Annotated in this window: 48 protein-coding genes, 3 pseudogenes and 1 riboswitch (2 of these 52 cut by a window edge); of the genes and pseudogenes, 30 read left to right on the top strand and 21 right to left on the bottom strand. The window is 65.9% G+C overall.

Annotation, left to right across the window (positions count from 1 at the left end; translation table 11 throughout):
* On the bottom strand, positions 1–734 hold the 5' portion of the coding sequence (gene rimO / locus AUC68_RS05785) for a 30S ribosomal protein S12 methylthiotransferase RimO (protein WP_069436756.1). It extends 652 nt beyond the left edge of the window; the window shows 734 of its 1,386 coding nt (coding positions 1–734); its start codon is at positions 732–734; its stop codon lies beyond the left edge, outside the window.
* A gap of 154 nt (positions 735–888) precedes the next feature.
* On the opposite strand from rimO, the gene AUC68_RS05780 reads away from it, so the two are divergent.
* Entirely contained in the window at positions 889–1,494 is a 606-nt protein-coding gene (locus tag AUC68_RS05780; RefSeq protein WP_083240463.1) for an invasion associated locus B family protein, read from the top strand.
* 43 nt (positions 1,495–1,537) lie between these two features.
* On the opposite strand, the gene AUC68_RS05775 is transcribed toward AUC68_RS05780, so the two are convergent.
* From AUC68_RS05775 to AUC68_RS05740, 9 genes are all read right to left on the bottom strand, one after another.
* Positions 1,538–3,028, bottom strand: coding sequence for an AsmA family protein (locus AUC68_RS05775; RefSeq protein WP_141701112.1), 1,491 nt, complete (start codon positions 3,026–3,028; stop codon positions 1,538–1,540).
* An 89-nt stretch (positions 3,029–3,117) separates the two neighbouring features.
* Entirely contained in the window at positions 3,118–3,732 is a 615-nt protein-coding gene (locus AUC68_RS05770; protein WP_069436753.1) for an AsmA family protein, read from the bottom strand.
* A gap of 308 nt (positions 3,733–4,040) precedes the next feature.
* The gene (locus tag AUC68_RS05765; protein ID WP_069436752.1) at positions 4,041–5,138 is read right to left on the bottom strand and encodes a DUF1513 domain-containing protein; all 1,098 of its coding nucleotides are present in this window, start codon (positions 5,136–5,138) and stop codon (positions 4,041–4,043) included.
* A 2-nt stretch (positions 5,139–5,140) separates the two neighbouring features.
* On the bottom strand, positions 5,141–6,238 hold the full coding sequence (locus tag AUC68_RS05760; protein WP_069436751.1) for an imelysin family protein: 1,098 nt from the start codon (positions 6,236–6,238) through the stop codon (positions 5,141–5,143).
* Between the two features lie 22 nt (positions 6,239–6,260).
* Entirely contained in the window at positions 6,261–7,718 is a 1,458-nt protein-coding gene (locus tag AUC68_RS05755) for a di-heme oxidoreductase family protein (RefSeq protein ID WP_069436750.1), read from the bottom strand.
* 123 nt (positions 7,719–7,841) lie between these two features.
* A complete protein-coding gene (locus AUC68_RS18120) occupies positions 7,842–7,982 on the bottom strand; it encodes a carbohydrate porin (protein ID WP_083240462.1) in 141 nt (46 codons plus the stop codon).
* A complete protein-coding gene (locus tag AUC68_RS18115) occupies positions 7,979–8,422 on the bottom strand; it encodes a carbohydrate porin (protein ID WP_342027465.1) in 444 nt (147 codons plus the stop codon). Before AUC68_RS18115 ends, AUC68_RS18120 begins: the two co-directional genes overlap by 4 nt.
* Positions 8,419–9,237 (bottom strand): carbohydrate porin, encoded by an 819-nt coding sequence (locus AUC68_RS18110; RefSeq protein WP_069436748.1) that lies wholly within the window; start codon positions 9,235–9,237, stop codon positions 8,419–8,421. Before AUC68_RS18110 ends, AUC68_RS18115 begins: the two co-directional genes overlap by 4 nt.
* Before the next feature lie 101 nt (positions 9,238–9,338).
* A riboswitch (cobalamin riboswitch) is annotated at positions 9,339–9,549 on the bottom strand.
* Positions 9,550–9,767: 218 nt separating this feature from the next.
* Positions 9,768–11,024, bottom strand: a complete 1,257-nt coding sequence (locus tag AUC68_RS05740) for an imelysin family protein (protein ID WP_069436747.1) — start codon at positions 11,022–11,024, stop codon at positions 9,768–9,770.
* Between the two features lie 291 nt (positions 11,025–11,315).
* Here AUC68_RS05740 and AUC68_RS17585 point away from each other — a divergent pair.
* The 20 genes and pseudogenes from AUC68_RS17585 to pnp all read left to right on the top strand — a co-directional run.
* Positions 11,316–11,453, top strand: a pseudogene (locus tag AUC68_RS17585) (LysR family transcriptional regulator); the annotation flags it as partial.
* Between the two features lie 299 nt (positions 11,454–11,752).
* Positions 11,753–12,229 (top strand): type 2 periplasmic-binding domain-containing protein, encoded by a 477-nt coding sequence (locus AUC68_RS17580; protein ID WP_244500435.1) that lies wholly within the window; start codon positions 11,753–11,755, stop codon positions 12,227–12,229.
* Positions 12,230–12,384: 155 nt separating this feature from the next.
* Positions 12,385–17,599: pseudogene (locus tag AUC68_RS05725) on the top strand (alpha-2-macroglobulin family protein).
* On the top strand, positions 17,599–19,689 hold the full coding sequence (gene pbpC, locus AUC68_RS05720) for a penicillin-binding protein 1C (RefSeq protein ID WP_069436744.1): 2,091 nt from the start codon (positions 17,599–17,601) through the stop codon (positions 19,687–19,689). Before AUC68_RS05725 ends, pbpC begins: the two are co-directional and overlap by 1 nt.
* Before the next feature lie 83 nt (positions 19,690–19,772).
* Entirely contained in the window at positions 19,773–21,152 is a 1,380-nt protein-coding gene (miaB, locus tag AUC68_RS05715) for a tRNA (N6-isopentenyl adenosine(37)-C2)-methylthiotransferase MiaB (protein WP_069436743.1), read from the top strand.
* Positions 21,153–21,270: 118 nt separating this feature from the next.
* A pseudogene (locus AUC68_RS05705) lies at positions 21,271–22,304 on the top strand (PhoH family protein).
* Positions 22,301–22,909, top strand: a complete 609-nt coding sequence (gene ybeY, locus AUC68_RS05700; RefSeq protein WP_069436740.1) for an rRNA maturation RNase YbeY — start codon at positions 22,301–22,303, stop codon at positions 22,907–22,909. Before AUC68_RS05705 ends, ybeY begins: the two are co-directional and overlap by 4 nt.
* On the top strand, positions 22,909–23,925 hold the full coding sequence (locus AUC68_RS05695) for a hemolysin family protein (protein WP_069436739.1): 1,017 nt from the start codon (positions 22,909–22,911) through the stop codon (positions 23,923–23,925). The genes ybeY and AUC68_RS05695 overlap by 1 nt, the downstream gene beginning before the upstream one ends.
* An 8-nt stretch (positions 23,926–23,933) precedes the next feature.
* A complete protein-coding gene (gene lnt / locus AUC68_RS05690; protein WP_069436738.1) occupies positions 23,934–25,688 on the top strand; it encodes an apolipoprotein N-acyltransferase in 1,755 nt (584 codons plus the stop codon).
* Positions 25,660–26,076 carry a helix-turn-helix domain-containing protein gene (locus tag AUC68_RS05685; protein WP_069436737.1) on the top strand — a complete coding sequence of 139 codons (417 nt, stop codon included), beginning with the start codon at positions 25,660–25,662 and terminating at the stop codon, positions 26,074–26,076. Before lnt ends, AUC68_RS05685 begins: the two co-directional genes overlap by 29 nt.
* Before the next feature lie 124 nt (positions 26,077–26,200).
* Positions 26,201–27,376 (top strand): methionine adenosyltransferase, encoded by a 1,176-nt coding sequence (gene metK / locus AUC68_RS05680; RefSeq protein WP_069436736.1) that lies wholly within the window; start codon positions 26,201–26,203, stop codon positions 27,374–27,376.
* Positions 27,377–27,493: 117 nt separating this feature from the next.
* The gene (gene trmB, locus AUC68_RS05675) at positions 27,494–28,225 is read left to right on the top strand and encodes a tRNA (guanine(46)-N(7))-methyltransferase TrmB (RefSeq protein ID WP_083240458.1); all 732 of its coding nucleotides are present in this window, start codon (positions 27,494–27,496) and stop codon (positions 28,223–28,225) included.
* Between the two features lie 296 nt (positions 28,226–28,521).
* The gene (rimP, locus tag AUC68_RS05670; protein WP_083240519.1) at positions 28,522–29,079 is read left to right on the top strand and encodes a ribosome maturation factor RimP; all 558 of its coding nucleotides are present in this window, start codon (positions 28,522–28,524) and stop codon (positions 29,077–29,079) included.
* 61 nt (positions 29,080–29,140) lie between these two features.
* Entirely contained in the window at positions 29,141–30,808 is a 1,668-nt protein-coding gene (nusA, locus tag AUC68_RS05665) for a transcription termination factor NusA (RefSeq protein ID WP_069436734.1), read from the top strand.
* Between the two features lie 27 nt (positions 30,809–30,835).
* Positions 30,836–31,516, top strand: coding sequence for an RNA-binding protein (locus AUC68_RS05660; protein WP_069436733.1), 681 nt, complete (start codon positions 30,836–30,838; stop codon positions 31,514–31,516).
* Positions 31,513–34,032 carry a translation initiation factor IF-2 gene (infB, locus tag AUC68_RS05655; RefSeq protein WP_069436732.1) on the top strand — a complete coding sequence of 840 codons (2,520 nt, stop codon included), beginning with the start codon at positions 31,513–31,515 and terminating at the stop codon, positions 34,030–34,032. Before AUC68_RS05660 ends, infB begins: the two co-directional genes overlap by 4 nt.
* Before the next feature lie 181 nt (positions 34,033–34,213).
* Complete coding sequence (gene rbfA / locus AUC68_RS05650) at positions 34,214–34,618, top strand: 30S ribosome-binding factor RbfA (protein ID WP_069436731.1); 405 nt, start codon at positions 34,214–34,216, stop codon at positions 34,616–34,618.
* 39 nt (positions 34,619–34,657) lie between these two features.
* Complete coding sequence (truB, locus tag AUC68_RS05645; RefSeq protein ID WP_069436730.1) at positions 34,658–35,578, top strand: tRNA pseudouridine(55) synthase TruB; 921 nt, start codon at positions 34,658–34,660, stop codon at positions 35,576–35,578.
* A 162-nt stretch (positions 35,579–35,740) separates the two neighbouring features.
* Positions 35,741–36,010, top strand: coding sequence for a 30S ribosomal protein S15 (rpsO, locus tag AUC68_RS05640; protein ID WP_069436729.1), 270 nt, complete (start codon positions 35,741–35,743; stop codon positions 36,008–36,010).
* 116 nt (positions 36,011–36,126) lie between these two features.
* On the top strand, positions 36,127–38,247 hold the full coding sequence (gene pnp / locus AUC68_RS05635) for a polyribonucleotide nucleotidyltransferase (RefSeq protein ID WP_069436728.1): 2,121 nt from the start codon (positions 36,127–36,129) through the stop codon (positions 38,245–38,247).
* Positions 38,248–38,363: 116 nt separating this feature from the next.
* Here pnp and AUC68_RS05630 read toward each other — a convergent pair whose 3' ends face one another.
* Genes AUC68_RS05630 through fabA form a run of 4 tightly spaced genes read right to left on the bottom strand, consistent with a single transcriptional unit; the run spans position 38,364 to position 41,354 of the window.
* Positions 38,364–38,576 (bottom strand): hypothetical protein, encoded by a 213-nt coding sequence (locus tag AUC68_RS05630; RefSeq protein ID WP_069436727.1) that lies wholly within the window; start codon positions 38,574–38,576, stop codon positions 38,364–38,366.
* Positions 38,577–38,623: 47 nt separating this feature from the next.
* Positions 38,624–39,508 carry an enoyl-ACP reductase FabI gene (gene fabI, locus AUC68_RS05625; protein WP_069436726.1) on the bottom strand — a complete coding sequence of 295 codons (885 nt, stop codon included), beginning with the start codon at positions 39,506–39,508 and terminating at the stop codon, positions 38,624–38,626.
* A gap of 46 nt (positions 39,509–39,554) precedes the next feature.
* Complete coding sequence (gene fabB / locus AUC68_RS05620) at positions 39,555–40,772, bottom strand: beta-ketoacyl-ACP synthase I (RefSeq protein ID WP_069437042.1); 1,218 nt, start codon at positions 40,770–40,772, stop codon at positions 39,555–39,557.
* A gap of 54 nt (positions 40,773–40,826) precedes the next feature.
* Positions 40,827–41,354: a 3-hydroxyacyl-[acyl-carrier-protein] dehydratase FabA gene (gene fabA, locus AUC68_RS05615; RefSeq protein ID WP_069437041.1), complete on the bottom strand. Its 528-nt coding sequence runs from the start codon at positions 41,352–41,354 to the stop codon at positions 40,827–40,829.
* Positions 41,355–41,631: 277 nt separating this feature from the next.
* Here fabA and irrA point away from each other — a divergent pair, with 277 nt between their 5' ends.
* The gene (gene irrA / locus AUC68_RS05610) at positions 41,632–42,045 is read left to right on the top strand and encodes an iron response transcriptional regulator IrrA (RefSeq protein ID WP_069437040.1); all 414 of its coding nucleotides are present in this window, start codon (positions 41,632–41,634) and stop codon (positions 42,043–42,045) included.
* A 45-nt stretch (positions 42,046–42,090) separates the two neighbouring features.
* Here the strand turns inward: irrA and AUC68_RS05605 are convergent, their stop codons facing one another.
* Positions 42,091–42,675, bottom strand: coding sequence for an SH3 domain-containing protein (locus AUC68_RS05605; protein WP_083240457.1), 585 nt, complete (start codon positions 42,673–42,675; stop codon positions 42,091–42,093).
* 219 nt (positions 42,676–42,894) lie between these two features.
* On the opposite strand from AUC68_RS05605, the gene AUC68_RS05600 reads away from it, so the two are divergent.
* Complete coding sequence (locus AUC68_RS05600) at positions 42,895–43,887, top strand: 2-hydroxyacid dehydrogenase (protein ID WP_069436725.1); 993 nt, start codon at positions 42,895–42,897, stop codon at positions 43,885–43,887.
* 17 nt (positions 43,888–43,904) lie between these two features.
* Here the strand turns inward: AUC68_RS05600 and AUC68_RS05595 are convergent, their stop codons facing one another.
* From AUC68_RS05595 to ubiE, 6 genes are all read right to left on the bottom strand, one after another.
* Positions 43,905–45,146 carry an FAD-dependent oxidoreductase gene (locus AUC68_RS05595; protein WP_069436724.1) on the bottom strand — a complete coding sequence of 414 codons (1,242 nt, stop codon included), beginning with the start codon at positions 45,144–45,146 and terminating at the stop codon, positions 43,905–43,907.
* Between the two features lie 144 nt (positions 45,147–45,290).
* On the bottom strand, positions 45,291–46,103 hold the full coding sequence (locus tag AUC68_RS05590; RefSeq protein ID WP_069436723.1) for a HesA/MoeB/ThiF family protein: 813 nt from the start codon (positions 46,101–46,103) through the stop codon (positions 45,291–45,293).
* A gap of 41 nt (positions 46,104–46,144) precedes the next feature.
* Positions 46,145–46,603 (bottom strand): dUTP diphosphatase, encoded by a 459-nt coding sequence (gene dut, locus AUC68_RS05585; RefSeq protein ID WP_069436722.1) that lies wholly within the window; start codon positions 46,601–46,603, stop codon positions 46,145–46,147.
* Positions 46,604–46,613: 10 nt separating this feature from the next.
* Complete coding sequence (coaBC, locus tag AUC68_RS05580; RefSeq protein ID WP_069436721.1) at positions 46,614–47,840, bottom strand: bifunctional phosphopantothenoylcysteine decarboxylase/phosphopantothenate--cysteine ligase CoaBC; 1,227 nt, start codon at positions 47,838–47,840, stop codon at positions 46,614–46,616.
* Positions 47,841–47,899: 59 nt separating this feature from the next.
* The gene (ubiB, locus tag AUC68_RS05575) at positions 47,900–49,474 is read right to left on the bottom strand and encodes a 2-polyprenylphenol 6-hydroxylase (RefSeq protein ID WP_425283212.1); all 1,575 of its coding nucleotides are present in this window, start codon (positions 49,472–49,474) and stop codon (positions 47,900–47,902) included.
* 14 nt (positions 49,475–49,488) lie between these two features.
* Positions 49,489–50,274: a bifunctional demethylmenaquinone methyltransferase/2-methoxy-6-polyprenyl-1,4-benzoquinol methylase UbiE gene (gene ubiE / locus AUC68_RS05570; RefSeq protein ID WP_069436719.1), complete on the bottom strand. Its 786-nt coding sequence runs from the start codon at positions 50,272–50,274 to the stop codon at positions 49,489–49,491.
* Positions 50,275–50,404: 130 nt separating this feature from the next.
* Between ubiE and mutM the strand changes: the two genes are divergently transcribed.
* The 7 genes from mutM to recF all read left to right on the top strand — a co-directional run.
* On the top strand, positions 50,405–51,304 hold the full coding sequence (gene mutM / locus AUC68_RS05565; protein ID WP_069436718.1) for a bifunctional DNA-formamidopyrimidine glycosylase/DNA-(apurinic or apyrimidinic site) lyase: 900 nt from the start codon (positions 50,405–50,407) through the stop codon (positions 51,302–51,304).
* 14 nt (positions 51,305–51,318) lie between these two features.
* Positions 51,319–52,134: an enoyl-CoA hydratase gene (locus tag AUC68_RS05560; protein ID WP_280138523.1), complete on the top strand. Its 816-nt coding sequence runs from the start codon at positions 51,319–51,321 to the stop codon at positions 52,132–52,134.
* Between the two features lie 165 nt (positions 52,135–52,299).
* Positions 52,300–52,566: a 30S ribosomal protein S20 gene (gene rpsT, locus AUC68_RS05555; protein WP_069436717.1), complete on the top strand. Its 267-nt coding sequence runs from the start codon at positions 52,300–52,302 to the stop codon at positions 52,564–52,566.
* Between the two features lie 865 nt (positions 52,567–53,431).
* Positions 53,432–53,866: a rhodanese-like domain-containing protein gene (locus tag AUC68_RS05550; protein ID WP_069436716.1), complete on the top strand. Its 435-nt coding sequence runs from the start codon at positions 53,432–53,434 to the stop codon at positions 53,864–53,866.
* A gap of 148 nt (positions 53,867–54,014) precedes the next feature.
* On the top strand, positions 54,015–55,442 hold the full coding sequence (gene dnaA, locus AUC68_RS05545) for a chromosomal replication initiator protein DnaA (protein WP_069436715.1): 1,428 nt from the start codon (positions 54,015–54,017) through the stop codon (positions 55,440–55,442).
* A 271-nt stretch (positions 55,443–55,713) separates the two neighbouring features.
* Complete coding sequence (gene dnaN, locus AUC68_RS05540; RefSeq protein WP_069436714.1) at positions 55,714–56,829, top strand: DNA polymerase III subunit beta; 1,116 nt, start codon at positions 55,714–55,716, stop codon at positions 56,827–56,829.
* On the top strand, positions 56,826–57,671 hold the 5' portion of the coding sequence (gene recF / locus AUC68_RS05535; protein ID WP_083240456.1) for a DNA replication/repair protein RecF. It continues 354 nt past the right edge of the window; 846 of the gene's 1,200 nt are visible here — the first part of the coding sequence; it begins with the start codon at positions 56,826–56,828; its stop codon lies off the right edge, out of view. The genes dnaN and recF overlap by 4 nt, the downstream gene beginning before the upstream one ends.

The raw sequence follows: 57,671 nt of genomic DNA, 5'->3' as shown, positions 1-57,671 counted from the left end.
TGCAGGCGCACCCAGACGCCGAGCGAGCCGAGCGCCTCGGCGAGATCGGTGAAGCGCGTTTCGCAAGTGCGCCCACCCCACGCCGACGGCGCGTAGCCGAGATCCAGGCCGTACGCGCTCGTGTCCTGGGAGATCACCAGGAGTTCTTGCACGCCGGCGGCCACGAGCCGCTCGGCCTCGCGCATGACATCGCTGAGCGGCCGACTTTTCAGCGGGCCGCGCAAATGCGGAATGATGCAGAAGCTGCAGGCGTGATTGCAGCCCTCCGAGATCTTCAGATAGGCGTAGTGACGCGGCGTGAAGCGGACGCCCTGCGGCGGCACGAGGTCCATGAACGGATCGTGCGCCCGCGGCACCGCCTCATGGACGGCCTCGACGACCGCGTCATAGGCTTGCGGTCCGGTGATCGCGAGAACGTCCGGATACTGATCGCGGATTCGATCTGCCTCGACGCCGAGACAACCGGTGACGATCACGCGGCCGTTCTCGGCCAGCGCCTCGCCGATGGCCTGGAGAGACTCTTCCTTGGCGCTGTTGAGAAAGCCGCACGTGTTGACGACGACGGCGTCCGCCCCTTCGTAGCTCGGCGAAAGCTCGTAGCCTTCCGCGCGCAGCCGGGTCACAATTCTTTCCGAATCGACGAGCGCCTTCGGACATCCGAGGCTCACGAGGCCGATCCTGGGAGACCTTTCCGGCTGGTTCGGCCGTTCTTCATCCGCTGGCGCTTGTGTCATCGGTCGCATCTATAGGCTGCAAAGCCCCGAGGCAAGTGGCTGCGAACCGGACCGGGCAACGACGTTGCAAGGAGGCCCGTTTGACGCTTATGTCCCCGGGCCCCGAAGAGGCCGCGCCCGTTGGGGCACCCACATCGCGAGAAGGGACGTGTTGATGCGACGGCATCCGATGGTATTGGCGATCTTCGCGGTTGCCCTGCTCTTTAGCGCGGGGGCCGGCACGGCGCAGGCCCAGTCGTCCGCCGCGCAGAAGACCAAACCCGCCCCGCAGGCTTCCGCCACGCCTGCGAAGCCAGTGGCGCGGGTCGCCGGGGGCTACGGCCACTGGACCATGCTGTGCGGCAAGGAAGGCGACCCGGGAACCGCGGAGGAGCGTTGCTCGCTCGTCCTGCCCCTGATCGAAAAGGAGACGCAGAAGCTGATCTTCCGCGTCATCCTGACCTACGGCCCCCAGGGACGGTTCGTCCTGCGCGTGGACGGGCCGACCGGCGTCGCGCTTCAACGTGGCGTGGAGTTTTCGACGGATACGGGCACGACCTATCGGATGCCGTTCCAGACCTGCCTGCCGATGGGCTGCAAGGCGCTGTTCCTGGTGCCCGACGACATGCTGCAGGAGCTCTCGAAGTCGAAACAAGCAACGATCGTCGTCTACGCGCTGAACGGCCGGGCGATCCAGACGGTCGCCGAGCTCGAAGGCTTGCCCCTTGGCCTGGAGGCCCTGGACGAGAAGCGCATGGCCCTCGTCTCGAAGAAGAAGTAACAGCGCCGGAATGCCCGGAATGCCCTAGGTCCGGCGCGCGGGCCTAGCGCAGGGATTCCATACGCAGCGGCGGTGAGCCGTCAGCGTCCGTGGGCGCGGCGGAGAAGGACGGGGCGAGCGCGCTCGGCTGTGGCGGATTCTGTCCGCCCGTCGCACCGCCGTCCGTGAGCTGGCGCCCACGCTTGGCGCCGCCTCTTTCCTGGAGCACCAGGCCGGGCATGTTGAGAAGCGGCACCGATTCCTCGCTCTCCGCCACCAGCGGGCTGTCGGCCGGCCCGATCCGCGGGCTCGTCAGCGGCCCGTCGATCCGAAGCGGCGCGAGGTGCTCGGACACGGCGGCGACGCCGCCACCCTGCTCTTTGGCGACCGGGCCCGGGTTTATCAGGATGTCGAGCGTCTCGCGCGGCAGGTTCACAACGCCATCCGCGTCGAAACTCACCGACGGGCTTCTGAGCCTTAGATTGCTGGTCTTGGCGAGGCCGTGATTGATATCGAAACTGCCCGCAAGCAGGCTGAACTCCGTCTTCGCCGCGAGGTCCCGGCGGAGGTCGAACGTACCGGACTCCAGCCCATGAATCAGCGTCGGCGGCGCGATCCCGTCGATGGTGCCTTCGTCCACGGCGAACGCACCGTTGCCCCTGAGCGACAAGGCGATGGCCTGCGCGGTCCGGCCCTCGCCCGAGATGTTGAGGGTGAGCCGGGCCCGGCCTTCCAGCCTGTCCGTTCCCACCGCATCGTTCAACAGCGCGGCCGTATCGACGCCTTGCAGGCGAAGATCGCCGGTGAAGCTCGGAACCGGATCGGCGAGATTGGCGGTCAAGATCCCGCGCCCGTCGCCACGATAAAGCGCCAGGTGCCAGAGCGTGGCCTTGAGAGCCCCGTCCACGAAGTCGAGGCTGACCGCGCTCGGCCCCATACGCACCCCGCCGAGCTGGGCCTTGCGGATGTCCAAATCGATATCGGCATCGAACAGAGGTGCGGCGGGCCCGCCTGCGGGATCCGTCTCCAGCACGTGATCGATGGCGGTCTGCGGCATGGAAATTGTGAGGCTCGGCTGCGAGACGCCCGGCCCCGGCGTCAGGAGGCGCGGCGCCGCCCCAGCAAGCGGTCCGGGTGGCGGGACCACGGCCTGCTCGATCTGGGCGGACGGGCCGGTCGGCGTGGAGAACCAATCCGTCGTACCGCCCGGCTGCGTCCGGGACACGAGCGGGATGGGCACCGGGTCTTCAAGGCCCATGTGCGATCCGCCACCTGCCAGCGCCAGCATCGGACCGAGATTGAGGTCGTCGACGACGAAGTCGCCCTCGATGCGTGGCCTCGGGCCCGTCAGGGAAATCCGTGCCTCGCCCTTGCCGCGCGCATTTTCCTGCACGAAGCGCACGTCGCTGAGCGCGATCCCGTCACCCGTCCAGGCGGCGGTGCCGGTGAGTTCGCCTGGGCCGGCGACCGGGACAGCCCCGGATACGCCCTTGAGCCAGGCAAAGAGCTGACGCACGGAGCGCGTCTTCGCCGACAGCGTGCCCTGGCCGGTCACGGACGGCGCCGTGACCACGTCGCCGGAGAACTGTAGATCGACCGTGTCGGCTTCGACGGCGAACTCGAGCCGTGCCGGACGCTGCTCGGTCAGGTCCGCCGGCGAGGCCAGTTCGAAATCGAAGCCAACGGCTTTGTTGCGCCAGTTGAACTGGCGCGCCCCGTCAGAGGCGCCGAGGCCTCAGGCAGGGTGAGTGCGGCATTGATGCGATCGAACCGTCTTGGTATGGCGCGGCGCGTGCTGTGAATAAGGACCGTGCCGTCCGCGATCTGGAAGTCCCGGATGGCCAGTGCCCGTGGCGCGGCGGAATCGGACGCCTGGGAGACCGGCGCCGGGGGCGCAGCGGACGCCGATGGCATCCCACTCTCTTCGCCGGACAGCGCGGCTTGCGGCGCATCGTCTGCGTGCAGGGCAAGTACCGGCTGCTCCAGCACGATGCGATCAATCGTGGCGCCGCCGGTCAGGAGGCCGAAGAGCCCGATGTCGATTTCGAGTTTCGGAATCGAAAGAGCCGCCGCACCTTCGCCGGTGTTGGGCTCGGTGACGACGGCATCGGTGATTTCGATATGAGGGGACGGCCGGAAGGAAAGTCGCGTGGCGCCCTTGACCGTCAGATCGCGCCCGGTCTGCGCCTTGAGCCAGGCGGCGGTGCGTGCTTCGACCCAGGACGACGGTGCGAAAATATTCGCGCCCAGGAGCGCCACGGCACAGGCGGCGAGGACCCCGCCGCTCGATCTTCAAATGCACGTCCCCAATATCCGTGTCGGGTGGCTCTGGGGGCACCGCGCCCTCGAGTTCGACCCCGCGAGGCCGCATCGGAGCGGGCACAAGCGGCCGTGAAACAGGCACAAGTGCGCGCGACGCCGCCGCGTGTTGTCAGAAGAGTAGCGCTGCATTGATCCCCCGGACGAGCCGCACGACTTAGCCCGACAAATGCGGTGAGAATTGGAACGTTGCGCCGGGCGCCGTCCCAATGGTGTCGCGTCCGGTTGTATCAGCCGGACTTACCCGCCTAGCGCACCAGAATCGCGTGATTGTCCCAGTGATAACGCGTGGCCTGGCGCGGTCCGAGGCCTCCTGCACCGCCGGATGCGAGCCAGCCCTCGCCACTGGTGAGCAAGAATGTCGCACCCTGATGGGTTGGCGCGAGTCCGCAGCCGTCGCGCGCGTCGCAGGCGCCGAGAAACCGGCGCGCCGACACGTCCCAATAGGTGACCACCCCGCCCCGGGGCGCCGAGGCGCCCACGACGGAGCCATCGGAATCGGCCGTCACGGACCCGATGTAGTTCTTGAGGGTCGTTTGCGTTTCGTCGGGCGCGGGTACGAGGCTCGGGTTTTCCCCACGCCGATGGAACCCGATCAACGGCGGAAGGTCGTCTCCGGGGCCCCGGTACTGACATCCGAACACGACCGTGTCCCGCGCGGCGACGGCCAGATGCCGGATCGACAGACGGCGCAGATCGTTCGAGAGCCCGTGCGCCTCCAAAAGGTCGCCGGTCCGGATATCCACGTAGGTGAGGGACGGCTCCATGTCCGCGAGGTTCAGTTCCTCGCGCCTGCGATCTGGATGGGTGCGAATGCCGCCATTGGCGATGACCATCGTGCGCCCATCGGACAGAAGCGCGAGATCGTGCGGGCCGATGCCATGGCTCGGAAGCTCGCCAATCTGACGATAGCCCGCGTCTGCATCGCGCACGCCGATGACGCCGCGTCCGCCTTCATAGTCGTTCTCGGTGGTGTAGAGCACCCGCCCGTCGGTGGAGAAGACGCCATGACCGTAAAAGTGCCGCCCAGCTTGCGCGGAGAACCAGACCGGCTCTCGCGCGTCCATCGGCACGGCCACGCCGAAACGGCCGGGACGGCGCGCGAAGGCCACCCATTCGGACCCGCCCGGACGCAAGGCGACGTCATGGCCGCGTGCCGGCAGAAGGACCTCGCGGATATCGCCGCGTTCGAGATCGAACAGCGCCGCCGAGTAGTTGCCGAAGTCGTCTTTGCGCGCGGCGGCGAAGCGCTCCGGCAACGGCGCGGCCGCGATATGCGCCGGGACCGTCAGCGCAAAGGCCGATCCGCCGAGCCCCTTCAGCACGGTGCGCCTGTCAAGCTGCATCGCTAATCTCCATCGCCTGCATTGAAACCGAAACTGAGCCCCGCGCCCTCTGCGATCATGCCCGACGCGGTGCCGTTGGCGCTCTTCAGCGCAACGCGCAGCGCCATGAGCTTGTCGCGCTGCTCGGAGTTCGCGACCGCCTCGGCGATCGGCTCCTCTTCGCCGGACAGAATGCGGGCGCTGCGGTCGAGGTCGAAAAGAATGGAGTCCTCGACCCCCGGGGACTGGTCCGCAACGATTTCCGCGAAGCCGGCGTCCACAAAGAGCTTGCGCACGGATTGAAGATTGCCGGCCATGTTCTGGAAGGTCTGGCCACTGCGCCAAAACGCGGCCAGCCGCGGACGGGCGCGCTCGGCGGACTCTCCGAGCACGCGGCCGAGCTTCTGATCGCGGACCCGCTCGATGCCACCACTGAAAGCCTTGAAGAGCTCGAGCGTCACGTCTTGATGGGCGCGGTAGAGAGCCCCGTCCGGGTCCGGCTGAAGAAAGCTCTTGGTGAAGGGCGCGCCGGGGCCCCAGGCCGCCACAAGCTCCTGCGCGAGCTGGGCGATATTGCCGGCGACCGCCGCAGCGAAGGCGCATCGGAATTGGGCCGCGCCGCCCGGCTCGGAGAGTTCGTCCGCGCCCGTGCCGTAGAGAAGATATTCGAGTGCCGGCAAGCCCTGAAGCGCGACGCTCTTCCCGTCGAGCGTTTTGACACTCGTCACGGTTTCGTCCTGCTTGGACAGCGCTTGCCGCACCTGGCGCTGACCGAGTCCCTTCCGGTCCGGCCAGAAGAACAGGCGCTCGTAGCGATGTTCGCGGTTGACGGGGCCAAACTGAAAGATCTCGACGGCGCTCCATCCCTTGACCGCATCGACAAAGGCCGCGCGCGCTTCCGTCAGCGCCGCTTCGGACGGTTCGGCGCATAGCGCGCCGGTCTTGGCCGCCAGCGTCTTCGCTTCGCCCGCGAAGGCCTCGTAGCCCGGCCGAATGACTTTGGTGAGTGCGGCCTCCGCGATGGCGGCGTGATCGGCATCGGCCCTCGCCGCCGTCGCGGCGCTTCCGAGCGCAAGAAGCGCGAGACCGAGCGACAGCGTGAAACGGAGGCGATGGATCATGGCGGGTTCCGGGTTGAAGGCCCTAAAGCGAGTTCACAAACGCCAGTAGGCGCTCCCGGTCCTCCTTGTCCAGCGCGGCGAATGTGTCGCGCGCCTCTTGCGCTTCGCCGCCGTGCCAGAGAATGGCTTCCGTGAGGTTGCGGGCGCGGCCGTCGTGGAGAAACTGCGTGTGCCCGTTCACGGTCTCGGTCAGGCCGATCCCCCAAAGCGGCGGCGTGCGCCATTCCTGCCCGCCGGCCAGGCCGTCGGGGCGGTTGTCGGCGAGCCCCTCGCCCATGTCGTGCAGCAACATGTCCGTGTACGGCCAGATGAGCTGGTTGGACAGGTGCGGTTGCTTTGGCACCTCGCCGGTCAAGAGCTTGGGCCGATGACAGTCCGCGCAGCCGGTCTCGTAAAAGAGCGCCTTGCCATTCAGGATCTCCGGAGCGTCCGGGGTCCGGCGCCGCGGCACCGCGAGATTCTGCGTGTAGAACGTCATGAGGTCGAACAGCTCATCGCCCACCTCCACGTTCTGGTATTTGGGCGAGTTGCCGGACGGCGCATTGAAGCATTTCGTTTGCTTCTCGGTGCAGTCGCCTGCGCCGCTCGGATGCAGCGTGGTCGAAATGCCGATATCGCCCGAGAAGGCGGCTGCATTCTGTTCGGCCATCGTCGGCACGTTCGCCTTCCAGCCGAACCGACCGATCATTTCCTTGTCGTGAAGCGCCGACCAGATCCGGTTGGGCCTGCCGGAGATTCCGTCGCCGTCCTCATCGGCGGGGTCGGCATAGGCCATAATCTGCTCTTCCGGCACGGCCTCGAGTAGGCCGAGCCCGATCATGGGCGGCGCGATGCGCGGTCCCACCATGACGTCCGGGCTGATCGGACCGTAGTTCAACCCGGTCAGTTCGTAGCTCGGAGCGCGCAGCGATACCGTTTCGCCGTCCGCGAGTGAGACGTCGCTCTCTACATAGGTGATCTTGACCGCGCCCTCGGGCTCGTGCCCCTGGATCGACATGTCCTGCAATTGACCGCCATAGACGGGATCGGGCAGCACCGTCACCTTGCCGGAAGCCAGCAGCGCCCTGTCCGCGTCGGTCTTGGGCGGCACCGACAGGCGGAACAGGAGCGCGCCCGCCGGGCCGGGCGTCTGCGCTGCCGCCGGCGGCTGGCCGCGTCCGTCCTTCAGATGACAGTTCTGGCAGCCGCGCACATTGAACAGCGGTCCAAGCCCGTCCGATGCGTCGGTGGACGCGGGCGCGGAGACCCAGAGCCGCCGGAAAATGCTGTTGCCGATCTTGAAGTCGAGTTCCTTGCGGAACCCCATATTGCCGGAGGACTGCGAAAACGCGTTCACGTTGTCGGTCGCCCGGCGGGACGTGGCGTCGCCCCCGGGCAGATCCTCGCCGGGCTCGGCCCTCGAGAAGTCGGTCGCCGGGGCGAGGACCTCAGGCATGGCCGTCTCGCCGGCCGTGCCGCCCCGCGTGACCATTCCCGCCATCAGGGGCAGGCACGCCCCGAAAAGGAGGACACCGCCAAGCCAGGCTTTTGCCTGGCCTGACGGTGCTGTCTGGGTCGACTGACTTTGACTTACGTTTGAACCTGTGTGGACCACGCGGCCAGTCTAGAACGCGAACGTGCTGCGCGCACCGATAACCGTGGCGTTGTCGGCTTCGACGCCGCCGTCGGGGTTCATGATGTACTGGAAGTCAGGCTGGAGCGTCCAACCGTCGACGACTTCCATGGTGTAGGCGATTTCGATCAAGCTTCGTAGCCCTCGCCGGCAGGATCGCCGTTGGACACGTTGAAAGCCTGCGCCCGATCGGAAATGCTCGTATAGGCGTAGCCGATCGCAAGCGCATCGTCCGGACGGCCGGGGATCATGCCCGTAAGCGTCAGGCCCACGTCGAAGTAGAAATCGACATAGTTGCGATCGTCCGGCGCACCTGCAAACCGGGTGAAGAAGCCGAGGCCCTGCCCCTCTTCGGTCCCCGGCGCATGCCACAGGAGCTGGTCCAGGATCACATAGAGCGCATAATCGTTGTCGAGCGGCTTGCCGTTATTGCCGGAAATCGCGATCGGGTTCCCGCCAGCATCGACATAGAGATGCTCGAAGTCTCCGAAGTGGTTCCAACCGCCGATCTTGATCGTACCGGGGAGTTCTCCGCCGCCAAGCGTATAGCTGTAGGCGCCTTCCGCCATCAGGAGCGAATGGTCCCGGAGACCGAAATCCAGGCCGTCGGGATTACACTCTTGTGGATCGTCGGCCGCGCAATCCGGCGCCGGATTGCGTTGTAGATACCGATCATCAGGCTTGTCTGCTCCGTCGGCGTCACGGCGACGCGCACGCCGGGCGTAGCCAGCGGGTAGGCGGGGCCACCGCCGGGATTGTTTTCAGCCGCGATCGGCGCCCATCCCCACGTGCCGTTGATGAAGTATCCGCCGCCGTCGGCCGCGAAGAACTCTTCGTCCGCCGCGAGCTGACCGACCTTGACCGAGACCGTGTCGTTGAACAGGAACTGCTCGAACCAGATCTCGAACAGGCGCGTCGCGTCGTTCGCCTCGAAGCTGGTGACCGGCATCAGGGCGCCGATATTGGCGCCCGTGATCGAGTTGCCGTGAATCTGGAAGCCGTTGGCGTGGAAGCAAAGCCCGTCCCAAAGACCGAGCCGCTTCATGTCCGCGTTCACATAGAGCTCGAGGACGCCCTGATATTCGCCGCCCTCGTCGATGCCGCCCCAATTGTAGAACGGCTCGGCCACGTAAGCGCCGCCGACATCGATGCCGACTTGGTTCAGCGCAGCGTAGGTCCCGCCCGTGACGCGATCGGTGAGCGCCATACGCCCGTTGGCTTCCACGAACGGATCGAGACGCTCGACCGGCACTTCGCAATTGGCGCTCGCAGCGGCCGGAAGCGCGACCAGCGCCGCGATGCCCATGAGGGCGGCGCGCAGACCTCTTGCCAGATTTGAGGACGAGTGGGCGCGCACTGCGCCCGTTGACTTGAACGTGTCGGACATTCTTCCCTCCGAAGCCGAGTGACCAAAAAATCGCGTCAGCGCCTTCGGAGCGTTCCTTTGGAAGGTCCCGACAATGCCCGAACACCCCCGTTCGCGCATCAGCCCTGTCACGGTCGACGGCAGGTCTCCTGGCTTGCGGGTCGTTGCTTTCCGCCTGACCTTCCCGGTTGCCCAGTGGTCTTGCTCGGCGGAGCGCTCACCGCTCACAGTTGCGGGGGCAGCCACGGCTTCGGCGCCTTCGCGGCACACACCGTGTTCCCTTTTCATCCTCTCAGACAGAGTCTTCGAGGAACCTTCGACTCCGGCACGTTGGCGTCTCGCGAAGGTCTTGTCAATTGAGGCTGCCGCGGCCGTACGCTCTATGCTGTCTTGCGTTGCAGATGCGCAACGCCTTTTGTCCTGTGTCATCTGCTCAGCCCCCCAAGGCTTTGTTTTAGCTTCGTTCGCCGTCCTGGTCGTTACAGGTATTGTTTCGAAGTGATATGTTATAACGTCTTCTCGCCGGTATTCCAGTGGCACGTTGTCTCTGCCTATTCAGCGCCCACCTTTTCCGGCGCATCGAGGCTGTCCGATCCCTCGAATTCGATGGCCTTCAGATCAAGCGTGGCGACGGCCCGCTCGATGGCTTTGGTCTGAGCCAGCAGAGCATCCACGACGTCCTGGACGACCTTGTTCCCCTCGTCGTTCCCTTCGCCGATCATCTGGTCGTAGGATTCGGTGGTCAGGGCGCGCAGATACAGCGCGTTCATCGCGTCCATGGTCGCATCGAGCGTCGCCAGGACTTCCGCGTCCACGTTCGGGTCCTTGGCCTTGACCAAGTCCGACACGCTCGGGCCGGAGACAACGGATCCGTCGGCGCGGCGATAGCGTCCCGTGTAGACGTTGTGGATCCCAAGCGCGTCGAAGAAGTGCGCGGCGTGGGTGTTGTCGGAGAAGCAGTCGTGCTCCTCTTCGGGGTCGTGCACCATCAGGCCGAGCTTGATGCGCTCACCGGCCAGTTCGCCGTAAGAGAGGCTGCCGAGGCCGGTCATGATGACGGTGAGGCCACCCTCGTCGCCCGCATCCATGACGGCCTTGCGCGCTTCACCGTCCGCCTTCCACTGGTCGGACATCCACTGAAGATCGTCGATCAGCAACTCGGTCACGGTGCTCAGATATTCGGCCCGGCGCTCGCAATTGCCATTGGTACAGTTCTTCACGTCGAAGTCGGTGGCAGGACGCTCCCCGGCGCCGGCATCGGTGCCGTTCAGGTCCTGGCCCCAGAGCAGGAACTCGACCGCGTGGTAGCCCGTCGCGACGTTGGCTTCGACGCCGCCCGCTTCCTGCAACGTGTCCGCAAGGCAGTTCCTTGGTGATCTTGGAGGTGTCGATCGTCTTGCCGCCGAGCGACAGCGAGACGTTCTTGATGCGTCCGCCACGTACAGCTCGTTCTCGGGCGATTCGTCGCCATAGACCTCGGCCACGTAGTCGATCAGACCTTCGTCGAGCGGCCAGGCATTCACCTTGCCCTCCCAGTCATCGACAATCGGATTGCCGAAACGGTAGGCCTCGGTCTGCATGTAGGGCATGCGCGCGGCGATCCACGCGGCACGCGCCGCGCGCAAATTCGGCTCGGTCGGGCTGGATAGGAATGCGTTGATCGCCAGCTGCATCGTCTTGGCGGTCTCGAGTGAATCCGCGTAACCGGCCTGCGCGATGTCGGCGTAATTCTTCAGGACGTCCTTGGGGCCATCGGCCAGGGCCGGCGAAAGGCCGAACCCGCAGACCAGGACAGCCGCTGGAACCATCGTCTTTAGTCCTCGGAACATCGAACTCCCTCTCAAATTGTCAGGACTCGCAGGTCCCGTCCTATCCTTAATGCCCATTTTTAATAGCTACAGCCTATGGTGAAAAGCCAAAGATGCGGCGGCCCACAGGCCGGGGCCAAGGGCCGCCGCAAGGCTGAGATGAGGAAGCATTTCGGCGCGGCCGGAAACACTTCAGACACCCGGGCTGGGCGGCCGAATGTCTTGCCAGAAGCCTAGGACGCCCCCTATCATGAATGAAGTGAACAGTTTTCAAGATAATAGTTGAACGTTATGCATCTTAAGGAAGTCGACGCCAATCTGCTCGTCACGCTCGACGCTCTGCTGGTCGACGCCAGCGTCACGCGGGCGGCCGAACGGCTTGGGCGCAGCGCCTCCGCGATCAGCCATGCCTTGGCCAAATTGCGGGAATTGTTCGACGATGAACTCTTCGTGCGTGCCGGACAGCGGCTTGTGCCCACCGCCAGGGCCCTGGAGCTTGCGCCCACGGTCCACGTGATCCTGGCGGGTATGGAGAGCCTGCTGCGGCCAAATAAGCCGTTCGACCCGTCGCTCACGATGCGCGGCTTTGCCGCAGCGTCGAGCGAAGCGGGCGAACTGATCCTCATCGAGCCCTTGCGCAAGCGCCTGCACGAGGCGGCCCCGAGCGTTCGGGTGGACTGGACGCCCTCTCATGCGGAGTCGACGATCGACGACCTCCGGAACGCCCGTTGCCACTTCGTGATCGACATCGCGGGCGAGAGCGCCGAGCGCCCGACGTCCGCGCGGCCAAGCTCTTCGACGATACGCTCGCGACCCTGGCGCGGCCCGGTCACCCGTATCTCAAGCGGGAGCCCGGCACCGCGGCGTTCGCCGCCGCCGAGCACGTCTCCGTGTACTCCCTCCCCGGCGTCGGTGCGCTCGCGGGCGGTTCGGGGCGAACCGGCCGGCCCGTGCGCCAGACATCTCAGGTGTCCTCCACGCTTGTCGGCGTCCTCGCCACGCTGAACAGCGATGCCCTGCTCACCCTCCCCGCCTCGCTTGCCGGGATCCTGGAACGCCAGTTCGGGCTCGCCCGGATTTCACAGCCGCTTGAACCCGCGACCTTCCCGGTTCGTCTGCTGTGGCATACGAGCTACGACCGGGACGAGTGCCATCAGTGGCTGCGCCGCGAGTTTGCCGGGATCGCCAGCGAGTTCACCGTCTAGGCGACCCGACGGGCCCGGCTTGCCGAGCACGTCCCGCCGGCCGGCAGAGGACCTACAGGGCGCCCGCGGAAGCCCATTTGTTTCCGTCATGATGCTCCGCTACCATGCGGCCGTCGCCCGCTCGCCGCCGAGGGCCGGGCGCTTGGAGGACACCCATGGTTGCGTGGTTCCGCACCGGCCTTGCCGCCGTGCTTTTTGCCTGCGTTTCCTTTTCCGCTTTCGCCGCCGACAAGACCTATCAGGACGACGCGCTGGACGAGGCGGCCATTACCCTCGCCGCCGATCTCAAGAACGAGTCCGGCACCATCGATCGGCCGGTCCCGATGCTGAAGGAGCAGGCCGCGAAGGAATTACGCCAGCGCCAGCTCGGCAATGCCGCGTTTCTCTACGGGCAAATCGTTACCGCGGCGCCCAACGACGCCACGGCCTGGCGGCGCCTGGCGGACATCTGGCTCGCGATTCCTCCGGACGAAAACGACGATGGCAGCACGCGCTTCCAGAATGCGCGTGCGGCCGCCTACCTCGCCTACCGCCGCGCGACGACGCCGCGGGACGAGGCTGCCGCCCTCGGCTCTTTGGCGAGCGCGTTCGCGAAAGGCAGCGAATGGCGCCCCGCGCTGAACGCATTGTGGCTTGCCACCATGCTCGATGACGATCCGGGCCTTGCGGCGACCTACGCCCAACTGCGGGAGAAATACGGGTTTCGCGTCGCCGATTTCAGCGTGGATTCCGACGCCGCCTCGCCGCGGGCCTGTTTCCAGTTCACCGAACCGTTACTCGCCCGCGCGGACTATGCGCCCTACGTGTCCGTTGCCGGCGAGGACAAGCCCGCGCTGTCACTCGACGACAAGCAGCTCTGCGTTGACGGGCTCGCGCATGGACAGTCCTATGACGTGACTTTGCGCGAAGGACTGCCCTCGGCCGTCCACGAAGACCTGGTGAAGGATGCGCCCTTCACCATCTATGTGCGGGATCGCACCCCGTCGGTCCGGCTCGCGGGCAAAGCGTATGTCTTGCCGAGCACCGGCCAGCAGGGCATTCCGCTCCTGTCGGTCAACACGGGCGCGCTCGACGTCACGCTCTACCGCATCGGCGACCGCAACCTGCTCGGCACCGTGACGGGCTACGACTTCCAGCGCAACCTGTACAAGTACAGTCTTGAGAACATCGCCGACGAGAGCGGCGAAGAGGTTTGGGCCGGCACGCTTCAGGTCAAGAAGGAGCTCAACAAAGAGGTCACGACCGCCTTCCCGATCAGCGAGGCCGTGCCGCGGCTGGCCCCCGGCATCTATATCCTCGCCGCGAACCCCGCCGACGTTCCCGGCGACGATTACGGCGAGCGCGCGACACAGTGGTTCGTCGTCTCCGATTTCGGTCTCACGGCCTATTCCGGTTCGGACGGCATTCATGCCTGCGTCAACTCGCTGGCCACCACGGACCCGATCGCCGCCGCCGAAGTCCGGCTGATCGCCCGCAACAACGAGATCCTGGGCACGGCCAAGACCGACGCGAACGGCGCCGTCACCTTCGCCGCCGGCCTTGCCCGCGGGAAGGGCGGACTTGCGCCCGCGCTCCTGGTCACCACGGGCGCGGACGGCGACTATGCCTTCCTCAGCCTGAAGACGCCCGCCTTCGACCTGACCGACCGGGGCGTGGCGGGCCGGGCCGCGCCGAAAGGGATCGACGCCTTCGTCTTCACCGAACGCGGCGTCTACCGGACCGGCGAGACGGCGTACATCACCGCGCTCTTGCGCAACGCGGCCGGCGTTGCCGTCCCGAACCTTGCGGCAACGCTCATCGTGGACCGGCCCGACGGCATCGAATACCGGCGCATCGTCGCCCGCGACGAGGGCGATGGCGGCCTTTCCGCCGCGTTGCCGCTGATTGCGTCGGCGCAGACGGGCACCTATCGCGTCAAGGTCTATTCGGATCCCAAAGCGGCGCCGATCGGCGAAACGAGTTTCCTGGTCGAGGACTACGTGCCCGAGCGGCTCGAATTCGACATCTCGACCGCCGCCAAGAGTCTGTCGCCGGCGTCCCCGGCCAAGATCTCGCTTGCGGGCCGGTTCCTCTATGGCGCGCCCGCGTCTGGGCTCCCCCTCGACGGCGAGGTGAACCTCACGGCGACGAGCGCCCGCCCCGGTTACGCGGGCTATACGTTCGGCACCGCCAGTAAAGGCGCGAGCGACGATTTCACGGCCGAAACGCTGCCGCTCGCGGACCTGCCCCAGACGGACGCGGAAGGCCGGGCCACGTTCGATGTCGGACTTGGGACCTTGCCGGCGTCGTCGCGTCCCTTGAAGGCCAAGGTCGTGGTTCGGCTGGCCGAGCCCGGCGGCCGCGCGGTCGAACACGATCTGACGCTGCCGATCACGCCCAAGGCGGACATGATCGGCGTGAAGCCGTTGTTCAAGGGCGCGTCCCTGAGCGACAACGACATCGCCCGGTTCGACGTGGTGACGGTCGCCCCCGACGGTGCGCAAGTCGCGCGCCCGGGCCTGAAGTGGCAGCTCCTGCGCATCGAGTCGAAATATCAGTGGTACCGGCAATATGGCAGCTGGAACTACGAGCCCATCAAGGTCACACGCCGCGTCGCCGACGGCGTGATCGACGCGAACGCGGACGCGCCCGCATCCATCCAGGTGCCGGTGACCTGGGGCCGTTACAGGCTCGAAGTCGAAAGCCCCGACCCGCTCGGGCCTGTCACCACCTACGGCTTCGACTCCGGCTGGTACGGGGAGGCGGACGCCGATACGCCCGACCGGCTCGAGATCGCGCTGGACAAGCCCGGCTACGCGGCAGGCGACACCATGAACGTGGCCGTGACCGCGCGGAGCGCCGGCACGGTGACCCTCTCGGTGATCGGCGACAGGCTGCTGACGCAGACCACGACCCCCGTCGAACCCGGCCTGACGAGCATCCCGCTGACCGTGGGCACGGGGTGGGGCACCGGCGCTATGTGCTCGCCACGCTGCGGCGCCCGCTCGACGCCGAAGCCAAGCGCATGCCCGGCCGGGCCATCGGCGCGCAATGGTTCAGCATCGACAAGGCGCAGAACACGATTGAAGTCGCGATGGACGTGCCCGCCCTGATCCGGCCCAACACCAAGCTGCGCGTTCCGGTGAAGCTGGCCAATCTCGCGCCGGGCGAGCAGGCGCAGCTTGTGGTCTCCGCGGTCGATGTGGGCATTCTCAATCTCACCGGCTACGAGCCGCCGGACCCGGACGCGTTCTATCTCGGTCAGCGCAAGCTCGCAGCCGAGGTGCGCGACCTTTATGGCCAACTGATCGACGGCATGCAGGGCGCGCGCGGACAGATCCGGACCGGTGGCGACGCCAGCGCCGGAACGCTCCAGGGGAGCCCGCCTTCGGGGCCGCCGCTCGCGCTTTATTCCGGCATCGTTACAGTGGACGAGGACGGCGCCGCGGAAATCGAATTTGACGTCCCTGCCTTCACGGGCACCGCACGGGTGATGGCGGTCGCCTGGAACAAGACGCAAGTGGGACACGGCACGGGCGACGTCGTCGTGCGCGATCCCGTCGTGGTCACGACCACGCTGCCCCGCTTCTTGGCCATGGGCGATCGCTCGACGCTCCGCCTCGACCTCGACAATGTGGAAGGCGCGAGCGGGGACTACACAATCGCGCTGGCCGCGACGGGCCCGATCGCCTTGCCGGAAACGGAGCGCGTTCTGGGGATCGATGCCAAGACGCGCAACGCGGCGGCGTTCCCGATCGCGGCACAGGGCGTGGGCGAGCGCGCGTCGACGTCACGGTAACGGGGCCGGAGAGTTTCGAAGTCGCGCGGCGCTATACGATCGCGGTGAAGCCGGCCGCGCAGATCCTGGCGCGCCGCACGGTGACGCCCCTTGCGCCGGGCCAGAGCCTCAAGCTCACGAACGACGTGTTCGCCGATCTCGTTCCCGGAACGGGCGGTCTTGCGCTTTCGGTCACGCCGACCGCAGCGCTCGACGTGACAGGCCGGCTGGCGGCCCTCGACCGCTATCCGCTGGGCTGCACGGAACAGATCGTCAGCCGCGCGCTCCCGCTCCTCTATCTCAGCGAGCTTGAGGCGGAACCTGCGAAACCTGCCGATATCGGCAAGCGCATCGACACGGCCATTGAAACCGTTCTCGCCCGGCAGGGCTATGAAGGCGGCTTCGGCCTGTGGTCGCCGGGCGGCGGCGATGCATGGCTTGATTCCTATGTCACTGACTTCCTGACGCGCGCCCGTGCCCAAGGCCACGCGGTCCCCGAGGAGCGCTTCAAGCTCGCCGTGAACCGCTTGCGGAACTATGTGAGCACGGCGCCGGATGTCTCGAATGACGGCGGCCTCGCGTTGTCCTACGCGCTCTACGTCCTGGCACGGAACGGGGCCGCGCCGGTCGGCGATCTGCGCTACGTGGCCGACGTCAAGATGGGCGCGCTCGGCTCGCCGGCCGCACAGGCCGAGATCGGCGCGGCGCTGGCGATGCTCGGCGACCGGGTGCGCGCGGAGAAGGCATTCCGCGTTGCCGCCAACGCGCTTCCGAACGAGACGGTCACGAAGACCGGCCGCGTCGACTTCGGATCGCGTCTGCGCGACGCCGCGACGGTGGTGACGCTTGCGGCGGAGGGCAAGGCGGCGGAGCCGATCCTCGTCAGCGCGACGCAGCAGATCGGCGTGGCGCGCGATCGGGTGACCTACACGTCGACGCAGGAAGATGCCTGGCTGATCCTCGCCGCGCGTGCGCTCGGCAGTCAGGGGGTCGACCTCGAAGTCGCGACGGGAAGCGCCGCACCGGTGCCGCAGAGCGGCCCGCTCTACCGGCAATTCGGCGAGGAGGACCTGGGCATCGCCCCCGTCTCGGTGACCAATCGCGGCGACGTGCCCGTCGATGCGGTGATCTCCGTCTCCGGCGCGCCGACCTCGCCGGAACCTGCGGCCGAGAGCGGCTTCGTCCTGGAGCGGACGTTCCACACGCTCGACGGCCAAACCGTCGACATTGCCAACGCCAAGCAAAACGAGCGCTACGTGGTGGTGCTGAGCGTCACGGAAGCGCAGCCCCAATTCGCACGGGTGGCGCTGACCGATTACGTGCCGGCCGGGTTCGAGATCGACAATCCGAAGCTGGTCTCGTCGGCAGACACGGGCGGCCTGCCCTGGATCACCAACGCGGCGCGGCCGGTCCACACCGCGTTCCGCGACGACCGCTTCGTGGCCGCCTTCGACCGCAACGCCAAAAGCCCCGTGGTCTATCGCGTCGCCTATATCGTGCGCGCGGTCTCGCCCGGCACTTACGTGCTTCCGCAGGCGCGGGTCGAAGACATGTACCGGCCCGACCGCTTCGGGCGGACGGGGACTGGCGCGGTCACGGTGTCGGCGCGCTGATGGTGGAGCAGCCGCGACAGAAGGTGGGGCGCCGTCTGACCTATGCGGCGGTCGCGGCGATGTGGTGCGCTGCCATCGCCGCGGGCGCCCTTGTTGGGCTCGCCGACACGTTCGGTCCGCCGCCGCTCGGCAAGAATCTCACCTATTCCAAGACGGTGATCGGCAGCGACGGCGAACTCCTGCGGGCCTATCTCGCGCCGGACGGGCGCTGGCGCTTGCCCGCCTCGCGGAGCGATGTGGACCCGCGCTTCCTCGAAGCCCTGCTCGCCTATGAGGACAAGCGCTTCTACGACCATTCCGGCGTCGACCCGCTCGCCATGGTGCGGGCCGCGTATCAGCTCCTGACCCGGGGCGAGATCGTCTCGGGCGGCTCGACGATCTCCATGCAGGTCGCGCGCCTCCTGGAGCCGCGCCGCAAGCGCTCGCTCTACGCGAAATACCGGCAGATGGTGCGGGCAGTGCAGCTCGAGCGGGCCCTGAGCAAGAAGGAGATTCTCGCGCTCTATCTCACGCTCGCGCCTTATGGCGGAAACCTGGAAGGCATCCGCGCAGCCTCCTTCGCCTATTTCGGCAAGGAACCGCGGCGGCTCACCCTGGGCGAGACGGCGCTTCTCGTCGCCTTGCCGCAATCGCCCGAATATCGCCGGCCGGATCGCCATCCGGAACGGGCCCGCGCGGCGCGAAACCGCGTCCTCGATCGCATCTCGGGCGATGGGATCTTCAGCGCAGACGAACTCGAGGCGGCCAAGGCCGAGCCGGTGCCCACCGCGCGCAAGCCGATGCCGCTCGGGGCCCCGCACGCCGCCGACGACGCCAAGGCGGCGTTCGCCGATGAATCGATCATTAAGCTGACGATCCGGGCACGGCTCCAGCGCCGGCTCGAGCGGCTGGCCCGCGACCGTGCATTGGCGCTCGGCGATGCGATGTCCGTGGCGATTGTGGTGGTGGAGCACGAGAGCGGGCGGATTCTCGCGCGCGTTGGCACGCCCGACTATTTCGATGCGGATCGCGCGGGCCAAGTGGATCTGACCCGGGCCGTGCGTTCTCCCGGCTCGACCTTGAAGCCGTTCATCTATGGGCTCGGCTTCGAAGACGGGCTGGTCCATCCGCAATCCCTGATCGAGGACCGGCCCATCCGGTTCGGCGACTACGCGCCGGAGAATTTCGACCAGACCTTCCAGGGGACCGTCACGGTGCGCCGCGCGCTGCAACTCTCGCTCAACGTGCCGGCCGTTTCGCTGCTCGACGCGGTCGGCCCCAGCCGCCTTCTGGCACGTCTCGGCGAAGCGGGCGCGAGGCTCAAACTGCCCGCGCACGAGACCGCGGGGCTTGCGCTCGGGCTCGGCGGCATCGGCGTGACCCTCACCGATATCACGGCGCTCTATGCGGGCCTTGCGCGGCAGGGGACGGTCGCGCCGCTCTACGAGCGGGAGGCCGATCCAAGATGGCCCGCGCGGCGCCTGATGGAACCGGTCGCGGCCTGGTACGTGGGCGACATCCTGCGCGATGCCCCGCCCCCGCCCAACGCGCTCGGCGGCCGGATCGCCTTCAAGACGGGAACGAGCTACGGCTATCGCGATGCCTGGGCGGTGGGCTTCGACGGGCGATACACGGTCGGGATCTGGACGGGACGCCCGGACGGCGCGCCCGTTCCGGGCCTCTTGGGCCGCACCGCCGCGGCGCCGATCCTGTTCGACGTGTTCGCGCGGTTGACGGAACAGCCGAGGCCCCTTCGCCCCGCGCCCGAAGGCGTCCTGACCGCGCGGACCGCCCAACTGCCGCCGCCGCTCCGCCGCTTTGGCGGAGGCCATGCGGCGAGGGCGGCACGCGCGACCGATTTGCGCATCGTGTTTCCGCCCAACGGAGCCGCACTCGCGCTTCAGTCGGGCGGGGCGGAGATCGATCCCATTGCCATCAAGGTCGCCGGCGGCACCGCGCCGCTCAACGTCCTGGTCGATGGCATGCCGCTGCAATCGGTGCGGGGCGCCGGAACGGTGTTCTTCTCTCCGCAAGGCCCGGGCTTCGTGCAACTCACCGTGACCGACGCGCTCGGCGCGGCGGACAGTGTCACCGTCCGGCTCCAGCCCTGAGCCTGGGTTCGCGCTTGGGACCCCGTTCACGCTTGGCGCCCCGAACCCCTTGACGAAATTGGGGGGCTTGCGCACAACAGCGCATGACCCAGAGCCGCAAAAAGCTCCACATCAAGACCTTCGGCTGCCAGATGAATGCGTACGATTCCGAGCGCATGGCCGAAGCGCTCGCGCCTGCCGGTTACGAGACGACCGAGGCGATGGACGATGCGGATCTCGTGATCCTCAACACCTGCCACATCCGCGAGAAGGCCGCCGAGAAAGTCTATTCGGAGCTCGGCCGTGTGCGCCTGAACAAGCAAGCTCGTAAGGCACAAGGGCGCGGCACCATGGTCGCGGTGGCCGGATGCGTGGCGCAGGCCGAGGGTGAGGAGATCATCGCCCGCGCGCCCGTGGTCGACATCGTCGTCGGCCCGCAAAGCCTGCACCGGCTCGCGGACCTCGTCGCCAAAGCCGAGACCGGGGAACGCTCGGTGGAGACCGCGTTCCCGGCCGACGACAAGTTCGCCGCGCTGCCCAAGCGTGCGACCGGCAAGCGCCAAGTCTCCGCCTTCGTGACGGTGCAGGAGGGCTGCGACAAGTTCTGCACCTTCTGCGTCGTGCCGTATACGCGCGGCGCCGAATATTCGCGGCCCGTTTCGGAGATCGTCGCCGAGGTGGAACGGCTGGCGGCAAGCGGCGTGCGCGAGGTGACGCTGCTGGGCCAGAACGTCAACGCCTATCACGGCGACGGCGAGGACGGCGCCACATGGTCGCTGGCCCGCCTCCTCCAGCGGCTCGCCGCGATTCCCGACATCGCCCGCATGCGCTTCACCACCAGCCATCCGCGCGACATGGACGACGACCTCATCGCCCTGTTCGGGGACGAGGAAAAGCTGATGCCCTATCTCCACCTGCCCTATCAGGCGGGCTCGGACCGCATCCTGGCCGCCATGAACCGCAAGCACACGGCCGAAGAGTATGAGCGCCTGATCGAACGGATCCGCGCGGCCCGCCCGGACATCGCGCTCTCGACGGACATCATCGTCGGCTTTCCGGGCGAGACCGATGCCGATTTCGAGGCCACGCTGGACGTCGCCAAGCGTGTGGGCTTCGCCCAGGCGTTTTCCTTCAAATACAGCGCGCGGCCCGGCACGCCCGGCGCCGCGTTGGACGATCAGGTCCCGGAGGCCCTCAAGAAGGAACGGCTCGCTGTTCTTCAAGCACAGCTCGAGGAGAGCCGGCGCTGCTTCGACCGTGCGACAGTCGGCCGCCGCATTCCGGTGCTTTTCGAGGGCAAAGGGCGGAAACCGGGGCAGGTCGCCGGGCGTTCTCCCTACCTTCAGGCTGTCTATGTGGAAGGACCGGAAACGTTGATAGGTCGCATCGCCGAGGTTGACATCTCGGCCGCAGGGCCGAACAGTCTTACCGGTGTCATGAACGCGGGATTTGAATGGCGCGCACCGATTCGAGCAGCCGTTTGAGTTGCAACGCAGTCTTCGGAAAGCACTTTTGACGCGCGGGCGAGTAGCAACGGCAAAGCGCCTGGATACGGCGCAAGCAAACGGCGGGGATGAGCCCCTGGTCGTCTATTTTGACGATATGGCCCTCGTGCGCGACCTCCTTGGCCATTACGACGAAAACTTGGCCGTTCTCGAGGAGCGGCTCGGGATCGAGGCCGTGGTCAACGGCAACGCGGTCGCCCTGCGCGGGACGGCCGAGGCTGCGGCGCCGCCAAGGCCATCCTGGAACATCTCTACGACCGGCTGGCCCAAGGCGAGACCATCGGCGCTGGCGACGTGGCGGGCGCGGTTCGTCACGCCGCCGCTGCCAACGTGGCCGAGAGCGGCGTGCGCGGACCCGACGGGCCGCAGATCAAGGCGCAGCAGATCAAGACCCGCAAGCGTGTCATCACCGCGCGCACGCCCGCGCAAAGCGCCTATCTCGAGAGCCTCCACACCAACGATCTCGTCTTCGCCACGGGACCCGCCGGCACGGGCAAGACCTATCTCGCCGTGGCCTTCGCCGCGGCGGCGCTCGAGAGCGGCCTTTGCGACCGCCTGATCCTGTCGCGGCCCGCGGTTGAAGCCGGCGAGCGCCTGGGCTTCCTGCCCGGCGACATGCGGGAGAAGGTCGATCCTTATTTGCGCCCGCTTTATGATGCCCTGTACGACACGCTTGGCTCCGAACGGGTCGAACGCGGGCTTGAGACGGGCATGATCGAAATCGCACCGCTCGCGTTCATGCGCGGACGAACGCTGTCCAACGCCATGGTCATTCTCGACGAAGCGCAAAACTGCACGGCGGTTCAACTGAAGATGTTTCTCACGCGGCTCGGCGACGGCAGCAAGATGATCGTGACCGGCGATCCGACCCAGGTGGACCTTCCCAAGGGCCAGGATTCCGGACTGTTCCAAGCGATCGAGATTCTGCGCGGCATCGACGAGATCGGCCATATCGCCTTCGCCAACACCGATGTGGTGCGCCGTGAACTGGTCGGCCGCATTGTCGAGGCCTACGATGCCGCCGGCCTCTCCAATCGCACGGATGCAAAGCCCCAAAGGGATCCTCCCCTTGTGGAGCCTCCCCTTGCGGAGCGAACGACCGATGCTCCCGGCGCCGGGGAAGACGCATGAGCGACGACGGCCCTAGACCGAGTCCCGGGAACGTTCCTGCCGGCACGGCGCTGGACATTGACGTCGTGCGCCATGACGGCGCGTGGGCCGAACGCGGCATCGGCGATGCCATGGTGGAGCTTGCGGCCCATGCCGCACTTGCCGTGGCACCGCCGCTCAAGGATGCGCGCTACGAGCTGACCATCGTGCTGACGGACGACGCGGAGATTGGCCAGCTCAACCGCACTTGGCGAGGCAAGGACCAGCCGACCAACGTTCTTTCGTTTCCGGCGGGCGACATTCCCCACGGCGCTGAGGGCGCCGAGAACGCCGTCCATGGCGGGTGTGTGCCGCTCGGCGATGTCGTGATCGCGTTCGAGACGACGGAAGCGGAAGCGGCCGAGAAGGCCATCACGCTCCCCGACCACGTTTCGCATTTGGTGGTACACGGAACGCTGCACTTGCTCGGATTCGACCATCTCGACGACGCGGAGGCCGAGCAGATGGAAGGCTTGGAACGGCAGGCCCTGGCCTCTTTGGGTATTTCCGATCCTTACGCGGATGACGACGATCCCGCCGCAGATCGCGGAACGGACGGAAAAGCGGGCCTCGCGGAGATCGTATAATGAGCAACCCCGCGCCAGAGCGCGAAACCGAAATCGAATCGGCACGAGCCGCCGAAGACGAGTCTACATGGTTCGATCGGCTGCTGCAGACCTTCGGGCTGAGTGACGAACCCGACTTGCGCACGTTGATCGAAAGCGCGCTGCTCACGAGCAAGAGCGACGCGCTGGACCCGCAGGAACGCAGCATGATGCGGCGTATCCTGCGCTTCGGCACGTTGACCGTGGAAGACGTCATGGTCCCGCGCGCGGACATCGTCGCCGTGGACGACAGCGTGAGCATCGAGGACCTCTTGCGCGTGTTCCGCAAGTCCGAACACAGCCGCGTTCCGGTGTATCGGGAAACGTTGGACGACCCGCGCGGCATGATTCACATCCGCGATCTCATGTCGTGGATCACGGAGGAAGCGAACGGCGGCGACGAGAGCGGCATCGACCTCGGCAAGGTCGACCTCGCGCGCTCGGCCGGCTCGATCGCGATCGCGCGCGAACTGATCTACGTGCCGCCGTCCATGTCGGTGCTCGACCTTCTGCTCAAGATGCAGACCGCGCAGCTTCATCTGGCGCTCGTGGTCGATGAATATGGCGGCACGGACGGCCTCGTCTCGATCGAAGATCTGGTGGAGGAGATCGTGGGCGACATCGCCGACGAACACGACGTCGAGGACGAGCCCATGCTGGAGAAGGACTCGGTGCTTGGACTCGTCGCCGATGCCCGGCTCCCCATCGAAGAGCTGGAGGATTATCTCGGGGTCGACCTCGTAACCGAGGAGCAGGAAGAAGACATCGATACCCTTGGCGGTGTGGTCTATGCGCTCGCGGGGCGGATTCCGGCCCGTGGCGAACTCGTGGGGCACCCCAGCGGCATTGAGTTCGAGGTGCTGGACGCCGATCCGCGCCGGATCAAGCGCCTGCGGATCCATCTGCCGAAAGAGCACGCGGGGGCCGGCGGCAAGAGCAGCGGCAAGACCAGCGGCAAGACCACCGGCAAGAGCAGTTCGACGCGAAAAGCGTCTTGAGGCGCGCGATGGCGGGCCCCGCATCGCTCGCGGCGTGGACCGCCGGTCTCACGGGCGCCAAACGCGCCGCGGCCGGCGTGTTCCTTGGCGCCGTCTCGGTGCTGGCCTTTGCCCCGTTCCATATCTGGCCCGTGCTCTTCGTTAGCCTTGGCGGCCTCGTCTGGCTCCTCGACGGCTGCTTTCGCGCCCGCGCAACGCGCCCCGCGCGCCTTTCCTGCGCGGCTCTGACCGGCTTTTGGTTCGGCTTCGGGTTCTTCGTGACGGGGCTCTACTGGGTCGCAGAGGCCTTCCTTGTCGAGCCCTGGCGCCACGGCTGGCTGATCCCGCTGGTCATGACGGTCCTGCCCGGCGGCATGGCCTTGTTCTTCGTGGCGGGCTGTGTCCTCGCCATGGCCGTTTGGCATCCGGGCCCGGCGCGCATCTTTGCCTTGGCGCTCGGGCTGGGCCTTTCGGAGTTTGCACGCGGGCACGTCCTCACCGGACTGCCGTGGAACCTGATCGGCTACGGGCTTCTGGCCAACGCGCCCCTGATGCAGCTCGCAGCGCTGTTTGGTGTCTACGCGGTGACGGTCTTTGCGGTTGCGCTCTTCGCCGCTCCGGCCGCGATCTGGAACGGCGGCGGGGCGCGGAGCCGGGGCGCTCTTCTTGCTGCTGGCCTCCTGTTTGTGCTGCTGGGGACGTCCTACGTCTGGGGCGAAATGCGCCTTGCAGGCACGCGCGAGGCGCCCGCTCCCTTACGCGTCCGTCTCGTCCAAGCCAATATCGACCAGGCCGAGAAATGGCGTCCCGAGAACGCGACGGGGATCTTCGAGACCTATTTGGACATGACGCGGCGGCCGGGACTCGAGGCGATCGATATCGTCGTCTGGCCGGAAACCGCCCTGCCGTTCCCGCTCGATACGTCCCCCGATGCACTCGCCGCGATCGGTGCGGCGCTGCCGGCGAACACGGTGCTGCTGGTGGGGAGCGCGCGGTGGACCGAGCGGCGCAACGCACACGGCATCCTCCTCGACCGGCATGCGTACAACAGCCTCATGACGGTCAACAGCGAAGGCCAGGTCGTTTCCGTCTATGACAAGATCCACCTCGTGCCGTTCGGGGAATTCCTTCCGTACCAGGAGGTCCTCGAAAGCCTCGGCGTCATGCAGATGACGGGCGTGCGCGGCGGCTTCACCGAAGGAGCCGGCCCGCGCCTCCTGGACGTTCCCGGCGCGCCGCCGGCTCTGCCGTTGATCTGCTACGAGATCATCTTTCCCGAGGAAGTGAGGCCCCCGCCGGGGCTGCGAAGCGCCGATGCGCGGCCGGGCTGGATGCTCAACGTCACCAACGATGCCTGGTTCGGATCGAGCGCGGGCCCGTATCAACATTTCCACCAGGCCCGCGTCCGCGCGGTGGAACTCGGGCTGCCGCTGATTCGCGTGGCCAACACGGGCATCTCCGCTGTGGTGGACCCTCTGGGCCGCATCCTTGCCGAAGTCGAGCTCGGCATCCAAGACACCGTCGACGCGGAACTGCCCGTGGCGGGGCCCATAACCCCCTATGCTCTGTGGGGGCCGTGGATGACGCTTCTGGCCCTCGGAACGGCCGTTTTAGGATGGCTGGTTTGCCGCAAGCGGATCGGGTCTCCGAACTTGACGGGCCAACCTCGGTCAACCTATGAATTTGATGGCGCTGGGAAACTTGGCACGATGTCTTCCCGGCGCTCCTTTATTACGGCCCCCTTTGAGAAAGATAATGGCAGGGAAGAAACCCAACCCAATTGACGTTCACGTCGGTAGCCGGGTCCGTCTTCGGCGCATGCTGCTCGGCATGAGCCAGGAACGCCTGGGCAACAGCATGGGGCTGACGTTCCAGCAGGTGCAGAAATACGAAAAAGGCGCCAATCGCATTGGTGCCAGCCGCCTGTACCATATTTCCAAGATCCTCGATGTGCCCGTGGGCTTCTTCTTCGAGGAAGCGCCCGTCCTCGACGAGCCGACGCCGACGCCCGGGATGGCCGAGCCCGAGTCCGAGGCCTTCATCCTGGAATTTCTGAATACGCGCGAAGGGCTTGAGCTCAATCGCAGCTTCACCAAGATCGCCGACGCGACGGTACGCAAGAGCGTCGTCGATCTCGTCCGCGCTCTGAGCGAGACGAAAAAGACCAAATAGCTTCCGAAGTTGTTTCCCTGAGCCGAACGCACGCAAAGGGGGTTGACCTGCGTGCGCGCCGTTGTCAGAACCGGCTCCTCACGTTAGCCCGGGGGCTAAGAGTTTCATACGAAGGGAAGCGCACGTGTCACGAGGAAACTACCTTTTTACGAGTGAATCCGTATCGGAAGGCCATCCGGATAAGGTTTGCGACCGCATTTCCGATGCCGTCGTGGATCTCTATCTTGCCGCCGACCCTTTCGCACGTGTCGCGTGCGAGACGCTCGTCACCACCAATCACATCGTCCTCGCCGGCGAGGTTCGCGGCCCTGAGAGCGTGACCCGCGACGCCATCGAAGCCGTGGCGCGGCGCGCCGTCCGGGAGATCGGTTACGAGCAGAAGGGCTTCCATTGGGAGTTGGCCCAGTTCGACAACTATCTCCACGAACAGTCCGCCGATATCGCCATGGGCGTTGATGCCGACGCGGAGAAGGACAAGGACGAAGGCGCCGGCGACCAGGGCATCATGTTCGGCTATGCCTGCCGCGAAACGGACGCGCTCATGCCCGCGCCGATCTTCTACGCCCATCGCATCCTGCATGAGATGGCGAAGGCCCGTCACGCCGGCCGCACGCCGGAGCTCGGCCCCGACGCCAAGAGCCAGGTGACGTTGGTCTATGAGAACGGCATGCCGGTCCGGACCGACTCCGTGGTGGTCTCGACCCAGCATGACGAACAGGCAACCTCCGCGCAGGTCGAGGAGATCGTCCGGGGCATCGTGGACGAGGTTCTGCCCACGGGCTGGGTCGACGCCAAGACGAAGTTCTACGTGAACCCCACGGGCCGGTTCGTCATCGGCGGCCCCGACGGCGATGCCGGGCTCACCGGCCGCAAGATCATCGTCGATACGTATGGGGGCGCGGCGCCCCATGGCGGCGGCGCGTTCTCGGGCAAGGACCCGACCAAGGTCGACCGCTCGGCGGCCTATGCCTCACGCTACCTCGCCAAGAACGTCGTTGCCGCGGGGCTCGCCGACAAGTGCACCTTGCAGGTGTCCTATGCGATCGGCGTCTCGCAGCCTCTGTCGATCTACGCCGACCTGCACGGAACCGGGAAGGTCTCCGAGGACAAGCTCGAGGACGCCTTGCGCCAGGTGATGGATTTGAGCCCGCGTGGCATCCGCGAGCATCTGGGGCTCAGCCGCCCGATCTACGAGCGCACGGCCGCCTACGGCCATTTCGGACGGACGCCCGAGAACGACGGCGGCTTCTCCTGGGAGCGCGTGGACCTGGCCGACGCGATCCGCGGCGCCGTCAGCTAAGCCCTCGAAGCCGCGCAAGGCATCGAGACCATGGCCGGGCTTGCGTCCCGGCCATGGTGCATTTTGACGTGCGTTTTGGGGTAGACAGGCCTACCCAAGCTTGGCACGCAGCCCGCCATGACGACCGAACCACGTGACGGCCCCCAAGACGGATCCCGTGACGGCTCCAAGGCGCGCCCGCTCCGGTCCTATGGACGGCGCAAGGGAAAGCGGTTGACCGCCCGGAAAGCGGGCCTTGTCGCCGACCTGCTGCCGCGGCTCCGGCCCGACCTTTCGCGGCCGGCGCCGGACGACCTGCGGACGTTGTTCGCCTGCCCCTTGCAAGAGGTCTGGCTGGAAATCGGCTTCGGCGGCGGCGAGCATCTCCTGTGGCAGCGCGCGCGAACCCCGAAATCGGCCCTGATCGGCTGCGAGCCGTTCCTCAACGGCGTTGCGAGTCTGCTCGGGGGCATCGACGACCACGGGATCGAGACGATCCGCATCCATGACGGCGATGCGCGCGACCTGATCGCCTGGCTGCCCGCGGGCTCGATTGCGCGCGTGTTTATTCTCTTTCCCGATCCCTGGCCCAAGAAGCGGCAGGCCAAGCGCCGCCTGATCACGCCGCAACTCGTGCGTTCGCTCATGCGCGTTCTACGAAGCGGCGGCGAACTGCGCTTTGCCAGCGACGACATGGACTATGCGCGCGAGGCGCTGCGCGTGATCGGCAACGATGCGGCCTTCGCATGGACCGCGAACCGCGCCGACGACTGGCGCCGGCGCCCGGCCGACTGGCCGGAGACGCGCTACGAGCGCAAGGCGCTGAGCGAGGGCCGGAAGCCGGCCTATCTTTGCTTTCGCCGCCTCTGACGCCGGACCGCCAGAATGCGCCTCGCGTTGCTGCCTCAGCGCGGACCTTGCCCCCGATTTTGCCCGTATTGGCCGGCAGTCGCTGCCCGGATATTGGGAACCCACTGATAAATTGTTGTTTTTCTGACCCGCGGCGCGCTTGAAACCTTGAAAAAAGCCCGTATATTAGCGCCAGAAACTCATGATTGATTTGATCAGGGGTGGGCTCCGGCCCGCTCCTTTTTGTTATGGGCTTCGGTCTCGGGCTTTATTCACGAATGCGCCCGTGGCCGGTCAGCTCTTTGAGCGCGGACATCATGTCGAGCCTTGCAGCAGACGCCGATCGCCGCTTTGTCCGGGAAACCGGACCGGAGCGCGCGGTTGCGGACCTTGCCGAGCCGGTCCTGGACGAGCTTGGCTTCCGTCTGGTGCGGGTGAAGATTTCGGGCCGCGACGGCGGCACGGTGCAGATCATGGCCGAACGGCCGACCGGCGAGATGAACGTGGACGATTGCGCGACGATCAGCCGGCGCCTGTCTCCGTTGCTCGATGCCTACGACCCCATGCCCGGGACGTACCGGCTGGAGGTCTCGTCGCCGGGTATCGACAGGCCGCTGGTGCGCCCGAGCGATTTCGCGACCTGGGTGGGACACGACGCCAAGGTCGAACTGAAAGAGGCCGTCGATGGGCGGAAGCGGTTCAAAGGCCGGATCGAAGACGTCGTCGACGAGGAAGTGCATTTGAAGATCGAGCTGGAGGCCGAATCGGAGCCGGTGATCATCGGCCTTCCCTTCTCGCTCATCGGCGAAGCGAAGCTGGCCATGGACCTCGAGGCCCTGCGCGCCGATCTTTCGGGTGGCGAGCCCGCCCAATGATTTTTCCGGCGGTCCTCACGGGCCGGCCGGGCTGAACGTAACTTTGTTTGGAGGCTAAGGAATGTCTCAGGCAGGCGTGAGCGCCAACAGGCTGGAGCTCTTGCAAATCGCCGACGCGGTCGCACGGGAAAAGTCGATCGACCGCCAAGTCGTCATCACCGCCATGGAAGACGCGATCCAGAAGGCGGCCAAGTCGCGCTACGGCAGCGAGAACGAAATCAAGGCGGAGGTCGATCCAAAGACCGGCGAGATCTCGCTGGCCCGCCTCTTGGAAGTGGTTGACGACGTCACCCTGGAAGCCACGCAGATCGCACTGGTCGATGCCCGGCGCAAGAACCCGGCCGCGCAGGTCGGCGACTTCATCGCCGAGCCGCTTCCGCCGCTCGATTTCGGCCGCGTCGCCGCGCAAAACGCCAAACAGGTGATCGTGCAGAAGGTGCGCGAGGCCGAGCGCGAGCGTCAGTACGACGAGTACAAGGACCGCGTGGGCGAGATCGTCAACGGTATCGTCAAGCGCGTCGAGTACGGCAATGTGATCGTGGACCTGGGCCGCGCCGAAGCGGTCGTGCGCCGCGACGAAACCTTGCCGCGCGAGAACTTCCGTTATGGCGACCGCATCCGCGCCTATGTCTACGACGTACGGCGGGAGCAGCGCGGCCCGCAGATCTTCCTGTCGCGCACCCATCCCGAATTCATGGCCAAGCTGTTCGCGCAGGAAGTGCCGGAAGTCTACGAAGGCATCGTCACCATCAAGTCGGTGGCGCGCGATCCCGGAAGCCGCGCGAAGATCGCCGTGGTGTCGCGGGACAGCTCCATCGACCCGGTGGGCGCGTGCGTGGGTATGCGGGGCAGCCGCGTGCAGGCCGTGGTGAACGAGCTCCAGGGCGAAAAGATCGACATCATCCAATGGTCGCCGGACGCTGCGACCTTCATCGTGAACGCGCTTGCGCCTGCCGAAGTGGTCAAGGTCGTGCTCGACGAGGACGCCGAACGCATCGAGGTGGTCGTGCCCGACCAGCAACTCTCGCTGGCCATCGGCCGTAAGGGGCAGAACGTGCGTTTGGCCTCTCAGCTCACCGGCTGGGATATCGACATCATGACGGAAGCCTCCGAATCGGAGCGCCGCCAGGCGGAGTTCGCCGAACGGTCGGCGACGTTCATGGAAGCGCTGGACGTGGACGAGGTCATCGCCCAGCTGCTGGCCTCCGAAGGCTTCTCGTCGGTCGAAGAAGTGGCTTTTGTGGACACCGACGAGATTTCTTCGATCGAGGGCTTCGACGAGGAGACCGCCGGGGAGATTCAGGCCCGCGCGCGGGAGCACCTCGAGAAGCTCGAGGCCGAACTGGACGCCAAGCGCAAGGAGCTCGGCGTTTCGGACGATCTGCTGCAGCTCGAAGGTCTCAACATGGCGATGCTCGTCGCACTCGGCGAGAACGACGTGAAGTCGGTCGAGGATCTGGCCGATTGCGCCACCGACGATCTGGCGGGCTGGACCGAGCGGCAGGACAAGGAAACGACCCGGCACCGCGGCTTCCTCGACGGCTTCGGCCTGACCCGGCCGCAATGCGAGGACCTGATCCTGGCCGCGCGGGTCAAGGCGGGTTGGATCGACGAAGCCGATCTCATCGCCGACGAGCCCGAGGCGGAGGCGGAGGAAGCCTCCGAGGACGCCGAGGCGAACCCCTATGGCGAGGGTGAAACATCCGGCGAAGACGCACCCGCGTCATGAGCCGGTTAGGACACAAGGTGGTTGCAGTTGGAAACGGCAGTGCACAGCGAGACGCGACGGACCGGGTCGCGACGGACCTCTGGGGACACCCAGCGGCGCTGCGCGCTGACGCGTGCCCACCGGCCTAAGACCGACCTCATCCGCTTCGTGCTTGGGCCGGACGGCACCGTCGTCCCGGACCTCAAGGAGCGCCTCCCCGGCCGGGGGGTTTGGCTCACCGCGACCCATGAGACGGTAGCAGACGCCGCGAAACGCAAGGTCTTCGCCCGCGCGCTGAAGACCGATGCCAAGGCCCCCGAAGGCCTGGCCGAGCAGGTCGACGGTCTCCTGAGCGAAGCGGCTCTTGGCGCGTTCGCCTTGGCCAACAAGGCGGGTGAGGTCGTTTTTGGCCACACCAAGGTCGAGGATGCCCTCCGATCGGGCCGGACCATCGCCTTGGTCCACGCGTCGGATGCGGCGGCAGACGGCTGCCGGAAATTGGACGGCAAGGCCAAGGCGGCCACGGACGGGCAGGGCCTTCCGGCGATCTGCGCATTTACCGCAGATGAATTGGGTTTGGCATCGGGCCGGACAAATGTGATACATGCTGCCCTCATCCAGGGCGGTGCGGCTCAAAAGTTCCTGGCGGCAGCCTCGCGTGTCGAGCGCTACCGCGGGGGCATTTCTGCATTCGCAGACAGATACGGATTGGATACGGAACAAGAATGAGCGAAACCAACGAGACTGAAGGCAAAACGGGCGGGCGCAAGATGACACTCAATTTGCGCCGGACCGTGGAATCAGGCCATGTGCGCCAGAGCTTCAGCCATGGGCGCTCCAAATCCGTCCTGGTGGAGAAGAAGAAGCGCCGCTCGATCGGGCCCGGCGGATCGGCCGCCGCGCCCGCCGAAGAGGCCCAGGAAAAACCTCAGGCCAAGGCCCCCGAGAAGGAGGCCGCGCCGAAGCCGGCCGCGACCAAGCAGCGCCGCTCCGGCGTTGTCCTGAAGCAGCTCTCCGAGGAAGAGAAAGGTGCCCGCGCCAAGGCGCTCGCCGACGCGAAGATCCGCCGCGCCGAGGAACGCGAGCGTGCCAAGGAGGATGCCGCGAAGGAAGCCGCTCTGGCGGAGCAGCGCGCCAAGGAGGCCGCCGAGGCCGAAGCGCGCAGAGTTGAGGAAGAGGCAAGGCAGGCCACCGAAGCGAAGACCGAGGCGGAGGCCAAACCCAAGGCCAAGGCCGTGCCGAAGACGGACGACGGCGCGCGCCGGCCGCTTGCGCCCGAAAAGGAAGAGCAGCCGAAGCGCCAGGCCGACGCCCGCCACAAGAAGGGCGCCGCCACACCGCGCCGCGGCGACGAACGCCGGGTTCGCGGGCGCCTCACCATCACCAATGCACTCGACGAGGAGCAGCGCCAGCGGAGTCTCGCCTCGCTGAAGCGCCATCGCGAGCGGCAGAAGAAGCAGGGCACGGGCCCGCAGTCCGGGCAGAAGATCGCCCGCGAAGTGATCATTCCGGACGTCATCACGATCCAGGAGCTCGCCAACCGCATGGCCGAGCGTGGCGTCGACGTCATCAAGTTCCTGATGAAAGACGGCGCGATGCACAAGATCACGGACGTGATCGACTCGGACACCGCGCAGCTCATCGCCGAGGAGTTCGGGCATACGGTGCGCCGCGTGTCCGAAGCGGACGTGGAAGAAGGCTTTATCGGCGAAGTGGATGCTGAGGAAGACCTCGCCCCGCGCGCGCCGATCGTGACCATCATGGGCCATGTCGATCACGGCAAGACTTCGCTGCTGGATGCCATCCGGGCCGCCAATGTGGTGAGCCAGGAAGCGGGCGGCATCACCCAGCATATCGGCGCCTATCAGGTCACCGTGCCATCGGGTCAGAAGGTCACCTTCATCGACACCCCGGGCCATGCGGCCTTCACCGCCATGCGCGCCCGCGGCGCCAAGGTCACGGACATCGTGGTTCTGGTCGTGGCCGCCGACGACGGCGTGAAGCCGCAAACCATCGAGGCGATCAACCACGCCAAGGCGGCCGAGGTGCCGATCATCATCGCCATCAACAAGATCGACAAGCCGGGCGCGGACCCGCAGCGGGTTCGCACCGAGCTGCTCAGCCACGAGATCGTGGTGGAAAGCATGGGCGGCGACACGCTGGAGATCGAGGTTTCCGCGCTCAAGAGGACCAATCTCGACGCCCTGCTCGAAGCCATCGTGCTGCAGGCGGAGGTCCTGGAACTCAAGGCCAATGCGGATCGCGCGGCCGAGGGCGTGATCGTCGAAGCGAAGCTCGAACGCGGGCGCGGCCCCGTCGGCACGGCGCTGGTCCAGCGCGGCACGCTGAAGCTTGGCGACATCATCGTGGCGGGCTCGGCTTGGGGCCGTGTGCGGGCGCTGATCAACGATCTCGGCGAGCACACCAAGGAGGCCGGACCGTCCGTCCCGGTCGAGGTGCTGGGCTTCGACTCCGCGCCTGAAGCCGGCGATCAGTTCGCCGTTGTGGAGAATGAGGCGCGCGCCCGCGAAATCACCGAGTACCGCGATCGCGAGCGGCGCAAGACCCTGGCGGTGGCCGGTCAGCGCGGCAGCCTCGAGCAGATGATGAATCAGCTCCAGGAAGCCGGCGTTAAGGAGTTCCCACTGGTCATCAAGGGCGACGTGCAGGGCTCGGTCGAGGCGATCAGTGCCGCCCTCGCCCAGCTCGGCTCCGACGAAGTCCGGGCGCGTCTTGTGCATGTGGGCGTCGGCGGCATCACCGAATCCGACATCTCCCTGGCGACCACGTCCGGCGCCGTGGTGCTGGGCTTCAATGTCCGCGCCAACGCGCAAGCGCGCGCGGCGGCCGAGCGCGACGGAGTCGAAGTGCGCTACTATGCGGTGATCTACGACCTTGTCGACGATATGCGTCAGGCCATGTCGGGTCTGTTGGCCCCGACCCGGCGCGAGACCTTCCTCGGCAATGCCGAAATCCTGGAAGTGTTCAACATCTCCAAGGTGGGCAAGGTTGCGGGCTGCCGCGTGACCGAAGGCAAGGTCGAGCGTGGCGCGCATGTCCGCCTGATCCGCGACAACGTCGTCATTCACGAAGGCGAGCTGTCCACGCTCAAGCGTTTCAAGGACGAGGTCAAGGAAGTGGTGGCCGGCCAGGAATGCGGCATGGCCTTCGAGGGCTACCAGGACATGCGCGAAGGCGACGTGATCGAATGCTTCCAGGTGGAACACGTCCAGCGCACCCTGTAAGACGATCCGTCATGGCGAGGCGCCCGGCCGTCCTTCGAGGCTCGGGCTTCGTCCTCGCGCCTCACGATGACGGCCGGGCCTGACCCGGCAATCCATTCCAACTGGACTTCAGTTTTCTGAGACGCCGCGGAATGGATGCCCGGATCAAGTCCGGGCATGACGGTTTGAGTTAGGATCCAAGATGAGCAGTCGAGACAAAGGCGCGCGCGCGCCCAGCCAACGCCAATTGAAGGTGGGCGAACTCATCCGCCATGCTCTCGCAGAGATCTTCTCGCGCGGGGACGTGGTGGACGATGTCATCGCGCGCCACTCGCTGACCGTTCCGGAAGTGCGCATGTCGCCCGATCTCAAGGTCGCGACCTGCTATGTGATGCCGCTTGGGGGCGGCGAAGCGGGCGACGTGGTCCAGCACTTGGAGCAGCACAAGCGGTTCCTGCGCGGCGAAGTCGCAAAGCGGATCAGCCTGAGATACATGCCGGAGCTCCGGTTCCGCGAGGACACCACCTTCGAGGCCTCGTCGCGGATCGACGAACTTCTGGCCTCGCCCCAAGTGGCGCGCGATATCGCCCGGGACGGCGACGACTAGAACGCGCGCAAAGGGCACGGGGCACAAGGGGCAATCGCGATGGGACGGCGGCGCAAGGGCCAAGCGGTCAATGGCTGGCTCGTACTGGACAAGCCCGCGGGGCTGACCTCCACCAAAGCGGTGGGGCGGACGCGCTGGCTGTTCGATGCACAGAAGGCCGGTCATGCGGGCACGCTCGATCCGCTGGCCACGGGGATTCTGCCCATCGCCTTCGGGGAAGCCACCAAGACCGTCCCCTATGCCGTCGAGGGCGCCAAGACCTATCGCTTCACGGTTCGCTTCGGAGCCGAGACGGACACGGACGATGCGGAAGGCACCGTGACCGCGACCAGCGCCAAGCGGCCGACACGCGCCGAGATCGAAGCGGTCCTGCCGCAATTCGTCGGCGAGATCAGCCAAGTGCCGCCGCGCTTCTCCGCCCTGAAGGTCGACGGGGCCCGAGCCTACGATCTGGCCCGCGACAAGGAAGACTTCGAGCTTGCCCCCCGCATCGTGTCCATCGACCGGCTTGCCGTGATCGACCTCCCGGATCCGGAGACCTGCGTCCTGGAAGCCGATTGCGGCAAAGGCACCTATGTCCGGGCGCTCGCCCGCGACCTCGGCCGGACGCTTCAGTGCCGCGGCCATATCGCCGCCTTGCGCCGGACACGGGTCGGCGACTTCGTCGAGGACGAGGCCGTCGCGCTGGACGCGGTGGAGCAGGCGGCCGAGGAGGGCCGCGAGACGCTGCTCGCCCTGCTCCAACCCGTGGACAAGGCGCTTTCGGACCTTCCGGCGCTCTCCGTCACCCCCACCGACGCCTCTAGGCTCCGGCAGGGGCGTTCGGTGCTGCTCAGGGGGCGCGACGCCCCCATCGTGACGGGACCGGTTTATGCGGTTTCCCGGGGCAGGCTGGTCGCGATTGGCGAGGTGGAGCAAGGCGAATTCCACCCCACGAGGGTCTTTAACCTGCCCGATTAGACCCCTGAAATAGCGCTGGTCTCGGGGACGATAATCCCTATAGTGCAGCGGTTGCGTGGGAGCCTCGCGATTATCGCGCCTTCACGCGCATCACCATCCGACCGTGCTGGACGACATCCCGGCCCGGCCTTGTCAAACACCTCAAACATTTAGGAGAACCCGATGTCGATTAGTGCTGAACGTAAGCAAGATTTGATCAAGGAATACGCGACCAAAGCCGACGATACCGGATCACCGGAAGTCCAAGTCGCCATCCTCACCGAGCGCATCAGCAACCTCACCGAGCACTTCAAGACGCACGGTAAGGACAACCATTCGCGTCGCGGGCTGTTGAAGATGGTCAGCCAGCGCCGCCGCCTGCTCGACTACGTGAAAGCGTCAGACGAAGAAAGGTACAAGAAGCTCATTGGCCGGCTCGGAATTCGCCGGTAGCAGGGCCGCCGCGCGCTGCGGCGAGCGTTGGAGCTTCCTCACATATGCACGGGCTCGTTCCCTCGCCACCGGGCGGCGGGACGGCCTTATCTTTCCCTACCGAATGGGACACACACATGTTCGATAAACACACTGTAGAAATTGAATGGGCACGGCGCCCGCTCAAACTTGAGACCGGGCGCGTGGCGCGCCAAGCCGACGGGGCCGTCCTCGCCACCTACGGCGAGACCTGCGTTTTGGCGACCGTCGTTTCCGCCAAAGAGGAGCGGCCCGGAATCGACTTCTTTCCTCTGACCGTGAACTACCAAGAGAAGACGTTCGCCGCTGGCAAAATTCCCGGCGGCTTTTTTAAGCGCGAAGGACGTCCGAGCGAGAAGGAAACCCTCACCTCGCGCCTGATCGACCGTCCGATCCGCCCGCTTTTCGCAAAGGGCTTCAAGAACGATACCCAGGTCGTCACTACCGTGCTGTCGCACGACATGGAGAACGATCCCGACATCGTGGCCATGGTCGCCGCCTCCGCGGCGCTGACCCTTTCGGGCGTGCCGTTCCTCGGCCCCATCGGCGCCGCGCGCGTAGGCTATGTCGAGGGCAAATACATCCTGAACCCGATGATCGATGAGATGCCCGAGACCTCACTCGATCTCGTGGTCGCCGGCACGGCCGACGCCGTTCTGATGGTGGAGTCCGAGGCCAACGAGCTTCCCGAAGACGTCATGCTTGGCGCGGTGATGTACGGCCATGAGCACTTCCAGCCCGTCATCGAGGCCATCGTCAAGCTGGCCGAGGTTGCCGCCAAGGAACCGTGGGAGCTGAAGACCGCGGACAATTCCGAGATGGTCGCCAAGGTCGGCGAGATCGCCGATGCCGGCCTCCGCGAGGCCTACGCCATCGTCTCCAAGCAGGAGCGGCGCGACAGCATTTCCAAGGTGAAGGAGACCGTGGTCTCCACGCTGGTGCCGGAAGACGACGATGGCACGATCGCCGGCAAGGTCGCCGGCGCCTTCAAGGAGGCCGAGAAAGACGTCGTCCGCGGCAGCATTCTGGACACCAAGAAGCGCATTGACGGCCGCGACCTGGTGACGGTGCGGCCGATCGTTTGCGAGGTCGGTGTCCTGCCCCGGACCCATGGCAGCGCGCTCTTCACCCGCGGCGAGACGCAGGCCCTGGTCGTCACGACGCTGGGCACGGGCGACGACGAGCAGTTCGTGGATGCGCTGCAAGGGACCTACAAGGAAACCTTCATGCTGCACTACAATTTCCCGCCCTACTCGGTCGGCGAAACAGGCCGCATGGGGTCCCCAGGACGCCGCGAGATCGGCCACGGCAAGCTTGCCTGGCGCGCGGTTCATCCGATCCTGCCCGATCGCGAGCAGTTCCCGTACACGCTTCGCGTGGTCTCCGAGATCACCGAATCGAACGGGTCCTCTTCGATGGCGACGGTGTGCGGCACCTCGCTCGCATTGATGGACGCCGGCGTTCCGCTGAAGCGGCCTGTCGCCGGTATCGCCATGGGCCTCATCAAGGAGGGCGACAAGTTCGCCGTCCTCTCGGACATTCTGGGCGACGAGGACCATCTCGGCGACATGGACTTCAAGGTGGCGGGAACGGCCGAGGGCGTAACCTCGCTCCAGATGGACATCAAGATCACCGGCATTACCGAGGAGATCATGAAGATCGCCCTCGATCAGGCCAAGGGCGGCCGCCTGCACATCCTGCACGAGATGGACAAGGCGCTGAACGAGGCCCGTCCCGAGCTCGGCGAATACGCCCCGCGCATCGAGACGATCCAGATCCCGACCGATAAGATCCGCGAGGTCATCGGCTCGGGCGGCTCCGTCATCCGCGAGATCGTCGCGGAGTCCGGCGCGAAGATCGACATCTCCGACGACGGCACGGTCAAGATCGCGTCCGCCAATGCGGAGTCGATCCGCCAGGCCATTGCCCGGATCAAGTCCATCGCCGCCGAACCCGAGGTCGGCGAGATCTATCAGGGCAAGGTCGTGAAGGTGATGGAGTTCGGCGCGTTCGTGAACTTCTTCGGCCCGCGCGACGGCCTGGTCCACATTTCCCAACTGGAAGAGGGGCGTCCCAAGACGGTTGGAGATGTGGTCAAGGAAGGCGACCAGGTCTGGGTCAAGCTGCTGGGCTTCGACGAGCGCGGCAAGGTCCGCCTGTCGATGAAGGTGGTGGATCAGGAGACCGGAAAAGAGAAGGAGCCTGCCGAGGCCAGCTAAGCCAGACGGCACGCTGAAGTCAGACGCAAGAAAGGGGCGCCTCGGCGCCCCTTTTTTGTGGCCTGCTTGAAACCTAAGGCATTCGGCCTGGACGACTGCGGCGCCCGCCCGGCGCGCTAGTCCTCCGGCGCCGGCGGAATCTTGGCGTCCTTGGCGCAGCGCGTGCCGATGATGGTGTATTTCGGATTGCCGCGCTGCCAGGTATCGGCCTTGCCGTGGCTCTCGCGGATGCACGACACGGCGTCCTCGTATTGCGCGTCCGTGAGCTTGTATTCCGTACACTGCTCACCCGTCGCGGCAAGACAAACCATCAGGATGATTTCGAACACGGCTCCTCCTTGGCAATCCGGATTCTGTGGATCTTGTTGCTCGCGGTCTACTGCGCGGCTTCGCGCGGCGCGGCCTTGGCCATGGCGTTTCCGAGCTCCTCCGCCCGTTCGATCTCCTTCAAGGAGTCGAGGTCCGGCATGAACGTGGTCGCGTAGCCGCAATCCACGAAGTGGACCTCGCCGGTGACCGCGCCGGACAGATCGGACAGGAGATAGAGCGCCGAGCCGCCGACTTCGTCGAGCGTCGGCGAACGGCGCATGGGCGCGTGCTGTTGCTGGTAGTGCAGCAAGGTGCGCGCATCGGAAATGCCCGCGCCCGCCAGCGTCCGCATGGGACCGGCAGACAGGGCATTCACGCGGATGCCCTGAGGCCCGAGATCGGAGGCCAGATAGCGGACGGAGGCTTCGAGAGCCGCCTTGGCTACGCCCATGACATTGTAGCAAGGGACGACGCGCGTGGAGCCGCCATAGGTCAGCGTCAGCAGCGAACCGCCCTCGTTCATCATGTCCGATGCCCGCTTGCAGATCTCCGTGAAGGAGAAGCAGGAGATGACCATCGTGTGTTCGAAGTTCTCACGGGTGGTGTCGCAATAGCGTCCCTTGAGCTCGTTCCGGTCCGAAAAGGCAAGCGCGTGAACCACGAAGTCCAGCGTTCCCCATTCTTTCCGGATCACGTCGAGCATACGATCGACGCTGTCGAGGTCCTCGACGTCGACTTCCTCGATGATCTTTGCACCGATCGATTGGGCCAACGGCACGGCCCGGCGGCCGAACGCGCCACCCTGGTAGCTGAACGCCAGCTCGGCGCCCTGCCCGTGCAAGACGCGGGCAATGCCCCAAGCAATCGATCGGTCGTTGGCGACGCCCATGACCAAGCCGCGCTTGCCCGCCATCAGCGGGCCAGGTTCTGCAATATCTTTCGTCGTTGCCATCGTGCTTACTCTGCCTGAAGTTGCCTAACGTCCCGCGCCACCGGCCTCAGCCATTCAACCGGCGGAATACGAGGGAGGCATTCGTGCCTCCAAAACCAAAACTGTTCGACATTACCGTATTCAGCGCAACACCGTCCTCACGCTGACGAATGATGGGTACGTCGGCGACCTCGGGGTCCAAGGTCTCGATATTCGCCGACTCGCAAATGAAGCCGTTCTTCATCATCAATAGGGAATAGATCGCCTCGTGCACGCCGGCGGCGCCCAGCGAGTGGCCGGTGAGCGATTTGGTGGCGCTGATCGGTGGGCAATCGTCGCCGAACACCTCGCGAATGGCCTGGATCTCCAAGACATCGCCCTGGGGCGTCGACGTCGCGTGCGGGTTGATGTAGTCGATCTTCTCGCCGTTCAGGTTCTGCAGGGCCATGCGCATGCAGCGCACCGATCCCTCGCCCGAGGGCAGCACCATGTCGTAGCCGTCCGATGTCGCGCCATAGCCGACGAGTTCCGCATAGATCTTCGCGCCGCGCGCCTTGGCATGCTCCAGCTCCTCGAGCACGAGGCCCGCGCCGCCCGCAATCACGAAGCCGTCACGCGCCACGTCATAGGCGCGGCTGGCTTTCTCGGGCTGGTCGTTGAAGTCCGACGACATGGCGTTCATCGAGTCGAACAGGACGGAGAGCGTCCAGTCGAGTTCCTCGCCACCGCCGGCGAAGACCACGTCCTGCTTGCCGAGCTGGATCAGTTCCGCGCCGTTGCCGATGCAGTGCGCGCTGGTGGAACAGGCCGACGAAATGGAATAGCTCACGCCCTTGATGTGATAGGGCGTCGACAGCGTCGCCGAGTTCGTCGAAGACATGGCTTTGGGCACTTCGAAGGGGCCCACCTTCTTGGGGCCGCGTTCGCGCGTCGTATCGGCCGCCTTGACGATGGCCCGCGTCGACGGACCGCCGGAGCCCATGATCAGACCGGTGCGCTCGTTGGAAATATCATTTTCCTCGAGGCCAGAATCTTGGATGGCCTGTTCCATGGCCACATAGTTCCAGCCGGCGCCCGCCCCCATGAAGCGGCGCACTTTCCGGTCGATCATGCCCTCCCAGTCGAGCGTGGGGGCGCCGTGAACCTGGCAGCGGAACCCGAGCTCGGCGTATTCGTCAGCCCGGACGATGCCGGACTTGGCCTCGCGGAGTGAGGCCAGGACTTCCTGAGCATTGTTCCCGATCGAGGAAACGATGCCGATGCCGGTAACGACAACGCGTCTCATTGGCTTAACGTCCTTGCGGCCCATGCCGTGACATAGGGCCGATCCATTGGGCCCCTATGCACTGGCGGCTGCGGTCTCGTCCGCCTGGAATAGCCCGACCCGGAGGTCCTTGGCCGTGTAAATCGTTTCACCGTCCGCCTTGAGCCAGCCGTCCCCGGTCCCGAGCGTGAATTTGCGGCGAATGACCCGCTGCAGTTCGACGACATATTCTATCTTTTTCACGGTCGGCACTACCATGCCAGAGAACTTCACCTCGCCGACCCCGAGCGCCGCCCCTTGCCGGGCCCCCGTGCAGCCCAGGAAGAACCCGAGCATTTGCCAGAGCGCGTCCAGTCCGAGACAGCCCGGCATCACCGGATCGCCCTGGAAGTGACAAGCGAAGAACCACAGATCGGGCTTCACGTCCAACTCCGCCACGATCCTGCCGCGGCCCTGTTCGCCGCCGCTTGGCTCCAGGAGCGGAATCCGGTCGAACATCAGCATCGGCGGGAGAGGCAACTGGGCATTGCCAGGGCCGAACAACTCGCCCCGGGCACATGCGAGCAGGTCCTCGTAGTCGAAGCTGGACTGCCGTTCCGCCAGTGGTTCTTGCACGCTTCTTCGCCCTTCGTCAGGTTCGTAGGGATTGCGGTCTCGTCGGTGGGCTGGTTTCCTAACACATGCATGGGCCCACCAAAAGCCCGGCTGGCGATCCTCGTCGGCCGCCGCTTTTTCGGCCCTTCACCTGATACAGGTCAAAGTGCCAAAATGCCTAAAGGGCATAGCATTGCGGTTCGTGCGGCTTCCCACTATATTCCCAGCTTCAATGACTTACTCACTAGAGACCATGGAAAACACCTCCGCTGCAGACGATCCGAGAATGGCGCCGGCCGGCGACGCAGCCAAGCTGCTGCGCGGTGCGGGTCTGCGGCCCACGCGCCAGCGGCTGGCCCTCGCCCGGCTTCTTTTCGCCGAAGGCGACCGGCACGTGACGGCCGAGCGTCTGCACGAGGAGGCCGTCGCGTCGAAGGTGCCGGTGTCGCTGGCGACCGTCTACAACACGCTGCACCAGTTTACCGAGGCGGGGCTGCTGCGTGCGGTGGCCGTGGAGGGCGCGAAGACCTATTTCGACACCAACACGTCGAACCATTTTCACTTCTTCTGCGAGGACAGCGCGAACCTGCTGGATATCGACACGAACGCGATTCGCATCGAGGGTCTGCCCGAGGCGCCGGACGGGAAGGTCATTTCGCGGGTCGACGTCCTGGTTCGTCTCGTCGACAAGGACGGCTAAGCGTCCATCGCGGGTCTTGCGCCCCGCCCGCCGCCGGAGACGCGGCTACTCGATCTTTTCATCGCGATACACGCCCCAGAGCTTTTGCTGCTGGACGTAGCCCGAGTAGCTGCCCACGGACAGCTCACACCATTGTCCATCGCAGGCGACCAGATCGCCTATGACCCCCGGCTGAAGCTGCGCCACGACGCCGGACCCGGCCGAGCGGCGCTCGTGTAGCGGGATCGACACGGGGGCGCCCTGCCCGGCCTTGCTCCAAGGGCTGACGAGGACGGTGCGCCGTCCGCTGAGGAGGCTGTGAAAGACCCACCCGTCGGCCCCTTCGCTGTCCCGCACACGCCGCCAGTTCTCGAACTCGGCAATGACCTCGACCGGAAGCCCGGCCCTGGAGAACACCCAAACAATCGCCTGATCGGTGCTGGGACCGCGCCGGACATTGACCTTGTTGGACTTAAGGCTGACGAAGCGCGGAACGCGCAGGCCTGAGCTCTTTCCGTTCGCGGCGACGGGGATGACGGCCTCTTCCGCGACGACATGCGCCGGCGTGGCGAACAGGACGGCCCCTGCCAGAAGCGCGCTCACCGCAAGTGCCAGCGCCGTTCCCAGCCGTGCAGTCCCGCGAAAGCCCATCGTTTTCCCCCCTTTGGCCGCCCAATCCTATCCTCTGAATGGCGGAGAAAAGTGAACGGATCGTGGCCCAAACCGGACTTGGGGGCATCTCGGGGCGCCGTCGGCGCGTTTGAGCCAAGTTGACGCTTTATCTCTCAGAGTCGCTTCTGTTAGACAATGCGCTGATTTCAACGAAAACTGGGGCTCGGGACCGCCCGACCTTCTGACGGGACACAACTTATGGCTTCTGAAAGACCGCTCGTTATCGTCACGCGTAAGCTGCCGGATGTCGTGGAGACGCGACTGCGGGAGCTGTTCGACGCGCGGCTGAACCTCGAGGACAAACCCTTTTCGCGCGACGAACTGATCGCGGCCGTGAAGGAGGCCAACGTGCTCGTGCCGACCGTCACCGACCGGATCGACCGCTCCGTGCTGAGCCAGGCCGGGCCGAACCTCAAGCTCATCGCCCAGTTCGGAACCGGCGTCGACAATATCGACCTCGACACGGCCCGCAATCGCGCGATCCTCGTGACCAACACGCCCGGCGTCCTCACCGAGGATACCGCCGACATGACCATGGCCCTGATCCTCGCGGTCCCGCGGCGTCTGACCGAAGGCGCGGCGCTGCTGAAGTCCGGCGGCGGTGAGTGGCAAGGCTGGTCGCCCACCTGGATGCTCGGCCACCGCATCTACGGCAAGCGCCTCGGCATTGTCGGCATGGGGCGGATCGGCCAGGCCGTGGCGCGGCGGGCCAAGGCCTTCGGTCTTCAGATCCACTATCACAACCGGCGCCGGGTGCAGGGCGAGATAGAACAGGCGCTCGAGGCCACCTATTGGGACAGTCTCGACCAGATGCTGGCGCGGATGGACATCATCTCCATCAACTGCCCCCATACGCCGGCGACCTACCACCTGCTGTCGGCGCGCCGCCTCGCGCTCCTCAAGCCGTCGGCCTATATCGTCAACACCGCGCGCGGCGAGGTGATCGACGAGAACGCCCTGGCCCGCATGGTCGAGAACAACGAACTGGCCGGCGCCGGCCTCGACGTGTTCGAGCACGAGCCCGCGGTGAACCCGAAGCTGCTACGCAGCGACAAGGTCGTGGTGCTGCCGCATATGGGATCGGCCACGCTCGAGGGCCGCGTCGATATGGGCGAGAAGGTCATCGTCAACATCAAGACCTTTCTCGACGGTCATGCCCCGCCCGACCGCGTTCATCCGGCGATGTTCTAGAACGGACGCTGCGCCGCTCAAGCGCGCATGACTTCCGGCAGCGCCACATGCTCGGGCCGGAATCCGAGGCCGACGATCCGGCCCGGTATGCGCCTGAGCAGCGGAAAGTCGTTCAGCATCCGCAAGGGGAACGGGATCTCCGTGATCTCCGAGGCCGACAGGACGTTCGAGATGACGCGGTCCTGCAGGAAGACCTGCATCCGCTGCGTCAGCTTAACGGGCAGGGTTCGGCGCTTCTGCACCCGCGCCAGATCCGCCTCGGCGACATTCCGCTCCAGCAGCGGCAGCGCCAGGATATTGGCGGTAGCGACGGCGTCCTGAACCGCGAGATTGACCCCCACGCCGCCGATCGGCGACATGGCGTGGGCCGCATCGCCGATGCAGAGCAGCCCGGGCCGATACCATTTCTTGAGACGGTCGACCTTGACCGACAGGAGCTTCACGTCGTCCCAGGTCTCGAGCTCGCGCACGCGCGCGCCAAGGGACGGCTTCAGGGCCATGATGGCCAACCGGAACGACTCCAGCCCCTTGCGCCGGAGCTGATTGAAGCCGCCCTTCGGGATCACATAGGCGCATTGCCAGTAGTCGCCGCGATTGATCATGATGAAGAAGCGGCCCGGCTCGATGCGGCCGAACGTGTCGTCGCCGTCCTCGGGTTTTCGCGAGATGCGCATCCACAACACGTCCATCGGCGCGCCGATGTCCTCGACCTCCAGCCGCGCCAGCGACCGTACCGTGGAGTGGCGGCCGTCGGTGCCGACCACGAGGTCAGCGCGCACTTCGAGGTCGCCGTCATGGGTGGCCGCCTTGAGGCCAACGACCTTGCCGCCCTCGGTCAGAAGTTCGTCAACGTCGGCGCCCATGTGCAGATCGAAGTTTGGATTCTTCTTTCCTTCGGCTGCCAGAAAATCGAGGAAGTCCCATTGCGGCATGAAGGCGATGTATTTGGCCACGGTCGGCAGGTGGGTGAAGTCGGCGATCTGGACGGTGCGGTCGCCGATCTCCGCGCTGAGATGCTCGACCTTTTCATGGGGCAGTTTCAGAAACGCATCGAGCAGGCCCAGCTCGTACATGACCTCAAGGGTCGAGGGGTGGATCGTGTCGCCGCGAAAGTCCCGGAAGAAGTCCTCGTGCTTTTCGAGGACGACCACTTTCACGCCCGCCCGCGCGAGCAGGTAGCCCAGCATGACGCCCGCCGGACCGCCGCCCGCAATGGCGCAACTGGCGGTGATGGTCTTTTGCCTCGCCTCGTCGGACATCGCGCAGCCCCATATGGGCGCGCCCGGCACGGCCGCCGGGCGATCCCTTGATCGGTGGCCCCTAGAGCAATCTAGAGTTTCACGACACGATCGTGGATGCAAAAGATTGAGAAATCCTGTTGCCGCGCGGTCCAGCGCGGTCCCTCACGCAACGGGGGCGCTGTGGTGGGACAGGTCCCGGAGCCTGGGATTTTCGCCGTTGAGGGGGTTTTCCGGGTCCCAGGCGTAACGAACCGTGGAGACCCGCGCCTGAAGCGCGTCATAGAGCAGGAGCCGGCCCACCAGCCCCTCGCCGATCCCGAGAAGCTCCTTGACGACCTCCACGGCCTGAAGGCAGCCCAAGACCCCGGCTACCGCGCCCAGGATCCCCGCTTCCGAACAGGCCGGGACGGTTCCCTCCGGGGGCGGCGCCGGAAACAGGCAGCGATAGTTCGGATTGGGCTGCCCGTCCGCGTCGGTCTCGAAGGCACGAAAGGTCGTGAGCTGACCATCGAGCGGTCCCACCGCCGCGGTGACCAGCGGCCGCTTCGCGAAATAGCACGCATCGTTCACGAGGTAGCGCGTGGCGAAATTGTCGGAGCCGTCGGCGACAATGTCGAAGGCGCCGACGATGCTCAGCGCGTTTTCGGCCACGAGCCGCGTCGTGAAGAGCTGCACCTCCACATGCGGATTGAGTCGCATGACGGTCTCGGCCGCGCTGCGCGTCTTGCGCTTGCCGACGGCCTCGGTCTCGTGCAGCACCTGGCGCTGGAGATTGTCCAGACTCACGCGGTCCGTCTCGATGATGCCGATCCGCCCGACCCCCGCGGCCGCGAGATACAAGATGAGCGGAGAGCCGAGGCCGCCCGCGCCGATCACGAGCACGCTGGCGGCTTTCAGGCGCTGCTGCCCCTCGCCGCCGATCTCCTTCAAGACCAGATGCCGGCGATAGCGGGCGATTTCCTCGTCTGTCAGCATGGTCCCTATCTAGGCGCTCTGGGCGGGGGCCACCAGCCCGATCAGGCGCTGGACCCGGTCGATCCGAATCCGCCCTCGCCTCGACCCGTATCCGTCACAGTCTCGACCAAGACGACCTCGACCTGAGAGACCGGAGCGACGACGAGTTGCGCGATGCGGTCGCCGCGCCGGATCTCGAATGCCACCTGGCCCAGGTTGATCAGGAGGACCTTCACTTCCCCGCGGTAATCCGCGTCGATCGTCCCGGGGCTGTTGAGCACCGTCACACCGTGCTTGAGGGCCAGCCCCGAGCGGGGACGCACCTGCGCCTCGAAACCGGCCGGCACTTCGAGCACGAGCCCGGTCGAAACCAGTTCTCGTTGGCCTGGCGCCAGGTTGAGCGGTTTATCCTCCGGGATGGCCGCCATGATATCGAGGCCGGCGGCGTGCTCTGTCTCGTAAATTGGAATCCTCATGTCTCTTCCATGAGGAAGTCGCAGGACACCGAGGACAACGCTCATGCGAGACCGCTCACTCGGCCGCAAGCTGCATCGCGTGCAGGGCTTCGGCCGCCCGGGCGAGGAGCTTCGCGGCCATCTCGTCCTTGCCCATGGCCGGCCAGTCCTCGACACCGGTGGCGGAGACGAGATGCACCTCCGTATGGTCCCCGCCCATGATGCCCGTGTCCGGGGACACGTCGTTGGCGACAATCCAGTCCGCGCCTTTACGGCTGAGCTTGGCCTGCGCGTGGGTGATGATGGTCTCGGTCTCGGCCGCGAAGCCGATGACCAGGGTCGGACGCCGCGCGCCGGGTGCCGCGAGGGTCGCGAGAATGTCGGGGTTGCGGGCAAGCGCCAGATTGAGCCCGGTCTGGCCGTCTTCCTTCTTCAGCTTCTGTGCCGCCTGATGGGCCGCGCGCCAATCGGCAACGGCCGCGGCGCAGATCGCGACATCGACCGGCAAGGCGGCGAGGGCGGCATCCAGCATATCCGTCGCCGTCTCGACCTTGATCGTCGTCACGCCCGGCATGTCCGGCAGGTTCGTCGGACCCGAAACGAGGGTGACCTTCGCCCCCATGTCCTTGGCGACGCGGGCCAAAGCATGGCCCTGCTTGCCGGACGAGCGGTTGGCGATGTAGCGCACGGGGTCGATCGGCTCGTAGGTCGGCCCGGCGGTGATCAGCACGTGACGGCCCGCGAGCGACGCACCGTGCAGACCCGGCAGGATACGCTCGATCGCATCGGCGATGGCCTCCGGCTCGGCCATGCGGCCGGGACCGAACTCGCCGCACGCCATGTCGCCCTCGTCCGGCCCGACAAAGCGCACGCCGTCGGCGCGCAAGGTGGCGACGTTCCGCATGGTCGCGGGATGCTCCCACATGCGCACGTTCATGGCCGGCGCCACGAGCACGGTCTTGTCCGTCGCCATGAGCACGGTGGAGGCGAGATCGTTTCGCAAGGCCGTTCGCCATCTTGGCGAGCAGGTCCGCCGTCGCGGGCGCACCACCACAAGGTCGGCTTCGCGCGAAAGCTGGATATGGCCGATCTCCGCCTCGTCCTTGAGATCGAAGAGATCGGTGAAGGTCTTGTCGCCGGAGAGCGTCGAAAAGGAGAGCGGCGTCACGAACTCCGCCCCGCCTCTGGTGAGGACCACGCGCACGGCCGCGCCCCGCTCGCGCAGACGGCGAACGAGCTCCAGGGCCTTGTAGGCGGCAATACCGCCGCCAACGATCAGAAGGATGCGCTTGCCGGGAAGCATGGGGTCCGTCCTTGGGTTCGTCGGGTTTAGTCTATCACAGTGGGGCCCGAGATCGGCCCTCAGAAGATCATCGTGGCGGCGATGGTGAGCAGCGCCAAGGCGCCGACCCAAATGCCGATCCGCGTCCAGCGGTCCTGGGATTTCTGGGCCTGGGCCAGCCGCGCCACGCTTTCGTCGTCCAGCTTCAGCCCGTCTTCGGCCATGGCGCCGAACGCATCGGCCGTCCGCTCGGCCTGGCGCAGGAGCTTGGGCAGATCGCCGACGAAACGGCCGACCGACGCGGCGCCTTCGGCCGCCTGCTCGATCCGCGCGCCGGCCCCGAGCTGGCTCTCGAGCCAGTCCTTCACCACCGGCTCGGAGACGACCCACATGTTCAGCTCCGGATCGAGGTTGCGGCCGACGCCCTCGACCACGACCATGGTCTTCTGAAGCAGGATCAGCTCGGGCCGGGTCTGCATGTCGAAGACTTCCGTGTACTGCAGAAGCTGCCCCAGCAGCTGGGCCATGGAGATCTCGCTCGCGGGGCGGTCCATGATCGGCTCGCCGATCGCGCGCAGGGCCTGCGCGAACTGAGCCACCGAATGTTTGCGCGGCACGTAGCCCGCATCGAAATGGACTTGGGCCACGCGGGCGTAATCGCGGGTGATGAAGCCGTAAAGGATCTCGGCGAGAAAGCGCCGCTCCTTCATGCCGAGACGCCCCATGATGCCGAAATCGACCGCGACGATGCAGCCGTCCGCATCGACGAAGAGATTTCCCTGGTGCATGTCGGCATGGAAGAACCCGTCGCGCAGCGCGTGTCGCAGGAAGGCCTGCATGAGCGTCGCGCCCAGCGCCTTGAGGTCGTGACCCTTGGCCTTGAGCGTGTCGACGTCGCTCATGGGCGTGCCCTCGATCCATTCGAGCGTGAGGACGCGCCTTGCGCTGCGCTTCCAGTCCACGCGCGGCACCCGGAAGCCGATGTCGTCCTTCGTGTTGTCGGCCATCTCGGAAATGGCGGCCGCTTCCATGCGCAGGTCCATCTCGATCGCCACGGACTTGGCGAGCGTGTCCACCACGGCGATGGGGCGCAGGCGCCGCGAGGGGGCATGGAAGCGTTCGATCATCCGCGCAGCGAAGAAGTAGGAATCGAGGTCCTTCTTGAAGCGCTGCTCGATCCCGGGCCGCAGCACTTTGACGGCCACGTCCTTGAGGCTCCCGTCGGCGTTCCGGACCTTGGCTTTGTGCACCTGGGCGATGGAGGCCGCCGCCACGGGCGGGCCGAACTCCGCGAAAAGCGTCGCGAGCGGTGCTTCCAGCTCCGCCTCGACCAGCTTGACCGCCTCGTCCTGCGAGAACGGCGGCAAACGGTCCTGCAGGGTCGAAAGATCGCGCGCGAGCTCGCGGCCGACAATGTCGTCCCGGGTGGCGAGGAACTGGCCGAGCTTGATGTAGGAGGGCCCGAGCGATGTGAGCGCGGTCGACAGCCGCGCCTCGTTCTCGGTGCCGGGCTTCTGCCGCAAGGGGGCCGTCACCCGGCTGAACACGGCGAGCGGCCCCGAGACGCGGGCATCTTCGGGCAGAACGCGCGCGCCGCTCCAGGCGAGCGTCGCCCCCGCCTTTGTCAGCCGCGCCATATTTGCAATGGCGTTCACGTTTGCCGCCTCACTTAAAGCCGCCAGCCCGAATGGATGGCGGCGATGCCGCCGGTCAGGTTCCGGTAGCGCACACGCTCGAACCCAGCGTCTTTTATCATCTGGGCGAAGCGTTCCTGATCGGGAAAGCGTCTTATGCTTTCCACGAGATAGCGATAGGACTGCGCGTCCCCGGCCACAAGGTGCCCGAGTGCGGGGATCGCGTTGAAGGAATAGGCGTCGTAGAGCCGGTCGAGAAGCGGCATTTCGACGTTCGAAAATTCCAGGCACAGGAAGCGGCTCCCCGGCTTCAGGACACGATACGCCTCCGCCAAGGCCGCATCGATACGGGTCACGTTCCGGATGCCGAAGGCGATGGTATAGGCGTCGAACTGGCCGGCCTCGAAGGGCAGGTCTTCCGCATTGCCTTGGACGAAGGTCAGCCGGTCGCGGCCGATCCCGCGCGCCTCCGCCCGCTTCCTACCCTCATCCATCATCTCTTTCGAGATGTCGCAAATGGTGGCCGTGGCGCCGGACCCGGCCGCATCGAGAAAGCGCGTGGCGATGTCGCCCGTGCCGCCCGCCACGTCGATCAGCGCGAAAGGCGCCCCGGACTCCGGGGGCGCGAGCGCGGTGATCAGATCGGCCTTCCAAAGCCGGTGCAGCCCGCCCGACATCAGATCGTTCATCAGGTCGTAGCGGCTGGCGACCTTGGAGAAGACCTCGTTGACGAGGCCTTGGCGGGCATTTTGGGACACGCGGGCAAAACCGAAGCTTGTCTCGGCGCCCGATTCGTCCCGATTCTTCACATCATCTGGCATGGCAGCGGACAATAGCCTAAGGCCCGAGATCAGGCTATTGTTGCGGTGCAACGATTATGACCTTGCACTGCAATGTATCGAATCCCCGTTGTTTGGAGCCAAATTTTCGGGACCAGGTTTTAGAAGCGCGATGCCAGAGCTGCCTGAAGTTGAAACCGTGCGCCGGGGCTTGGAACCGGTCCTCGTGGGCAACGCCTTCGCCCGCGTGGAACAGCGCCGGCCCGACTTGCGCTTTCCCCTGCCCGAACGGTTCGGCGAGCGCTTGACGGGGCGCACGATCGAGGGCCTGGACCGGCGCGCGAAATATCTGCTGGCCCGCCTCGACGACGGCCAGGTGCTGATCATGCATCTCGGCATGACGGGACGCTTCGCCATCGACAAGGCCGGCGGCGACAGGGCCGCGCCCGGCGACTTCGTTCACGAACCGACCCACGCGGCCGCGTTCGGGTTTCCCAAGCACGAGCACATCGTCTTCCATTTGGGCGACGGTTCGACCGTCCGCTATTCCGATGTCCGCCGTTTTGGCGTCATGGACTTGGCCCCGGCGGGCGAACTCGAGACCCACGCGCTCTTCAAGGGGCTCGGGATCGAACCTCTTGGCGGCGACCTCACACCGGACTGGCTCGCGGAGAAGCTGAAAGGAAAGACCACGCCGATCAAGGCCGCGCTTCTCGACCAGCGCCTGATCGCGGGGCTCGGCAACATCTATGTGTGCGAGGCCCTGTACCGCGCCGGCCTCTCGCCGAAAAAGCGGGCGGGCGCGCTCGCGACGAAAACGGGGCGCCCCACCGAAAAGACGGCGGCGCTGGTCCAGAGCATCACGTCCGTGCTGCGCGATGCCATTCGCGCCGGCGGGTCGTCCTTGCGCGACTACCGCCATACGGATGGGCGGCTCGGCCGTTTCCAACATCGCTTCCAGACCTATGGCCGCACCGGCGAACGCTGCCTGAACCGCGCCTGCGACGGCACGATCCGCCGGATCGCTCAAGGCGGCCGATCGACCTTCTATTGTCCAAACTGCCAGAGATAAGGGAACTGACGCACATGTATATGGATCAGGCCACCGTGGGCGGAGAGCCGGCCACCAAGACCTATGCAACGCTCATCGTGACGCGCGAGGGCAAGGTGGGGCTGATTACGCTCAACCGCCCGAAGGCGCTCAACGCGCTCAATTCGCAGCTCGTCGGCGAGCTTTGCGAGGTCCTCAACACCTTCGACAAGGACCCGGAAATCGGCTGCATCGTCATCACCGGCGGCGAGAAGGCGTTCGCCGCCGGCGCCGACATCAAGGAGATGCAGAGCAAGACGTCCGTGGAGGCTTACAGCACCGCGTTTCTGGCGCCTTACGATACGATCGCCGCGACCCGCAAACCGATCATCGCGGCCGTGGCGGGCTACGCGCTCGGCGGCGGCTGCGAGCTGGCCATGTCCTGCGACATCATCCTCGCGGCAGAGAACGCGGTGTTCGGCCAGCCAGAAATCAGCCTCGGCATCATGCCGGGTGCCGGCGGCACCCAACGCCTGACCCGCGCCGTGGGCAAGGCCAAGGCCATGGAGCTGTGCCTGACGGGGCGCCAGATGCGCGCCGACGAAGCCGAGCGCTCGAACCTGGTCAGCCGGGTCGTGCCGGTGGAGTCGTTGCGGGACGAGGCCATGAAGACCGCCGCCAAGATCGCCGAGTACCCCGTCCATACCGTCATGATGATCAAGGAATCGATCAATCGCGGTTTCGTCACGACGCTCACCGAGGGGGTCCGGTTCGAGCGCAACCAGTTCTACTCGCTCTTCGCCACCGAGGATCAGAAGGAAGGCATGGCGGCATTCATCGAGAAGCGGAAGCCCAATTTCCAAAACCGCTGAGACCTTGGGGCGCCCCTCCCCGCGCGCGCCCTTCCCCGCGCGGCGGCGCTGCCCGGAGTTGACGCTTCGGGGGCCGGTCGCTATAGAGCATGCCAAATTCGTATTTATGGCGCTTTTTGAGAGCCGCGGCGCGCGGACCGAAAGCTGCCCTCAAGGATCCTGAACATGGCCAATACCAAGTCGGCGAAGAAAGCCGTTCGCCAGATTACCCGCCGTACCGCAAACAATAAGACGCGGCGGAGCAATATGCGCACCTATCTGCGCAAGGTCGAAGAAGCCATCGCCACCGGCGACAAGGATGCGGCCCAGGCGGCCTTGCGCGCCGCCGAGCCGGTCGTCGCCCGCACGGCGCAGCTTGGCATCCTCCACCGCCGCGCCGCCTCGCGGAAGGTTTCGCGCCTTTCCAAGCGCGTCGGCGCCATGGGTGCGTAGCCAACTGGGTGCGTAGCCAACTGGGTGCGTAGCCAACTGGGTGCGTCGCAGAGTGGGTGCATAGCCTAGCGGCTGCGTCACGCCTCTGCCGCTTCACATCACGAACAGCCTGATCCGCCGGCCCTTTGCCGCCAGCCCGCTCACCGTCGGGCGGGTGGCCCCGGTGTGCACCCGTGCGGCCGCACGCGGCGAACCCACGCCTGCGGGACCGGCACGCGGCCCTACGGCTCTCACGTCTCCATCTTGGAAACGCTGCCTGGAACACCGGACCGACACCGTGCGTTTGTGGTCACGGCCCGTGGCGCACTCCGCCGTGTGCGCAATTGTCTCAATTGCTTGACACTGAGATATCAATTGCTTGACGGCGTTGTCATGTGGACGCGGCCCGCACTCTGTTGCTCCGGCGCCGCAGTTTTCCACCGATTGCACCCGGAAAAAAATTTTTCAGCCCTCAACGGCGCCAGAGCGCCCGATCATGGCCCGCCGGTCGGCCAAGCCCGGCCGATTCCGGCTTTCTCCACAGGGGTTTGGCTGACCCTCGTCATCGATGAGTCTACTGACTAATACTGATTTGTGCCGGAGTCTCGTCTGCTTGATTGGGGCGAAAGGCGTGTGTATAGTCTAATTATCCGAACGGGGACGTCCCCTCCTTACAATTGAGTACCTTGATCTTGGCCGTTGCCGAGACGGGATTTCTTTGTCTTAAGCGTGGGGTCCCATGAACATCTTGTGGAATGCTTATGCGTAAGTTGTGAATATTGCGTGCGCAAAGCGCACAAGATCACCACGGATAGTGGGTGGCACGAATTCTGTTCTTGTACCGTGCTCATGAATATGAGGAGGAGGCTCGATTTTGGGCGCGCACATGGACAATTACACGGTCGATGAGGTTGATGTGGCGTCGACCTGGAGCGCTCTCCAGGGGAATCCTCGATCGCAATTGGTCGATGTGCGTACACGCGCGGAATGGACGTATGTGGGAATCCCGGACCTCGGGACCCTTGGGAGACGGCCTGTGCTCGTTGAGTGGCAGACGTTTCCCGACCAGTCTGTCGATCCGCGCTTTGCCGAGCGCCTTGCAAACGAACTGCAGGCCCTCGGTGTCCAAGTAGACGACGATCTTTTCTTTATTTGCCGTTCGGGTAGCCGGAGCCTGGCCGCGGCCAAGGCGATGGCGGCCGTAGGGTACCGCGCTTGTCACAACGTCTCGGAGGGGTTCGAAGGCCCGCTCGACGACGACCGGCATCGCGGCGCTCTGTCTGGTTGGAAAGCGACTGGGCTTCCCTGGCAGCAAGGCTAGGGGACCGGTCATGGAAACTGTCGGGATGGTCCGCGTCCAAAATGTTGGCCGCTCTCGTAACTGCGTACGGTGCGTGTTGGCGCGACAAAAGAATGATTAGGGAAAGAACAAAATCGTGGCAGAGGCACAGGCACGGGCACACAACCATGTGGCCCATCAAGACGATCCATGCGCGCCGGGCGAAGCCTGGACGCGAGTCAAATCCAGGCTACGCGGCGAGCTGGGAGAGGACGTGTATGCCAGCTGGTTTCGCGGCGTCGAGGTCGACGACATCGCCGGAGGCGTCATCCATCTGACAGTGGCGACGCGCTTCCTGCGCAACTGGCTGAGGACTCACTACTACGACACCGTGCTGCGGCAGGTGCAGGGCGAATGGCCGGACGCGGAGCGCCTGGAATTCTCCGTGCGGCAGCCACACTTCACGGCCGAGCCACCGAAGGACGTTACCATCCCGCGCGCGGCCTCGGCGAGTGTGGTGGCGCAGCGCGCCTCGCTGCCGATGCCCCTGCGTACGGGCTATGACGGCTTCGAAGGTTCGCCGCTCGATCCGCGCCTGAGTTTCGGAAGCTTCGTGGTCGGCAACACCAACAAGCTGGCTCATGCGGCAGCCCATCAGGTCGCACTGTCCTCGGCAAGCCCGCAGTCGCCATTCAACCCCTTGTTTCTTCATGGCAATGTGGGGCTCGGCAAGACCCACCTCCTGCATGCGATCGCCTGGGAGGTGAAGCGGCAGAAGCCGGAGGCCGAGGTTCTGTATCTCACGGCCGAGCGCTTCATGTCGGGCTTCGTGCAGGCCTTGCGGGCCCGCGACGCCCTCGCCTTCAAGGAGAAGCTGCGCAATATCGACATTCTGCTGATCGACGACATGGAGTTCCTGCAAGGGCCGACGATCCAGCAGGAGTTCTGCCACACGTTGAACTCGCTGATCGACGGCGGGCGGCAAGTCGTGGTCGCCGCGGATCGCGCGCCGACGCACCTCGACAAGCTCGACATGCGGATGCGCTCCCGCCTCGGCGGCGGCTCGTCGCCGGAAATGAAGGGCATGGACTACGATTTGCGCCATCAGATTCTCCAGAAGCGCGCGCTGGAGGCCTGCGCCGAAACGAACGGGCTCGAAGTGTCCGACACCGTGCTTGCCTTCCTCGCCGAGCGCCTGACGGAAAGCGGGCGCGAGCTCGAAGGCGCGGTCCATCGGCTACGGGCGAGCTATCAACTGACGGACGAGCCGGTCACCATCGCCGTGGCGGAACAGATCGTTCGCGACCTCATGCGCGGCGCCGAGCCTCGCCGTGTCCGCATCGACGACATCTTGCGGACCGTGTCGAAGCATTATGGCGTCAATCGCAGCGACCTCCTCTCCGGACGGCGGAACCGCTCGATCGTGCGGCCCCGGCAGATCGGCATGTATCTGGCCAAGCTGCTGACGTCCCGGTCGCTGCCGGAGATCGGCCGCCGGTTCGGGAACCGCGACCACACCACCGTGCTGCACGCGATCCGCAAGATCGAGCAGCTGATGGGCGACGACACCCAGCTCCGCGAGGAGATCGAGCTCTTGAAGCGGCTCCTGCGCGACTGACGACACCGCCTCGGGCCCGGAGTTCCGAACTTCGGGCCCGGGGCCGTTCGCGGGGTGCGGCGAGGCCCTTTGAGCGCCTGGCGCTCTTGCAAATTCCTCCACAGCGCTGCAAGTTCAGTGGGCTTTTTTGACGCGGGTTTTTCGCCCGCCTCGCCAAGGCTCCATCAGGACAGCGGCGGCTCCGCGCGAGCCCGGCCCCAGCCTGAGCGGCGGCGTTGGACCGGGGACCATTCAGCGGAAAAGACGCTAGCTTTCGGGGTATTCTCCAACCATGCGCCTAACCATCGAGAAGCCGAAACTCGCCAGAGCCCTCGCCCATATCGCGAGCGTGGTCGAGCGCCGGAACACGATACCGATCCTGTCGAACGTCCTGCTCAGCGCGGGCGACAACGCCTTGCGGCTGACCGCCACCGATCTCGACATGGAAGTCGTGGAAACCGTCGACGGCACGATCGCGACCGGCGGGGCCGTGACGGTGCCGGCGCATATGTTCAACGACATCGTGCGCAAGCTTCCCGACGGCGACATCTCGATCGAACGCGACGAGAAACAGGAGCGCCTCACCATCACGTCGGGGCCCGCGCAGTTCTCGCTGCAGACCTTGCCGGCCGACGATTTCCCGACGCTGTCCGTGGAGGACCTCGACCACGCCTTCACCCTGCCGGCAGGGGACCTCAAGCGCCTCATCGAAAAGACGCGCTTCGCCATTTCGACGGAAGAGACCCGCTACTATCTGAACGGCATCTATCTTCACGCAGCCGAAACGGACGGCAAGGAGACCCTGCGCGCGGTCGCCACGGACGGCCACCGTCTGGCCCAGGTCGAAATCCCTCTTCCCGAGGGCGCCGAGGGCATGCCGGGCGTGATCGTGCCGCGCAAGACCGTGGCCGATCTGCTGCGGCTTGCGGAAAGCGACGAGGACGAAATCCGGATCGAACTGTCGCCGTCCAAGATCCGCGTGACGTCCGGCCAAGTGGTCCTGACGTCCAAACTGATCGACGGTACGTTCCCGGACTACGAACGTGTGATCCCGCAAGGCAACGACAAGCGCCTCGAGCTGGACAACGCCACGTTCGAGCAGGCCGTGGACCGGGTGTCGACCCTGTCCAGCGACAAGGGCCGTGCCGTCAAACTCGCCGTGGCCGGCGACACGTTGACCTTGTCGGTGAACAATCCGGAGTCGGGCAGCGCCACGGAGGAATTGCCGGTCAGCTATGACGCCGACCCGCTCGAGATCGGCTTCAACGCCCGCTACCTGCTCGACATCGCCCAGCAGCTCGAGAGCGAGACGGCCGAGTTCCTGTTCGCCGATCCCGGCTCGCCCACCATGGTGCGCGACGTGAAGGACGCATCGACCCTCTACGTGCTGATGCCGATGAGGGTATGACCGCGAGCCCAAACGAGCACGACATCGAGATCGGCCAGACGCAGGGCCCCGGCCACGATGCCGTGCCGCTTTCGATCCGTACACTGAAGCTCACGGACTTTCGCAACTACGCGGCCGCACGGCTCGACCTCGACGCGCGCCCGGTCGTTCTCGTCGGCGAGAACGGGTCGGGCAAGACCAATCTCCTCGAGGCGGTGTCGCTGCTGGGGCCGGGCCATGGGCTGCGCGGCCGCCCTTACGCCGAACTTGCGCGCAACGACGGGTCCGGCGGTTTCGCCATCGCCGCGACCGTCCGTACACCTCATGGCGAACTCGACATCGGAACCGGCTATGGCCCGGGCGCGGGCGAGGACGGCGCCGGCCGGACCGTACGCATCGCCGGCAAGGACCGCGGCGCGGGCGCGCTGGGCGAGTACGTGAAACAGGTCTTCCTGATCCCGGCCATGGACGGGCTGTTCACGGGCGGCGGCTCGGAGCGGCGCCGTTTTCTGGACCGTCTCGTGGTCGCCATCGCGCCGGGCATCCGGACCTCGCTCAATCGCTACGACAGGGCCATGCGCCAGCGCAATCGCCTGTTCCAGATGCGCGAATATTCGCCGGCCCTGTTCGAGGGCCTCGAGGAGCAGATGGCCGAAGCGGGCGTCGCCATCGCCGCGGCCCGGCTCGACGCGGTCGAACGGCTCGCCGCGCTCATCGAGGACCGGCTCGCCGCGCAAGGGCAGACCCCTTTCCCGCACGCGGTGTTGTCGTTGCACGGCACGCTGGAGGCGGACCTGGCGATGCGTTCGGCTACGGAAGCCGAAGATGCCTTCCGGATCCTTCTGGAGGCGGGCCGGGAGCGG

The sequence above is a fragment of the Methyloceanibacter methanicus genome (assembly GCF_001723285.1).
In the GTDB taxonomy this organism is placed as follows: domain Bacteria; phylum Pseudomonadota; class Alphaproteobacteria; order Rhizobiales; family Methyloligellaceae; genus Methyloceanibacter; species Methyloceanibacter methanicus.
The sequence above is the reverse complement of the archived record's forward strand: the minus strand, read 5'-3'. Positions and strand labels throughout refer to the sequence as shown.

What these genes read in the sequence shown, in the direction of transcription:
- dut (WP_069436722.1), bottom strand. Translation starts at nt 46,603, where the DNA reads ATGAGCGTTGTCCTCGGTGTCCTGCGACTTCCTCATGGAAGAGACATG.
- AUC68_RS05760 (WP_069436751.1), bottom strand. Translation starts at nt 6,238, where the DNA reads ATGATCCATCGCCTCCGTTTCACGCTGTCGCTCGGTCTCGCGCTTCTT.
- AUC68_RS18110 (WP_069436748.1), bottom strand. Translation starts at nt 9,237, where the DNA reads ATGTCCGACACGTTCAAGTCAACGGGCGCAGTGCGCGCCCACTCGTCC.
- pnp (WP_069436728.1), top strand. Translation starts at nt 36,127, where the DNA reads ATGTTCGATAAACACACTGTAGAAATTGAATGGGCACGGCGCCCGCTC.
- AUC68_RS05685 (WP_069436737.1), top strand. Translation starts at nt 25,660, where the DNA reads ATGGCAGGGAAGAAACCCAACCCAATTGACGTTCACGTCGGTAGCCGG.
- dnaN (WP_069436714.1), top strand. Translation starts at nt 55,714, where the DNA reads ATGCGCCTAACCATCGAGAAGCCGAAACTCGCCAGAGCCCTCGCCCAT.
- AUC68_RS05695 (WP_069436739.1), top strand. Translation starts at nt 22,909, where the DNA reads ATGAGCAACCCCGCGCCAGAGCGCGAAACCGAAATCGAATCGGCACGA.
- AUC68_RS05780 (WP_083240463.1), top strand. Translation starts at nt 889, where the DNA reads ATGCGACGGCATCCGATGGTATTGGCGATCTTCGCGGTTGCCCTGCTC.
- AUC68_RS05550 (WP_069436716.1), top strand. Translation starts at nt 53,432, where the DNA reads ATGGACAATTACACGGTCGATGAGGTTGATGTGGCGTCGACCTGGAGC.
- ubiE (WP_069436719.1), bottom strand. Translation starts at nt 50,274, where the DNA reads ATGCCAGATGATGTGAAGAATCGGGACGAATCGGGCGCCGAGACAAGC.
- AUC68_RS05755 (WP_069436750.1), bottom strand. Translation starts at nt 7,718, where the DNA reads ATGGCGGGAATGGTCACGCGGGGCGGCACGGCCGGCGAGACGGCCATG.
- pbpC (WP_069436744.1), top strand. Translation starts at nt 17,599, where the DNA reads ATGGTGGAGCAGCCGCGACAGAAGGTGGGGCGCCGTCTGACCTATGCG.
- truB (WP_069436730.1), top strand. Translation starts at nt 34,658, where the DNA reads ATGGGACGGCGGCGCAAGGGCCAAGCGGTCAATGGCTGGCTCGTACTG.
- AUC68_RS05605 (WP_083240457.1), bottom strand. Translation starts at nt 42,675, where the DNA reads ATGGGCTTTCGCGGGACTGCACGGCTGGGAACGGCGCTGGCACTTGCG.
- rbfA (WP_069436731.1), top strand. Translation starts at nt 34,214, where the DNA reads ATGAGCAGTCGAGACAAAGGCGCGCGCGCGCCCAGCCAACGCCAATTG.
- irrA (WP_069437040.1), top strand. Translation starts at nt 41,632, where the DNA reads ATGGCGCCGGCCGGCGACGCAGCCAAGCTGCTGCGCGGTGCGGGTCTG.
- rpsT (WP_069436717.1), top strand. Translation starts at nt 52,300, where the DNA reads ATGGCCAATACCAAGTCGGCGAAGAAAGCCGTTCGCCAGATTACCCGC.
- AUC68_RS05765 (WP_069436752.1), bottom strand. Translation starts at nt 5,138, where the DNA reads ATGCAGCTTGACAGGCGCACCGTGCTGAAGGGGCTCGGCGGATCGGCC.
- trmB (WP_083240458.1), top strand. Translation starts at nt 27,494, where the DNA reads ATGACGACCGAACCACGTGACGGCCCCCAAGACGGATCCCGTGACGGC.
- ybeY (WP_069436740.1), top strand. Translation starts at nt 22,301, where the DNA reads ATGAGCGACGACGGCCCTAGACCGAGTCCCGGGAACGTTCCTGCCGGC.
- AUC68_RS05740 (WP_069436747.1), bottom strand. Translation starts at nt 11,024, where the DNA reads ATGGTTCCAGCGGCTGTCCTGGTCTGCGGGTTCGGCCTTTCGCCGGCC.
- AUC68_RS05595 (WP_069436724.1), bottom strand. Translation starts at nt 45,146, where the DNA reads ATGTCCGACGAGGCGAGGCAAAAGACCATCACCGCCAGTTGCGCCATT.
- nusA (WP_069436734.1), top strand. Translation starts at nt 29,141, where the DNA reads ATGTCTCAGGCAGGCGTGAGCGCCAACAGGCTGGAGCTCTTGCAAATC.
- AUC68_RS05590 (WP_069436723.1), bottom strand. Translation starts at nt 46,103, where the DNA reads ATGCTGACAGACGAGGAAATCGCCCGCTATCGCCGGCATCTGGTCTTG.
- mutM (WP_069436718.1), top strand. Translation starts at nt 50,405, where the DNA reads ATGCCAGAGCTGCCTGAAGTTGAAACCGTGCGCCGGGGCTTGGAACCG.
- coaBC (WP_069436721.1), bottom strand. Translation starts at nt 47,840, where the DNA reads ATGCTTCCCGGCAAGCGCATCCTTCTGATCGTTGGCGGCGGTATTGCC.
- fabI (WP_069436726.1), bottom strand. Translation starts at nt 39,508, where the DNA reads ATGGCAACGACGAAAGATATTGCAGAACCTGGCCCGCTGATGGCGGGC.
- rpsO (WP_069436729.1), top strand. Translation starts at nt 35,741, where the DNA reads ATGTCGATTAGTGCTGAACGTAAGCAAGATTTGATCAAGGAATACGCG.
- AUC68_RS05560 (WP_280138523.1), top strand. Translation starts at nt 51,319, where the DNA reads ATGTATATGGATCAGGCCACCGTGGGCGGAGAGCCGGCCACCAAGACC.
- lnt (WP_069436738.1), top strand. Translation starts at nt 23,934, where the DNA reads ATGGCGGGCCCCGCATCGCTCGCGGCGTGGACCGCCGGTCTCACGGGC.
- infB (WP_069436732.1), top strand. Translation starts at nt 31,513, where the DNA reads ATGAGCGAAACCAACGAGACTGAAGGCAAAACGGGCGGGCGCAAGATG.
- fabB (WP_069437042.1), bottom strand. Translation starts at nt 40,772, where the DNA reads ATGAGACGCGTTGTCGTTACCGGCATCGGCATCGTTTCCTCGATCGGG.
- AUC68_RS05600 (WP_069436725.1), top strand. Translation starts at nt 42,895, where the DNA reads ATGGCTTCTGAAAGACCGCTCGTTATCGTCACGCGTAAGCTGCCGGAT.
- miaB (WP_069436743.1), top strand. Translation starts at nt 19,773, where the DNA reads ATGACCCAGAGCCGCAAAAAGCTCCACATCAAGACCTTCGGCTGCCAG.
- rimP (WP_083240519.1), top strand. Translation starts at nt 28,522, where the DNA reads ATGTCGAGCCTTGCAGCAGACGCCGATCGCCGCTTTGTCCGGGAAACC.